The following is a 54,776-nucleotide window of genomic DNA, read 5'->3' on the forward strand; positions in this document are numbered from 1 at the left end:
CCTCTGCAAAGCCTTCGAACACGGCCGAGGTGAAGATCAGCCCGGAAGGAGCCGCCGAATGGCGATAGGCATAGCCCATCTCGGCATTGCTCAGTGTCTGGACATTGCCCTTACGGTCGAGCGCGCGCACCTCGACCACGCGCTCGCGCGTCTCGACGCCGTTGGCGCCGGCGTTCATCCTCAGCGCCCCACCGATGGCGCCTGGAATGCCGTGATAGAAATGGAAGCCGCCAATGCCGGCTTCCAGCGCCAGGGCCGCGACACGCTTGTCGGGCGTGGCGGCACCCGCCTTAATCCTGATCGGCGAAACGATCTCGGCCTCGCCAAAGCCCTTGGCCGAGAGCCGGATGACAAAACCCGGAATGCCGCCGTCCCTGACCAGAAGGTTCGAGCCGACACCAACGACGGTAAGAGGTATTTCTTCGGGAACCGCACGCAGCAACGCGGCAAGATCTTCTTCGTCGGCCGGCTGGAACAGCACCTCGGCCAGGCCACCGGCGCGGAACCAGGTGATCTTGTCCATCTCGGCATTCGGCGTGAGACGGCCGCGCAGGCCGGCAAGCCGGTCGCCAAGTCTGTCGATCAGGGCCTGGCCGTGCATCATGAGGCGGCAAGCTCCTTTGGCAGAGCATAGGCCCATTGGGTGATGTTGCCGGCGCCGAGGAAGACGACGAAGTCGCCGGGCTTGGCCAGGTCGCGAATGATGGGCGCGATCGCTGCCGGACCCTCTATGTAGCGCGCGTCGCGATGACCGCCGGCGCGGATGCGCGACACCAGCTCGTCCGAGCTGACGCCGTCGATCGGGTCTTCGCCGGCAGCATAGACCGGCGCCACCATCACCGTGTCGGCGTCGTTGAAGCAGGCGGAGAACTCGTTGAACAGATCGTGCAGCCGGGTGAAGCGGTGCGGCTGGGCAATGGCGATGACGCGGCCGTTGGTGGCGCTGCGCGCCGCCTTCAGCACCGCCGATATCTCGACCGGATGGTGACCGTAGTCGTCGAAGACATCGACGCCGTTCCAGGACCCGGTATGGGTGAAGCGGCGCTTGACGCCGGCGAAAGACGACAGGCCCTTCTTGATCGCCTCGCCGGACAGGCCGAGCTCATGCGCGACGGCGATGGCCGCGGTGGCGTTGGAGACATTGTGGCGGCCGGGCATCGGCAGGCGCAGGCCTGAAATCGTGCTCTGGCTGCCGGTCTTGCGGTCGCGGATCACCACGTCGAACTCGGAGGTGGCCCCCGCCATGCGGTGGTTGGTGAAGCGCACATCGGCTTGCGCGTTCTCGCCATAGGTGATGACCCGGCGGTCCTCGATGCGGCCGACCAGCGCCTGCACTTCCGGATGGTCGGTGCACATCACGCCGAAGCCGTAGAACGGCACATTCTCGACGAACTGGCGGAACGCCTCGCGCACCTTGTCGAAGCTGCCGTAGTGGTCGAGATGCTCGGGATCGATGTTGGTGACGACGGCAATGTCGGCCGGCAGCTTGAGGAAGGTGCCGTCGCTCTCGTCGGCCTCGACCACCATCCACTCGCCGTCGCCCATGCGGGCATTGGTGCCATAGGCATTGATGATGCCGCCATTGATGACGGTCGGATCGAGCCCGCCGGCTTCGAGCAAGGTCGCCACCATCGAGGTCGTCGTCGTCTTGCCATGCGTGCCGCCGATCGCCACCGCCTGACGGAAGCGCATCAGTTCGGCCAGCATCTCGGCGCGGCGCACGATCGGCAGCAGCTTTTCGCGCGCGGCCTTCAGCTCCGGATTGGTCTTCTTGATCGCCGTCGAGACGACCACCACCTCGGCATCGCCAAGATTCTCGGCCTTGTGGCCGACGAAGCATTCGATGCCCTTGTCGCGCAGCCGCTGCACATTGGCGCTGTCGGCCTGGTCGGACCCTTGCACCTTGTAGCCGAGATTGTGAAGCACCTCGGCAATGCCGCTCATGCCGATGCCGCCAATGCCGATGAAATGCACAAGGCCGATGGTCTGCGGCATCTTCATGCTTGCGTCCCTTTCCTGAAATCCGAAACGGTTTTTTGGGACGCAATAGCCTCTGTGAGATCGGCGAGCAACCGTGCCGCGTCCGGCCTGCCGGCCGATTTCGCGCCCGCGGCCATCGCCGCCAGCTGCTCGGGATTGTCCATCAGCCCGCCAACGAGGGCCGCGATGCGCTCGGGCGACAGCGTCGATTGCGGGTGCACCTCGCCGCCGCCGGCAGCGGCAAGGGCTGCCGCGTTCGCCGCCTGGTCGTGGTCGAGCGCATAGGGATAGGGCACCAGCAGCGCCGGCCGGCCGATGACGGCGATCTCCGAGACGGTCGAGGCGCCGGAGCGCGAAATCACCAGATGGGCAGCGGCCATGCGCGCCGCCATGTCGGTGAAGAAGGGCGAGACCTCGACGGTGACGCCAAGCGCGGCATAGGCCGTCTTCACCCGCGCTACGTCATCCGCGCGGGCCTGCTGCGTGATCACCATACGTTTGCGCTGTGCATCCGAAAGCAGCGCGATGGCTCCCGGCATGGCATCGGAAAAGAACTGCGCGCCCTGGCTGCCGCCGAACACCAGCAGGCGGAAAGGCTCTTCCCCCGTCGATGCCGCATAAGGCGTCTTGGCCGCCTCCAACACCGCCGGCCGGACGGGATTGCCCGTCGTCACCGTCTTTTCGCCGGTGGCACTCGTATCCTGCGGCAGGAAGCCGCCGGCGATGGCATCGACACGGCCGGCCAGCGCCCGGTTGGCGCGCCCCATCACCGCGTTCTGCTCATGGATCAGCGTCGGCACCTTCCGCCGCGTCGCCGCGTAGAGCGGCGGCAGGGTCGGATAGCCACCAAAGCCGACCACCGCATCCGGCTTGATCCGGCCGATAATGGCGGAGGCCTGGCGCACGCCGCGCCAGATTTTCCAGAACGCGCCAAGCACGGCGATGGGATTTTTCGAGCCCATCGTCGCCGACTGGATCGGATGGACGGCAGCGGCCGGGAAGTGGCCGGCAAATCGTTCGGCGCGGTCGTCGGTCGCCAGATGCACCGTCCAGCCGCGCTCCTTCAGCTCATGCGCCAGCGCCTCGGCCGGGAACAGATGTCCGCCGGTTCCGCCCGCCGCCAGAAGGATGACACCCCTCGCCATGTCACTCCGCCGGCAAAGCGCGCTGCGGCAGCGCAAAACCCATCTGCTTGCGCTTTTCCGGCCGCTTGCGGGTCAGCGCCAGCACCATGCCCATCGAAATGGCGATGGCGATCTGCGAGGAGCCGCCATAGGAGATGAAGGGCAGCGTCATGCCCTTGGCGGGCACCAGCTGCAGGTTGACGCACATGTTGATGACGGCTTGCAGGCCGAATACGGTGACGAGACCGCCGACCGCATAGCGGGTGAAATCGTCATGTTCCTTGAGCGCCGTGTTGAGGCCGCGCAGCACGATGAAGGCGAAGATCGACATGATGAAGAAGCACATGATCAACCCGAATTCCTCGCCAGCGACCGAGAAGACGAAGTCGGCGTGGCTGTCGGGGATGACCCGCTTGACCGTGCCCTCGCCCGGGCCGACGCCGAACCAGCCGCCATTGATCAGCGCGTCGCGTCCCATGTCGACCTGGAACGTATCGCCCTCGCCGGTGAGGAACTTGTCGATACGCAAGGCAACGTGCGGAAACACCGTATAGGCGGCGAAGACGCCGCCGACGCCGGCAGCACCCAGAACGATGATCCACAGCCAGGGCAGCCCGGCCATGAAGAACATGATGCCCCAGGTGCCGGTCGTCAGCATGGTCTGGCCGAGGTCCGGCTGCGCCACCAGCAGCGACACGACCAGCACCAGGAGCAGCATGGCGAACAAATTGCCGGGAATGTCGGGCTGGCGCTTGTGCTCGGCGAACAGCCAGGCGCACATGATGACGAAGGCCGGCTTCAGGAACTCGGACGGCTGGATCGACAGGCCGGCAAGCGACACCCAGCGCCGTGCGCCCTTCACCTCGACGCCGATATAGAGCACCGCCACCATCAGCACCAGCATCAGGCACAGCATGATCAGCGACATGCGCCGGATCTGCCGGGAATCGAGGAAGGAGACCGCCAGCATCACGCCGAGGGCCGGCACGGTGAAGATGATCTGCCTGGTGGCGAAGTGGAAACTGTCGAGGCCGATGCGCTCGGCCACCGCTGGGCTGGCGGCGAAGGACAAGACGATGCCCAGCCCCATCAGCGACAGGAACGCCGCCAGGAACCAGCGATCGATCGTCCACCACCAGGTTGCGACAGGACTTTTATCGAGACGGCTCTGCATTATCGTGCCCCTCCGATGGGTTTGACGCCATCTATAGCGCTCGCAGCTTGCCTGAAGGCTTCGCCGCGAACTTCGAAATTCTTGAACTGGTCGAAACTGGCGCAGGCCGGTGACAACAGCACCACCACCTCGCCGCTGTCGTCCTTGGCCGCATCATGCGCGGCGTGTTCGACCGCCTTGGCCAGCGTGCCCGAGATCTCGTAGGGCACCGCCTCGCCCAGCGTCGCCGAAAAGGCAGGTGCGGCCTCGCCGATCAGATAGGCCTTGGCGATGCGCGGGAAGAAGCCGCGCAGCGGCTCGATGCCGCCCTCCTTGGGCAGGCCGCCGGCGATCCAGTAGATGCGCGGAAAGCTCGACAGCGCGGGGGCGGCCGCATCGGCGTTGGTCGCCTTGGAATCGTTGACGAACAGGACATGGCCCTTGCGGCCGACCTGCTCCATGCGGTGCGCGAGGCCCGGAAAACTTTCGAGCCCCGACTGGATTTCGCCAAGGTCGAGCCCGACCTTCAGGCAAGCGGCGACCGCGGCAAGCGCGTTCTGCGCATTGTGCTGGCCGCGCAACGAACCGATGCCTTCGAGGAAGGCGACCTTGCTGTAGCGACCGTGCACGGCCTCCATCAGATTGGTGCCGTCGGCGAAATAGCCGTCGGTCAGCGGCAGCCGCTTGGAAATGCGGATGACCTGCCGCCCGGCCCGCTCCAGCCGCTCGGCGATCTGCGCGCACCAGGAATCGTCGATGCCGATGATCGCCGTCTCGCTGCCCGCCACCAGCCGCTCCTTGATCGAGGCGTAGTGCTGCATGGTGCCGTGGCGGTCGAGATGGTCCGGCGTCAGGTTGAGCAGGATGCCGGCGGTCGGATTGATCGAGGGCGCGAGGTCGATCTGGTAGGACGAGCACTCGACGACATAGTGGCGTTCGGGCTTCGGCGGGTCGAGCGTCATCACCGCGCGGCCGATATTGCCGCCCATCTGGGTATCGCGGCCCGCCGATTTGAGGATGTGCGCCGTCAGCGCGGTGGTGGTCGACTTGCCGTTGGTGCCGGTGATGGCGATAAAAGGCGCCGTTGGCGCGCTGAGCGTCCGCTCGCGGCAGAAAAGCTCGATGTCGCCGATGATCTCGACGCCGGCGCCCTTCGCCAATTCCACCGTCCAATGCGGCTTGGGATGCGTCAGCGGCACGCCCGGCGACAGCACGAAAGCCGAGAATTTTGCCCAGTCGGCGCCGCGCAGATCGGCGGTCGCGATGCCGGTGGCGGCTGCCTTGGCGACGCTGTCGGGATTGTCGTCCCAGGCAAGCACCTGCGCCCCACCCTCGATCAATGCCCGCGCGGTCGCGATCCCCGAGCCACCGAGGCCGAAGAGCGAAACCTGTTTGCCTGCGAAGGATGCAGCGGGGATCAAGGGAGGCTTCCTATCTGAGCTTCAGGGTTGAGAGGCCGACCAGCGCCAGGATGACGGCGATGATCCAGAAGCGGATCACCACCTGGCTCTCGGTCCAGCCGAGCTTTTCGAAATGATGGTGGATCGGCGCCATCAGGAACACGCGCTTGCCGGTCATCTTGAAGTAGCCGACCTGGATGATGACCGACAGGATTTCCACAACAAACAATCCGCCGACGATGACGAGCACGATCTCATGCTTGGTGGCCACCGCCACCGTGCCGATCAGGCCGCCCATGGCCAGCGAACCGGTGTCGCCCATGAAGATCGCCGCCGGCGGCGCGTTGAACCAGAGGAAGCCGAGGCCGGCGCCGATGACGGCGCCCAGCACGACCGCGAGTTCACCGGTGCCGGGCACAAAGTGGATCTGCAGATATTCGGCGAACACCGCATTGCCCGAGAGATAGGCGATGACGCCGAAGGATGCCGCCGCGATCATGATCGGCACGATCGCCAGGCCGTCAAGGCCGTCTGTCAAATTGACCGCATTGCCGGCGCCGACAATGACGAAGCAGGAGAACGGGATGAAGAACCAGCCGAGGTTGATGATGAATTCCTTGGCGAAGGGAAATGTCAGCGACGAGGAGAATGGCGCCTGGCCGTTGTGCATGATCACCCAGGCGGCGATGCCGGCGATGATGAATTCGAGCCCCAGCCGTGCCTTGCCGGAGAAGCCGAGATGCGACTGCTTGGTCACCTTCAGATAGTCGTCATAAAAACCGATCGAGCCGAAGCCCAGCGTCACCAGCAGCACGACCCAGACATAGATGCTCGACAGGTTCGCCCACAGAAGCGACGAGCCGATGATGCCGGACAGGATCATCAGCCCGCCCATGGTCGGCGTGCCCGCCTTCTTGAAATGCGTCTGCGGGCCGTCGGCACGGATCGGCTGCCCCTTGCCCTGGCGCAGCCGCAGCGAATTGATGATGGTCGGTCCGAAGATGAAGACGATCAGCGCCGAGGTGATCAGCGCCCCGCCGGTGCGGAACGTGATGTAACGGAAGACATTGAAGACCGAGATCTTGTCCGCGAAATCGACCAGCAGTGTAAACATGCGCTTTCGTCCCCCGACTCGACCTAGGTCAGTTTGCTGGTTGTCGTTTCAGCCGGGTATTTGCCCAGCAGCGCATCGACCAGTTTTGCAAAACCGATGCCCTTCGACGATTTGATCATCACCACGTCGCCCGGCTTCAGCGCGGCAAGCAGCACCGGCTTCAATTCCTCGACGCCGGCGCGGTATTCCGTCTTGATGTCCTCAGGCAGCGCTTCCGCCAGTGCCCGCATTTCGGGGCCGCCAAGGAACACGGTCTGCGTGCCGGTGCCGACGATGAGATCGGCAAGGGCGGCATGCAGCTTGGCCGAATGCTCGCCAAGTTCCAGCATGTCGCCGAGCACGGCGATGCGGCGCCCCTCACCCGTCACCGGCGTCGCGTTGAGCAGCGCCATCGCCGCCGCCATCGAGGCCGGATTGGCGTTGTAGCTCTCGTCGATCAGCGTGATCGGCCCACCGGGGTGGCGCAACACATGGCGCTTGCCGCGGCCGCGCTCAGCCGAAAGATCGGCCAGGGCCAGTGCCACCTTGTCGAGATCGGCGCCAACCAGCTGCGCCGCGCCCAGCACCGCCAGCACGTTCTGCACCATGTGCCGGCCGGGCGCGCCAATGCGGGCGATCATGTCATGACCGCCGATCCGGGCGGCGATGTCGGAGTGGTCGGCATGCAATTCGCATCTGGTGAGTTTGAAGGTCGAGCGTGCATTCTCGCCGAAGCCGTAGACATGCTCGACGCCGGCGGCATGCGCCATCTTGTCGAGCAGCTTGAAGCGCGCATCGTCGCGGTTGAGGACGGCCGCACCCTCTGGCTCCAACCCTTCGAAAATCTCGGCCTTGGCCTTGGCGATCTCGTCGAGATTGCGGAAGAAGCCGAGATGCGCCGCCGCGATGATGGTGACGATGGCGACATGCGGCCGCACCATCTTCACCAGCGGCCGGATCTCGTCGGGATGGTTCATGCCGATCTCGAAGACGGCATAGTCGCAATCATCGGGCATGCGCGCCAGCGTCAGCGGCACACCCCAATGGTTGTTGAAGGACTGTGCCGAGGCATGCACCTTGCCGACCGCCGACAGCACATGGCGCAGCGCTTCCTTGGTGGTGGTCTTGCCGGCCGACCCGGTCACCGCGATGATCTTGGCCTGGGAGCGGGCGCGCGCCGCGACACCAAGCTTTTCCAATGCAACCAGCACGTCCTCGACGACGATAATCGGCGCCGTCAGCCGGCCGAGCGACGGCAGCTTGCCTTCCGCCACCACCAGCACGCCGGCGCCGGCCTTGATGGCCGCGGTGGCGAAGTCGTGACCATCCATCGCCTCGCCCTTGATGGCGAAGAAGGCGTCACCCGGCTGCAGGCTGCGGCTGTCGATCGAAATGCCCGATATGCCCTCGGGCACGGGCCCGAGCGGCCGCCCGTCCATGGCCGCGACCAGCGCCTCGGAGGTCCACAGCATACTCATGCGGCACGCTCCCGCAGCGCCGCGCGGACTTCCTCGTGGTCGGAGAAATGCAGGGTTTCGGTGCCGATCGTCTGGCCTTCCTCGTGCCCCTTGCCGGCCACGATCAGCGTGTCGCCGGCATGAAGCATGGCGACAGCCTCGTGGATCGCCTTGCGCCGGTCGCCGATCTCGATGGCGCCGGGTGCGGCGGCCAGAATGGCGGCGCGGATCGTTTCGGGCACTTCGGAGCGCGGATTGTCATCGGTGACGATGACGACATCGGCAAGCCGGGTGGCGATTTCGCCCATGATCGGCCTCTTGCCCCGATCGCGGTCACCACCGCAGCCGAACACGACCATGACGCGACCAGTGGTAAACGGGCGGACCGAAGCCAGCACGTTTTCCAGCGCATCGGGCTTGTGGGCGTAGTCGACATAGACCGGCGCACCACTGACCGTGGTGCCAACGAGGTCGAGCCGACCCGGCGCTCCCTTCAATTTTTCCAATGCGGCCAATGCCTTGGCGACAGTTGTTCCCGTGGAAATGGCGAGCCCTGCCGAAACCAGCGCGTTCGAAATCTGGAAATCGCCGGCCAGCGGCAGGTCGATTTCGTAAAGCACGCCCTCGGCCTCGACCTCGGCGCGCTGGCGATGGCGTTCGTGCTCGACCCGCTTCAGCGTGAGGAAATCGCCATGCCGGCCAACCGTCAGCACCTTGAGCCCGGCAGCCTGGGCCGCCTGGATCGTCGGCGCCGACCACGGATCGTCGGCGAAGATGACCGCCGGCGCGCCTTTCGGCAGCAGCGTGTCGAACAGGCGCAGTTTGGCGCGGTGATAATCCTCGACCGTCGGATGGTAGTCCATATGGTCGCGGCCAAGGTTGGTGAAGCCGCCGGCGGCGAGCTTCACCCCGTCGAGACGGCGCTGGTCGAGCCCATGGCTGGAGGCTTCCATCGAAGCGTGGGTGACACCGGCATCGGCCAATTCCCGCAGCAGCTGATGCAGGGCAACCGGATCGGGCGTGGTCAGCGAGCCATAGTCGTTGCGGCCGGGCGCCACCACGCCGGTGGTGCCGATCGAAGCCGCGGCATAGCCCGCCTGCTCCCAGATCTGCCTGGTGAAGGCGGCGACCGAGGTCTTGCCGCTGGTGCCGGTCACCGCCACCATGGTCTGCGGCTGCTTGCCGAAATAGCGGGCGGCACTCAGCGCCAGCGCCAGGCGCGGATCGTCGACCGCCAGCACCGGAACCGGCAGTCCGGCGATGGAACTGCTTTTGCCTGACACGATCACTAGGGCGCCGCGCCTGGCCGCGTCGGCAGCGTAAGCCGCGCCGTCCGCCTTGGTACCGGCGAGCGCAAAAAAGACGACGCCCGGTTTTACCTGGCGGGAATCGGACGAAATCCCGGTAACCTCCAGATCGGCGGAAGCTGTTCCTTCGACTGGCAGGACACCGGCTAGATCTCTGAGCTTCATCGAGTTCCGTTCACCGCAATAAAATAGCGCGCAGTCGCCGGCGCGCCCTAAGAATCACTCGTAGGAAACCAACGTTGCACCATTTTCATGGCTGAAATCTGGTTTCACGCCAAGCATGGCCGCCGACCGCCTGATGATATTACCCGCTATGACGCCCGCATTCGCGGCCGCGACGTCAGTCATCCCGGGCTTTTCCGGGTGCGGTGCATCGGCAATCGTGAACACCAGATATTGCGGATCGTCCATCGGGAAGGCAGCGACAAAGGTATTGAAATTCAGGTCTTTAGAGTAGCGGCCGTTGATGACCTTTTCGGCCGTTCCGGTCTTGCCGCCAACGCGGTAGCCGGGGACTCTGGCGTTTCTGGCCGAGCCCTTCTCGGCATTGAGCGAATAGAGGTAGCGCATGCCCTCGACCGTCTTTTCGTTGACGACTTTTTTGGCAATCGCCATCGCTTCCTGCTGCGTGCGCACCAGGAAGGTCGGATTCATCAAATAGCCGCCATTCATCAGTGCCGCGCAGCCGACAGCCGCCTGCAACGGCGTCGTCGATACGCCATGGCCGAAGGCGATGGTGAACGAATTGACCTGTTTCCAGACCTTCGGTTCGGTCGGGCGGGCGACTTCCGGCAGTTCGGTCTGCATCCTTTCCAGGATGCCAAGGCGATGCAGGAATTCCCGGTGCCCCTCGATGCCCACCAGCTCGGCTTCCCTGGCCGACCCGATGTTGGACGAATAGAGGAACACCTCCGGCAGCGACAGCACACGGTTCTTGCCGTGGAAATCGTGAATGGCCTGATGGCCTACCCGGATTGGATGCGAAGCGTCGAAACGACTGTTCATCGTCGCCTTGCCGGAATCGAGCGCCATCGCCGAGGTGAAGCTCTTGAAGGTCGAGCCCATCTCATAGAGGCCCGCCGACATCCGGTTCAGCCGATCCTTTTCCTGTGCATTGTAGGGATTGTTCGGATCGAAATCCGGCACCGAGGCCATGGCGATCACTTCGCCGGTCTTGACGTTGAGCACGACGGCGCCGGCGCCGATCGCGCGGTAGCGCTCCAGGCCGGCGGCGATTTCGTCGCGCACCACATGCTGGACGCGCAGATCGATCGACAGCTTCACCGGCTTGAGATCCTTGGCCACCGCCAGGCCCGACGCCTGCAGGTCGCTCAGGCCCTGCTCGTCGATATATTTCTCCATGCCGGAGATGCCCTGGTTGTCGATGTTGGTCAGGCCGACAATGTAGGATGAGGTTTCGCCGCTCGGATAGAAACGGCGCTTCTCCGTGCGGAAGCCGAAGCCGGGAATGCCGAGCTGCATGATGTCGGCCTGCTGCTTGGGCGTCAGCTGCCGCTGCAGCCAGACGAAGCCGGCGCCGCTCTTGAGCTTGTGGTAGGTCTGCTCGTAGTCGATCTCGGGCAGCACCGTCGACAGCTTCTCGATCGCCTCGTCGGCATCGACGATGCGGCGCGGCTCGGCGAAGAGCGACGCCGTCTTGATGTCGGTCGCCAGCACTTCGCCATTGCGGTCGACGATATCGGGCCGCGAGGCGGTGATCCGGCTCTGCGGGCCGCCCGACAAATCGGGGGTCTGGAAGCCGAGGTAGACCAGCCGCCCAGAAATGGTCGAGAAGATGCCGAAGAACACCGCCATCGTCATCACGATGCGCGCCTTGCCCTTGCCGCCGGTCGCCTTGCGGGCGCCCTCGACGACAATCGATCCATCTTCACCCGTCCTGGGGCGACGCTTCAGCAGTTTGCCGATCATTGGGCGATGCCTCCGGTCACGACGGGATCCTTGCCGTCCGCAGGCGCCTTGTCGGAATTGTCGGCCATGCCGCCCTGGCGTCCGTTCAGAATATCCTGGATATCCAGGGCCTTGGCCGGCAGATCGCTCAGGCCGACGATCTGGCGGGCGCTGACCGGCTCGAGCGCGAGCTGCGACTTGTAGAGCTCAGCGAGCTTCTGCAGCCGCGAAGGCTGGGTGAGCAGGCTCCAGTCGGCCTTGAGCAGGTCGATCGTCTCCTCCTCGTAGCGTATCTGGTTGTGGATCTTCTGCACCGCCGCCAACTGATCCTCGGCCTCGCGCTTGGTCTTGTAGGTCAGGGCCGCCGCCGAAACCATGACGGCGATCAGGACAATGTCGCTGGTACGGAACACGTGCTTACCTCTCCCCCGGCCGATCGATGCCGGGAAGCTTTGGAAGGCCGAAAATGGAAAAATCGCCGGCGCGCGCCGGCGCTTCGGTGCGGATCGCCGCGCGCAGCCTGGCCGAGCGGGCGCGCGGATTGGCAGCGACCTCGGCATCGCCCGCCGTCACGCCACCGCCGGCCTTGCGAAAGGTCGCTGTGCGCGCATGCGCCTCGGGCAAATGACGTGAGCCGGTGGCAACGTCGGCGCGGTCGGCGATGAAGCGCTTGACGATGCGGTCTTCCAGCGAATGGAACGTCACCACAACCAGACGCCCGCCGGGCTTCAATGCGCGTTCGGCCGCGAACAACGCCTTGGCCAGTTCGCCGAGTTCGTCATTGACGTAGATGCGCAGCGCCTGGAAGACGCGGGTCGCTGGATGAATCTTGTCCTTCGGCGCGCGGCCAATATGCGTCTCGATGGCGTCGGCCAGTTCCAGCGTGCGCTCGAATGGCTTCTTTTCGCGGCGCGCCTCGATCATGCGGGCGATGCGGCCGGCGTGGCGCTCCTCGCCGAGGAAGCCGAAGATGCGGGCAAGGTCGCCCGGCTTGAAACTATTGACGACATCGGCCGCACTCAGGCCCGCTTGCGCCATGCGCATGTCGAGCGGCCCGTCGGAGCGGAAGGAAAAGCCGCGCTCGGCCTGGTCGAGCTGCATGGAGGACACACCAATGTCGAGCACGATGCCGTCGGCGCTTTCGACATGTTCGTCCAGCGTCGAGAACGGCGCCTGCACCAGTCTCAGCCTGCCGCCCGATTGTGCCTCGAGATCGCGCCCGGCAGCGATCGCGTCGGGATCGCGGTCGATGGCGACGACCGAAGCGCCGGTCGCCAGAATGGCTTTGGTATAGCCGCCGGCGCCGAACGTGCCGTCGATGATGATATCGCCCTTCGCCGGCTCCAGTGCCTCGAGCACTTCGCCAAGTAGGACCGGAATGTGGCGGACCGATCCGCCAACGGCGTGGATGTCATCGCCGTGGCCCACCGTCATTCCGGTCGCTCCCCAGGCTTCGTCCCCTGCCGAAGCTGCAAAAGCCTGGCCCGCGCCTGCGCCCCATAGGCCGCAAGCCGTCCCGGCTCCCAGATCTGAAAGAAATTGCCGCGCCCGACAAAGGCCACCTCCGCCGAGATGCCGGTATGCTCGCGAATGAAATCGCTCATCGTGATGCGGCCGTCCTGGTCGAGTTTCAGGAACGCTCCGTCGCCATGGCAGAAGAACGACATGTCGTCCGCCGTCTGCAGGAAGGGATCTTCCTGCGCGATGCGCTGCTCGTAGCGGTCGAGCAGATCCAGCCCGCCGACATCCATCGCCGGCAGGTCCAGGCAGCGCAGTGCATAGAGTTCCGAATAGCCGCGCTTCTGCACGACGGCGCGGAAATGCGCAGGAACGGACACCCGCCCCTTCGCATCGATCCTGCTCACCGTGTTCGACAGAAACCGGTCCATTAAACCCTACAGCCGCTTGCGCCGCCGCCCCCCTCTTCATCGTCTCGTACGCGCCGCCGCAGCGCGTTCCCTGCCCCGTATCAGCCTCGCCCGCACGGCCAAAAGCCGGCAAACGCGCAGCCGCCGCGGCTGCCCGACTGGCGTACGCTTTACCCTGACGCGGAACGAAGGCTTTGATGTCTCGATGGGATATCATGGGGTACTATGGGCGTCAACGGGAATAGGCTTCACGAACACGCGCATCGCGACCAATCCGAGCAGCCGTTACGGCACGTCTCGTCTTTATGATCCATTAAGCCTAACGAAGCGTTTAGAGCCCGCTGGCCCAAAAGACCCGGCTTGCCGCCGACCACCCGCGCGCATAGCGTCGAGCGACGTCTTCCGCCCAAAAAGCAAGGATCGAGCTCATGTCCGAGACGGCAAAGTCACGCGCCGCCGAACTGTCCCATTTGCGCAGCCGCGATTTCGCCAGTGGCGATCCCGTCCCCTTGCCGTTGACCATGGCTTCGATCTTTCACACGCCGGGCGTAGAGACCGGGGTCGATCAATATGGCCGCTACGACAATCCAACCTGGCGCGCCGTGGAACATGTGCTCGGCCATTTGGAAGACGCGCAATGCGTGAGTTTTCCCTCCGGAATGGGCGCGATTTCCTCGGTGTTTTTCGCGCTCCTGAAATCGGGCGATCGCGTGCTCCTGCCGGCGGACGGCTATCACGCGACGCGCGCGATGGCCGAACGCTTCCTGAAGCCGCTCGGCATCACCTGCGATACCAGGCCGACGCCGACCTTCCTTGACGGCGGTTTCAAAGGCTATTCGCTGGTCTTCGTGGAAACCCCGTCCAATCCACGGCTGGATATCTGCGACATCGCGACGATCGCCAAGGCTGTCCACGAACAAGGCGGGATCCTTGTCGTCGACAACACGACGATGACGCCATTCGGCCAGCGTCCGCTCGACTTCGGCGCCGACATCGTCGTCTCCGCCGACACCAAGGCGGTCAACGGCCATTCGGATGTGCTGTTCGGCCACGTCGCCAGCCGCGACGCCGACATCATATCCAAGGTGACGGACTGGCGCGCAATGGCCGGCGGCATTCCCGGGCCGTTCGAGGCCTGGCTGGTGCATCGCGGCCTCGAAACACTGGAGGTGCGCTTCGACCGCATGTGCTCGTCCGCCGAAACGATCGCGCAGCGGTTGAAGGAACATCGCGCGGTGCGCGGCCTGCGTTTTCCCGGCCTGAACGGCGACCCGTCGCACAACCTTGCCCGCGCCCAGATGGAGCGCTTCGGCTTCCTCATCTCCTTCGAACTCGCCTCGGAGGACAAAGCCGAGGATTTCATCAACAATTGCCCATTTATAGAGGCTGCGACCTCCTTCGGCGGCGTCCACACTTCGGCCGAACGACGCTCGAAGCGAGGCGATGCGGTACCGCCCGGCTTTGTACGCCTGTCAGTCGGCTGCGAACCGGTGGAAGAGCTCTGGAAGGCCATTGAGACGTCGCTGGACGGGATCGGCGCCTGACGGACTGGTCACGAACCTAGGTAGTCGGCCTCGATGTTGCGATGGCCGTGCCACCGCGCCTCGAAGCGGTCGAGCAGCCGATCGGCTGCGGCCTCGTTGTCGCGCACATTATGAAGCCAGATCGCGGTCAGATCATCTTCAGCACGTGCGTTCCGAACGATAGGCAGAAAATTCATGCCGCGTCGTCAGATCGCAAGCGTCTCCGTGCCTCGGCCTTGATTTCATCCATCGATGCAAATCGTCCCGGCCCGCTGTCGATCCCTTCCTGCACCAACCTGCGCAGTTCCTCAACCGTATAGCCGAAGAGATCGCGACGGTCCTTCCACTGCCGCAGCGCCTCGCGGATCACCTCGCTCGCCGAAGCATATTCGCCGGCGGCAACGACATCGTCCACCGCTTGCGCCAGTTCCGGCGACAGCGTGATGCTGCGTTTGTCGACTTGCCCCATGGATAGGCTCCCGATGCCATTGGCCGATTGCCGACTTGCTTGCAAATAGCTGAAAAGACTTGAATCGACAGGCGCGCCCGAGGGCGCAACCTGCTGATCTCAAAAGGATTTCTCTTCGAGGACGAAACTGCCAGCTGGCCTGTAAGCCGGGTTCTGTATGGCCCTCGCCCCTTGCGGGACGAGAACGTGGCGGCCATTCATCTTGGGCGCATGTTGCCATACGCCTCACGCAACCTACCCGGACGGTGAGCCGGAAACAGCCCTCGAGGGTTTCCCCTCGCACCGCCCCTATTCGGTTTTGCTCCCGGTGGGGTTTACCGTGCCGCTCCTGTTGCCAGTCGCGCGGTGGGCTCTTACCCCACCCTTTCACCCTTACCCCGACAAAGTCGTGGCGGTTTGCTTTCTGTGGCACTTTCCCTGGGGTCGCCCCCGCCGGTCATTAACCGGCACCGTGTCTCCATGGAGCCCGGACTTTCCTCACTCGCGGCCTTTCGGCGTTTGCGAGTGCGGCCGCCCAGCCAGCTGGCAAGGCGTATAAAGGGGTTCAGCCGGGAAAACGCAAATGAAAAAGCCGGCTTGTCCGCCGGCTCTCGCAACTTGCTATCAAAGCGCGGCCATCTGAACCTTGACCTTGCTGCAATAGGCGGCCGAAACTGGGTTCATCCGCGTCGCGGCATGGCCGGCATTGTATTTCAGGATCGTGCCACAAGTCGTGCCACCGCCAAGGTTCTGCGCCAAAGCGAGATACTTCATGCCGTATTTGATGTTGGTGTCGGGATCGAACAGGCCCTTGGCCGAACCGTTGTAGCCCATCATCCGCGCCGTCGCCGGCTTGATCTGCATCAGGCCGATCTCGCCGGCGCTGCCGACCATGTTCGGCCGATAGTTGCTCTCGATCGTGATGACGGCATTGGCCAGCGATACCGGAACGCCGTAGCTTGCCGCGTAGCGGGCAACGATAGCGGAATACTGGCCGCTGCTGGCCACCGCTGCCGTCGACGCAGCGACATTCCTGAGACCGATCGATGCCGTTGTCGTCATGTCGACGGTCTTGCGGCCACGCTTCGTCTGCCTTTTGGCGGAGGATTTCTTCGCCTTGGTCCAGCTGGCTTTTTCCACCTTGGCAGAAGCGTGCTTCGCCGTTGCCTTCAGGCTCCTGCTGCTTTTGGCTGAAATGGCCTTGCCCTTGGTCACCGCGACGAGGCCCTGATCGGCCCGGGGGCTCCATGTCGCGGCATCGGCCGCGCTGAAGGCAAAAGTCACTACGCCGGCAGCAAGAGCTGCCGTTACAACGGTCAATTTCTGCATGTGATCCTGTTCTGTCTGGACCACGCGAAGATGTTCGCGTGGCGCTGCTTGATTAATAGCGGAACATCCGGGGGGCTAGAGGTCCGACAAACTGTACGAATTGCCCTTTGAGGCCCGAATTGGCGCCAATGAAGGCGGGGCAAGTCACTTTGAGTGACAGTTTGTAACCTGACAGGGGAAAAAGATTACTTGGGCGGCGCCCTGCCCTGGGTTAGCCGCTCACCGAGGCAAGCAACTTCTGCAGCGTGCGCATGGTCGAGCCATCGGCCAGCCCGTCGACCAGACGGGGCCGGAAATGCCGTTGGAAGGCCTCGACGACAATCCGCGTCTGATGGTCGAAAACACCCGATATCTCGACACCATAGCCATAGAGCGTCAGCATAGACTGCAACGCCTCGACATCGGCACCGCTGTCGCCGGGCTTCAGCGCGGTCCCGCGCCTGATGGGTGCAGCAGGCACAAGATGGCCGACACCGGCCGCAAACAGGGCGGCCCAAGGGAACTTCTCGCCCGGATCGATCTTGCGGCCGGGTGCCACGTCGGAATGCGCCAGCACCCGCATGGCGGGGATCGCATGCCGCGCGGTAATTCCATTGCACAGGCCGATCACCGCCTCGATCTGGCGCCGAGGGAACCCGGGATAGCCCAGCGAATGGCCAGGATTGACGATCTCGATGCCCACCGAGCAGGAATTGATATCGGTGCGTCCGAACCAGGAACTCTTGCCGGCGTGCCAGGCGCGGTCGCTTTCCCGCACCATCTGCACGATGTGGCCACTCGCGTGGACGAGATAGTGCGATGAAACCTCGCTCGCCGGATCGCACAGCCAGGCTTCCGCTCCGGCCCCCGTGGGCATGCCAGTATAGTGCAGCACGATCATGTCGGGTTTCAGCGTATCGCGCCGTGGCCCGAAATTCGGCGACACCCTGACCTCGGCGCTCGGCTCGTCGGGCAGGAAGCCGCTCATACGTGCCGCAGGCCCCGCTCGATCATCTCATAGGCGGCGTTGATCGCCGCGACCCTGGTCGTGGCGATCTTGATGAATTCCTGCGGCAGGCCACGCGCGATCAGCCGGTCGGGATGGTTGTCGGAGACCAGCTTGCGGTAACGCTTCCTGACCTCCTCGAACGGCTTGCCGCGCTCGATGCCGAGCACGACATAGGGGTCGCCGGCGCCAAGATTGACGTGCCGGGCCAGGATCGACTCGTAATGGGCCTCGTCGATGCGGAAGATCTCGGCGATACGGTGCAGGAAGATGCCTTCGCGTTCATGCACCAGCCCATCGGCCTTGGCGATGTGGAACAGGCCGTCGAGTATGTCTTCCAGCATCACGCAATTGGAATGCCCGGAACCGCACAACTGCGCCATGCGCTCGGCATAGGTTTCGAAACCAGCCACGTCCCGCTGGGCGAGATCGAACAGCCGCGCAACGTTGCGCGTCTCCTTCGGCGGCACTTCGAATATTTCCTGGAAGGCGCGCACCTCATCCTGGGTGACGATGCCGTCTGCCTTGGCCATCTTGGCCGAGAGCGCGATCATCGCCACGGAAAAGGCGACGCGGCGGCGCAGGTCCGCATCGCCGGAAAAAACCGTGCGCACGGCCTCCACGACATCGGCAACGCCCGACGAGGCTGAAGACGATACCCGTGTGATAAACTCGCCGAGGCGGTCCCAAATCGACATGGCCCGCTTCATAGAACCAACCGGTCCCCGCTATCAAGCCAATAACAACCAGGGGCTCCTTGGTCGGTCCAGGTGGTTGCCTTTGCAAGAAAAGGCCGGCGAGACGCCGGCCCTTCCTCCCAAGACACTCTTACTGCTTTACAAACTACTGCGCGGGCGCAGGAGCAGGCGTTGCCGGAGCCGGCTCGGCAGGCTTGGTCGAATTGTCGGCCGGAGCCGCAGGCTTCATCGGCTGCTCAGCAGCCGGCGGATTGGTGCTCTGCGTTGTGGTGGTGTCAGTGCCCTTGCCGCTGTCGCTGCAGGCCGCGACGCCCAGCAGGGCAAGGGCGGACACGGAAGCCAGAATGAGCTTTTTCATAATATCTCTCCTTCAACACACGCTCACGTTGCGGTGAACGGTCGAAGAGGAAATGCGCGACACGGCCATGAGTTTCGTAACGTTGCGTTTCCGCGTGTAACATCAACGGGATGCGTTGCTGCCGCCGCATTGGCGCATTAACAACGAAAGCTGAAAACGAAAAATGCCGGAGACAGCCGCCATGGCCGCGAAATGGGATTTCTGGATCGACCGGGGCGGCACCTTCACGGATGTCATCGGCCGTGATCCGCAAGGGGGGCTGCATCCGCGCAAGCTTCTGTCGGAGAATCCCGAAGCCTATGCCGATGCGGCCATCCAGGGCATCCGCGACCTGCTCGGCGTTGATCCTGGCGCCGCGATCCCGTCCGGGCTGATCGGCGACATCAAGATGGGCACCACGGTCGCCACCAACGCGCTCCTGGAGCGCAAGGGCGACCGCGTGCTCCTGCTCATCACCAAGGGGTTTCGCGACGCGCTGAGGATCGCCTACCAGGCGCGGCCCGACATCTTTGCCAAGGAGATCATCCTTCCCGAGCAGCTCTATGAGCGCGTCATCGAGATCGACGAGCGCGTGCTCGCCGACGGCTGCGTCGAACAACTGCTCGACATCGCCGCTTGCCGGCCGGCGATCGAGCAGGCGAAGGCCGACGGCATCGATGCCGTCGCCATCGTCTTCATGCATGCCTGGAAATACCCCGATCACGAGAAGGCGGTGGCAAAGGTCTGCCGCAAGATCGGCTTCGCCCAAGTCTCGGTCAGCCATGAGGTCTCGCCGCTGATCAAGCTGGTCGGCCGCGGCGACACCACCGTGGTCGACGCCTATCTCTCGCCCATCCTGTCACGCTATGTGCAAAGGGTGGCGGGAGAACTGGGCGCGGCGAGAGACGGCGACCAGTCCCCTCGCCTGATGTTCATGATGTCGTCGGGCGGCCTCACCGCCGCCGACATGTTCCAGGGCAAGGACGCGCTGCTGTCGGGTCCGGCCGGCGGCGTCGTCGGCATGGTCGAGACGGCCAAGCTCGCGGGCTTCGGCAAGGTCATCGGCTTCGACATGGGCGGCACCTCCACCGACGTTGCCCACTATGATGGCGAGTACGAGCGCGCTTTCGATACCGAAGTCGCCGGCGTGCGCGTCCGCGCGCCGATGATGCGCATCCACACCGTCGCCGCCGGCGGCGGCTCGGTGCTGCATTACGAGGCTGGCCGTTTTCGCGCAGGGCCGGATTCAGCGGGCGCCAATCCCGGCCCCGCCGCCTACCGGCGCGGCGGCCCGCTCGCCGTCACCGACGCCAATGTGATGCTCGGCAAATTGCAGCCCGATTTCTTTCCGGCGATCTTCGGCCGCGGCCAGGACCAGCCGCTCGATGTCGAAACCGTGCGCTCAAGATTCGCGGCCCTCGCCGACCAGATCGGTGACGGCCGCTCGCCGGAAGCGGTTGCCGAAGGCTTCGTTACCATCGCCGTCGAGAACATGGCCAACGCCATCAAGAAGATTTCCGTGCAGCGCGGCTACGACGTCACCGAATATCTGCTCAACTGCTTCGGCGGGGCCGGCGGCCAGCACGCATGCCTGGTCGCCGATGCGCTCGGCATGGAAGCGGTGCTGATCCACCCCTTCTCCGGCCTGCTTTCGGCCTATGGCATCGGCCTGGCATCGGTCTTTGCCTCGCGCCAGCAGGCATTGCTCAAACCGCTTGCCGAGGAGTCCCGAACAGAGATCGCCGGCCTCATCGCCACCTTGAAAAAGGCCGTGATCGCCGAATTGGCCGCGCAAGGCATCGCCGAGGACACGGTTGCCGCAAAGCCCGTCCTGCACATCCGCTATGACGGCACCGACACGACACTGCCGGTGAATTTCGAAAGCGACTCGATTTTCCAGGCAAAGCGCGACTTCGAAATCGCCCACAAGGCGCAATTCGGCTTCGTCTATGACGACAAGCCGATGATCGTCGAGACGGTTGGCGTCGAAGGCAGCGAAATCGGCGACAGCAGCGCCGAGGCCTATGCGCCCGCCGGACCCGCACGGATTGAAGCCGGCGCTTCCGGAACGCGGCGCATCTACACCGAGGGCCAGTGGCATGAAGCCGGCATCCATCGTCGCGAGAACCTGCGCCCATCGAATCTGGTGGCCGGCCCCGCCCTTATCCTCGAACCGAACCAGACCATTGTCGTCGAACCGGGCTGGCAGGCCGAAATCACCAACCTCAACCATGTCGTGATCCGCCGCACGGAAAAGAAGGCGCGCGCCGCCGCCCTCGGCACATCAGCCGATCCGGTCATGCTCGAAGTCTTCAACAACCTGTTCATGTCGATCGCCGAGCAGATGGGTGTCACGCTGCAGAACACCGCCTATTCCGTCAACATCAAGGAAAGGCTGGATTTCTCCTGCGCCGTCTTCGACCATACAGGGGCGCTGGTCGCCAACGCGCCGCACATGCCGGTGCATCTGGGCTCGATGGACCGCTCGGTCGAAACCATCATCCGGCTGAACTCCGGCGACATCCACCCGGGCGACGTCTTTGCCTTGAACGCACCGTACAATGGCGGCACGCATCTGCCCGACATTACCGTGGTGACGCCGGTGTTCGACGACGCGCAGAAAGAGATCCTGTTCTGGGCGGCCTCGCGCGGCCACCACGCCGATATAGGCGGCACCGCCCCCGGCTCGATGACGCCGCTCGCCACCACGGTCGACGAGGAAGGCGTGCTGTTCGACAATTTCCGCATCGTCGACCGCGGCAAATTCCGCGAAAAAGAGCTGCATGCGCTGCTCACCGACCATCGTTACCCGGCCCGCAACCCGCACCAGAACATTGCCGACCTCAAGGCGCAGATCGCCGCCAATGAGAAAGGCGTCGCCGAACTGCGCAAGATGGTCGCGCATTTCGGCCTCAATGTCGTCGAGGCCTATATGGGCCACGTCCAGGACAATGCGGCCGAGAGCGTGCGGCGGGTGATCGAACGGTTGCCCGACACATCGGCCTATGAATATCCCACGGACACCGGCCAGGTGATCAAGGTGAAGATATCGGTCGACCGGCAAAAGCGCGAAGCGACGGTCGACTTCACTGGCACATCGCCTGTCATGAAGAACAATTTCAACGCGCCGGAGCCGGTGGCCCGCGCCGCGGTCCTCTATGCCTTCCGTGTCATGGTCGAGGACATGATCCCGATGAATGCCGGGTGTCTGCGGCCCATCAACATCGTCATTCCCGACGGTTGCATGCTGAAGCCCGCCTATCCCGCCGCCGTCGTTGCCGGCAATGTCGAGACCTCGCAGCACGTCACCAACGCGCTGTTCGGCGCCATGGGCGCGATGGCCAATGCGCAGGGGACGATGAACAACCTGACCTTCGGCAACAAGAAGTACCAGTATTACGAGACGATCTGCTCCGGCTCACCGGCCGGCCATATGAACTCCGGCCGCGGCTTTGCCGGCACCTCCGGCGTGCACACCCACATGACCAATTCTCGCCTCACCGATCCCGAAGTGCTGGAACTGCGCTTTCCCGTGGTGCTGGAGGATTTCCACATCCGTAAGGGATCCGGCGGCAAGGGTAAATGGAGCGCCGGCGATGGCACCAAACGCAGCATCCGCTTTCTCGAGAAGATGGAATGCGCGATCCTGTCCTCGCACCGCAACCGCCCACCGCAGGGGCTGGACGGCGGCGGCGACGGCGAGGTCGGCTCGACCAAGATCCGCCGCAAGGACGGGGCGATCGAGATGCTGAAGGCCTGCGATCAGACCGTGCTCGAGGCCGGCGATGCAGTGATCCTGATGACGCCGACGCCGGGGGGCTTTGGCAAGCTGTAAAGAACACGTCAACAGGCTGTCACCGGCCTGTCATGACGCTGCGCTACCCGCTTGCGGCAAAGCAAATGGGGAATCACTTTGCCATGACGGACGTCTCCTCGGATCTGGTTTTTCGCCGCGGCAAGGAAGTTGGAAAGGCCGTCTACCAGAACCGCGCGCTTTCCAAAGCCGGCATCTCCGAGCGGCTGTTCGCCTTCCTGTTCTCCGGCCTCGTCTATCCGCAGATCTGGGAAGACCCCGATGTCGACATGGAGGCCATGCAGCTTGGTGAGGGCCATCGCATCGTCACCATCGCTTCCGGCGGCTGCAACATCCTGGCCTACCTCACCCGATCGCCGGCACGGATCGACGCCGTCGACCTCAACGCCGCCCATATCGCGCTGAACCGTATGAAGCTGGAGGCGGTGCGCCGTCTGCCATCGCAGGGCGACCTGTTCCGCTTCTTCGGCGCCGCCGACACCAGCCACAATTCGCAAGCCTATGACCGTTTCATCGCGCCGCATCTCGATCCGGTCAGCCGCCACTATTGGGAACGCTGCAACTGGCGTGGTCGCCGCCGCATCGGTGTTTTCGACCGCAATTTCTACCAGACCGGCCTGCTCGGCCTGTTCATCGCCATGGGCCACCGCACGGCGAAGTTCTTCGGCGTCAATCCGGCCCGCATGATGGAAGCTGGGAATATCGCCGAGCAGCGCCGCTTCTTCAACGAGGAACTGGCCCCGGTCTTCGACAAGAAGCTCTTGAAATGGGCGACCTCGCGCAAGGCTTCGCTGTTTGGCCTCGGCATTCCGCCGGCGCAGTACGATTCGCTGATCACATCGGGCGACGGCACGATGGCCAGCGTTCTGAAGGCCCGGTTGGAAAAGCTCGCCTGCGATTTTCCCCTGGAAAATAATTATTTCGCCTGGCAGGCCTTTGCCCGCCGCTATCCAAATCCCGGTGAGGCCGCCCTGCCCGCCTATCTGGAAAAGCAGAACTACGACACCATTCGCGGCAATATCGACCGCGTCGCCATCCACCATGCCAATCTGATCGAGTTCCTCGCCGGCAAGGACGCGGGCACCGTCGACCGCTTCATCCTGCTCGATGCGCAGGACTGGATGACCGATGACCAGCTCAACGCGCTGTGGTCGGAAATCAGCCGCACCGCCTCCGCAGGCGCTCGCGTCATCTTCCGCACCGCCGCCGAGCCCAGCCTGCTGCCGGGCCGCGTCTCGACCTCGCTGCTCGACCAGTGGGACTATCAGGACGAGGCCTCACGCGAATTCTCGACCCGCGACCGCTCCGCCATTTATGGCGGCTTCCACCTCTACGTGAAGCGCGCCGCATGAGCACGACCGAGCTGCCGGTCAGCCCGGCATTCAAGGCCAATCATGCCGAGCTGATGGACGGGGTCTACCACTGGCAGCGCCACATCTACGACCTGACCCGCAAATACTATCTGCTCGGCCGCGACCGGCTGATCGATGGGCTTGAGGTGCCACAAGGCGGCACCGTGCTGGAACTCGGCTGCGGCACCGGTCGCAACATCATCCTGGCCGCCCGTCGCTATCCTGATGCCCGCTTCTTCGGCCTCGATATCTCGGCCGAGATGCTGGAGACGGCCGGCAAGGCGATCGACCGCGAAGGCCTGTCCGGCCGCGTCACGCTGGCAAGAGGCGACGCCACCGATTTCGATGCGGGCTCCCTTTACGGCATCGAGCGCTTCGACCGGGTCTTCGTCTCCTATTCGCTGTCGATGATCCCAGGCTGGGAAAAGACGGTGTCGGCGGCACTCGCCGCGCTATCCCCCGACGGCTCGCTGCACATCGTCGATTTCGGCCAGCAGGAAGGCCTGCCGGGCTGGTTCCGGACCTTGCTGCGCGGTTGGCTCAGAAAATTCCACGTCACGCCGCGTGAATCGCTGCGCGAAGTTCTGGAATCGGAATCTCGGCGAACCGGCGCAACCTTCCGTTTTTGCACGCTTTATCGCGGTTATGCCTGGTTTGGCGTGATTGGACCGCGCAACTAGCTAATGCAGCGCCTTCACCAGCGCCCCCACCATCGTCTGTGGGCGATAACCGACCTTGGCCGGTGTCAGCCCCAGCCGCACGATCACCAGCTGCTCCGACGGAATGATCGCTACGGTCTGGCCGTCATGCCCCTCCATCCAATAGGTGTCCTTGGGCAGGCCTGCCGCGACGCCGGCCCCGGGATTTTCCTCATCGCCGGGCGCCTCGATCCACAACTGGCCCTTGCCGTAGACTTTCGAGGCAGGCGCCGGCTCGCGCATCCAGTCGACGAAGCCCGTCGGCAGGACCTGGTTGCCGTTCCACACGCCGCCCTGCAGCAGGAACTGGCCGAAGCGCGCCCAGTCATGCGCCGTGGCGTAGAGATAGGACGAACCGACGAAGGTGCCCTGCTCGTCGGTTTCAAGCACGGCGCTGTGCATGCCGAGCGGCCCGAACAGCGCCGTGCGCGGCCATGTCAGCGCCTTCGCCTTGTCGCCGATCGCGTCCTGCCAGAGCCGCGACAGCATCACCGCCGTGCCGCTCGAATAGGAGAACACCTTGCCGACCTCGCCTGCCAGCGGCTTTGATTCGGCAAAGCCCGCCATGTCGGGCTCGAGATAGAGCATGCGCGTTACGTCGGCGACGTCGCCATAGTCCTCGTTGAACTCCAGACCGCTCGACATCGCCATCATGTCGGCAAGGCTGATCGCCGCGCGGCCGTCCGCCTTCCACGGCGCGAACAGGCCCTTGTTGTCGACGGCCATCTTGCCGTCCTTGACCAGCGTGCCGACGATGGCGGCATTCACCGTCTTGGTCATCGACCAGCCGAGCAGCGGCGTCTTGGCCGAAAAGCCGTCGCCATAGCGCTCGGCGACGACGCGGCCGTTCTTGACCACGACCACCGCGCGCATGCCCGAACCGGTCAGCGCCGCATCGTCGAGCAGCTTGGCAATCACCGGATCCTGCGATGCCTCGACCCGCTCGCCTTCGGGCCACAGCGTATCCCGGCTGGTTGGCGAAGGCTCGACATGGACCGTCGTACGCCGCGCCTTGCCGACATCGCCGTCGGGGATCGAGGCGCAGCCCAGCCCATCGCGCGACACCGCCTCGCTCTTGCCGAGGAAGCCCAGCAGGCCCGCCGAAACGGTGCCCCGGTTCTTGTCGACCGAGACCCGCATCAGCCGCAGCAGCGGGTGGCCGGGCGCCTGCACGTCGACGGCAAGCACTTCGTTGGCATCGCGCCCGGCAATAAAGACGTTGGAGCAGACGATCTTGGCCGAATAGCCGGAACCGACGCGGATCAGTTCTGGCGGCGCGATGTAGAGCCAGGCAAACAGCCCGGCGACCGCCATAACGATCAGGCCAAGCAGCCATCTGACGATCTTGACGACGAACCGCATTCCGCTTCCTCCCGGACTTTCGCCGGCCCCTTATGTCATCGAATTGCCGCCATTGCTTCCGCAAAATCAGGGCACTTGTCGAGCGCCGTCAACGGATTCTCAACCATGATCGGCGATCACAGGAGGCATGTCGCCCGAAAGTGCGCTGCGGTTTTGGGACCACGACATGCACAAAAAGGGATAGACTGGGCGATGCTGTGGGGCGATCGCCCGGAGGGGCTCGACCAATCGTCGGCCATCGGTTCACAGACCCATCAGCGACCGGCTGTTTCCGGCTTGGAAGTTGTGATGCGCCGTCTTGCGGCCCTTTTCATGCTGACGCTGCTTGGCGCCTGCTCGACCGTGGACGATCTGTCGCCGCTGTCGCCGTCCGGGTCCAGCAGCCCGACGGTCGCCGTACGCGCGCCGCGCTTCGAGGATTCCAAGCCGCATGAATGGGACAGCGGCGCGCCGTGGAACTATGCCGTTCACGGCACCGATGTCTCCAAATACCAGACCTCGGTTGACTGGCCGACCGCCAAGGCGAGCGGCATTTCCTTCGCCTTCATCAAGGCCACCGAAGGCGGCGACCGCTTCGACGAGTATTTCAACGAGCACTGGGCGCGCACGAAAGCCGCCGGCGTTCCGCGCGCGGCCTATCATTTCTTCTATTTCTGCACTCCGGCTGCCCAGCAGGCGCGCTGGTTCATCCAGAACGTTCCCGTCGACCGCTCCGCCATGCCGCCGGTTCTCGACATGGAATGGAACCCCAAATCGCCGACCTGCCGGCTGCGTCCCGACGCCGCCACGGTGCGCGCGGAGATGACCACCTTCCTCCAGATCGTCGAGCGCCATTACGGTAAGAAACCGATCATCTACACCTCTGTCGACTTCTTCGACGACAACGAGCTGTCGAGCTTCCGCGGCTACCCCTACTGGCTGCGCTCGGTCGCCGGCCACCCGCGCGAAAAATACGGCAGCCACCCCTTCACCTTCTGGCAGTACACCGGAACCGGCATCGTTCCCGGCATGACCGGCAAATCAGACATCAACGTCTTCAACGGCTCGGAAGCCGCATGGAACAAGTGGTTGCGGCAGAACACCCGTTGACACCGGGCCTGCCGCCTGCTTTTCGACACAGCCAGCGGTAAAGAGTGCAACCGCCGGTAATTCGGGCATTGGGTTTCCAGCCAAGCACGACAATGCCCTCTTCGTTTCGAAAGGAAGCTGATGCGACTGCGTTCCCAAGCCCTCGCGGCGCTATTCCTGTGCGCCACGGCCTTGCCGGCGATGGCGCAGGAATGCGGCGGCGACTTCGAAACCTGGAAACAGGGCGTGGCGGCGGAAGCCAAGGCGGCCGGTGTCGGCGCCGTGGGTCTCGATGCGCTGGAAGATGCCACCTTTGACGAGCGGGCGCTGGCGCGCGACCGCGCGCAGGGCGTCTTCACCCAGACCTTCATCGAGTTCTCCAACCGCATGATTTCGGCCTATCGGCTGAAGCAAGGTGCGGCGAACATGAAGAAATACGCCGATGTCTTCGCCCGCGCCGATCAGCAGTTCGGCGTGCAGGCGCCGGTCATCACCGCCTTCTGGGCGCTGGAAACCGATTTCGGCGCCGTGCAGGGCGATTTCCACACGCTGAGCGCGCTGGTGACGCTTTCGCATGATTGCCGCCGCCCGCAACTGTTCCGCCAGCAGCTTGTGCCGCTTCTGGAGCTGATCGATCGCGGCGTGCTGCCGGCCGACGTCAAGGGCGCCTGGGCCGGCGAGATCGGCCAGACGCAGATCCTGCCTTCGGACTATCTGGCCCGGGGCGTCGACGGCGACGGCGATGGCAAGATCGACCTGCGCAACAGCGTGCCCGACGTGATCATGACCACGGCCAACAAGGTACTGTCGCGCGGCTGGAAGCGCGACGAACCCTGGATTCAGGAAGTGCGGGTGCCCGACGACATGCCCTGGGATCAGACCGGGCGCACCAACAAATTGCCGCTGACGCAGTGGGCGCAGTGGGGCGTCACCAATCCCGACGGCTCGCCGCTCGTCGACAAGGGGCTGAAGGCCGGCCTGGCGCTGCCCATGGGCCGCAAGGGCCCGGCCTTCCTCACCTATGACAATTTCGATGTCTATCTCGAATGGAACCAGTCGTTCACCTATGCGCTGACCGCGGCCAATCTGGCCGCGCGGCTCGCAGGCGCGCCGCCGCTTGATCCGCGCACCCCGGACCAAGGCCTCAACAACGAGCAGATGAAGGCGCTGCAGACCAAGCTCGAGGCCCGGGGATACGACGTCGGCACGGTCGACGGCATTCTGGGCACCAACACCCGCGAAGCGATCCGCAAGGAGCAGATGCGGCTTGGCCTGCCGGTGGACGGCTGGCCGACACCGGAGCTTTTGGCGAAGCTGTGAGGGGCCGCCATTCTTGAGGCCCTCGCTACCGGCTAGCGCCTGCTCTCCTCGCCCGCACGAAATCGATGAACGCCCGCAAGGCTGGCGGCATGTCGCCCTTCGGCAGGATAGGCGCGCCGCGCGACGTTGCCGATATCGCGGTCTTCCTGGCCAGCGACGAGGCCCGCTGGCTGACCGGCGAGAACATCCAGGCTGGCGGTGGAGTGGCGTAGGGATAGGCAGTAGGCAGTAGGCAGTAGGCAGTGGGCAAATACCAAAGGTGACATTGAAAGCGCCAGTATAACAAACGATCCCTACCCCCTAGTCTGCCATCGTCTCCAAACTCGCAAAGCCTTGCGGCGCATCGCCTTCGTCGAACGGCGTCGTCACCTCGACGAACGTATCGGGATAGAACCCGTTGAAGCGTGTGCGTAGCGACAGCGAATAGGCGCCGATATGGCCAATTTCGATCCAGTCGCCGGTGTCGACGGTTTCCGGCAGCCAGAAAGGCCTGGACAGGATGTCGACGGAATCGCAGGTCGCGCCGCAGACCTTGAACGGCACGATGTTCTTTTCAGCGCCATTGCGGGTCCTGATCGCCGGATCAGGAATGAAGCGCGCCGGCAGCGTGATCTTGCCGGTCCATGAATCCGATAGCGACGCCCAGATGCCGTCATTGATGTAGAGCCGCTTGCCCTTGCGCAACAGCACGCGCACGATCAGCGACAGGCAACGCGCCACGATCACCCTGCCCGGCTCGGCCACCAGCGGGATCTGGTCGAACTGATATTCCTTCAAGTCGCCGGAGAGCCGCGACATGATCTGGCCGAGCGACGGCATCTCGATCTGCTTGCGGTTCGGATCATGGCCGTATTCGGCCGGAAAGCCGCCGCCGACATCGAGGCCGGCGATGTCGAAGGTCAACCGGTTGCGCACCCAGTCGGCCGAAGCCAGCGCCCGCTCATAGGTGTCGGGATCCTCGATCTGGCTGCCGACATGGAAACACAGGCCGACCTTGTAGCCCGTGCGGTTCAGCCGCTCGGCGAGTTCTACCGCATAGGCCGGCCCGGCTCCGAATTTCTTCGACAGTTCGTAGGCCGCCGACCCTTTCGTCTGGATGCGCACGAATACGCTGATCGAGCCGGGGTCGATGTCGAGCGCCCGCACCACCCGCGTCAGCTTGGTGATCTCGTCCTCATGGTCTAGCGAAATGACGCGGATGCCGTATTTCTCCAGCGCCAGCTTGATGTCCGACTGCGCCTTGACCGGGTGCATGTAGAGCATCTCGGCATCGGCAGAGACGGCGCGCACGGCAGCGAATTCGCCGGGCGAAGCGACGTCGAAGGCGTTGACGCCGGCCTCGACCAAGGTCTTCAGCACGATCTGCTCGCCATTGGTCTTGACCGCATAGGCGGTCTTGCCGGGGAACATGCCCATGAACTGCCTGGCATCGGCCTTCAGCACCTGCGGGCGGAAGCAATAGACCGGATCGTCAGGACGAAGCGCCAGTGCCGCCTCGCGGGCATTCTCGAATCGCTGCATTGACGAATCCTCGATCTCGGCTGCGCACAATTAATCCAAGCTAGCGGCCAATGAAAACAATTCTGTGTCTCGTGCACCTGACGCCGCGGCGCTAATCTTCGGCGACATCGCTTGCCATCGATCAGGTTTCGGGTGGCGCTTGTCGCCAGACCCGATATGCCCGTGTCTGGCCGGCTGACATTCGAGCCGGCATGTCGGGGGAGGACGATCCACATGGCAATTGCCGCCACATCGGCGTCGCGCGGACCGATGACGCTTACCGACTGGGGGCAGTTGCTGCTGCTTGGCGCCATCTGGGGCGGTTCGTTCTTCTTCGCCCGCATCGCGGTGGCGGAGCTTCACCCTCTGGTGCTGGTGCTGTTTCGCGTCGCCATCGCGGCAATCGCGCTGCAGATCTATCTCGGCCTGCGCGGCCCATCCTTCCGCCTTGCCTTTCCGCATGCCGGCCTGTTCTTCCTGCTGGCCTTCACCAACAATGTCGTCCCCTTCTCGCTGATCTTCGCCGGCCAGACCGAGCTTGGCGCCGGCGTCGCCTCGGTGCTCAACGCGACGACGCCGTTCTGGACGCTGATCCTTGCCAACGCGCTGACATCGGACGAGAAGCTCTCCTGGAACAAGCTCGCCGGCATCGGGCTCGGCGTCGCCGGCACCGCTGTCATGATCGGTCCCGGCGTGCTTGCCGGGCTTGGCGGCCCGGTATGGGCCAAATTCGCGCTGATCGGCGCGTCTTTGTCCTATGGCGTCGCGCTGATGGTCGCCCGCCGCTTCAAGGGCGTGCCCTCGCCGGTCATCGCCACCGGGCAGTTGACCGCCTCGACCATCATCATGATACCGGTCGTGCTGCTGGCGCACGGCCCGGCCGGCCTGTTCTCGGCCTCGCCGCCAGTCTGGGCGGCGGTGCTGGCACTGGCGCTGTTGTCCACCGCCTTCGCCTACGTCCTCTATTTCAACCTCGTCGCCTCGGCCGGTGCCACCAACGCCTCGCTGGTCACGTTGATCGTGCCGGCCAGCGCCATGCTGCTCGGTTTCCTTTTCCTGGGCGAGCGGCTGGAACTGTTCGAGATCGGCGGCGTGGTGCTGATCGGCCTCGGTCTTCTCACAATCGACGGACGTGTCCTTGGAAGGCGTTAGGCGCGAAAATCGAAGTCGATTTTCGCGGCGGTAGCGCTGCCATGACACAGCATCGACACGTCGCCGCCACAATTTATTCACAGGTCTGAAGCGGGTTTTTGCCGAGAAGTTTCAACGGCTAACGGCAAAATCGGAGTCGCAAATTTCACAATCACGTCGCAATGCAGCACATTTTCCGCTTGCCTGTGGCACAAATGGACCTAGACTCTTAGGCATAGCTCTTTAAGAGGAGGCTATGTCATGGGACTTACGAGGCCAATCAACGCATTGATGATTTGTGCTGCGTTTGCTTTCATCGGCGCCCTCATTATGGGCGTCCTTCCCTGAACCCGCCAAAACGGGGAAGACCAGCACCAGATAGTCTAAACAATTCGAAAGGCCGGGTTTTTACCCGGCCTTTTGCTGTTCAGCGCTGCCTCATGCAGCAGCCGAGCCCGCCACCTCCGCCTCATGCGAGCGGATGCCGATCATGTGGCAGATGGCGAAGACGAGGTCGGCGCGGTTCATTGTGTAGAAGTGGAAGTCGCCCACCCCGCGTTCGACCAGGTCGAGAACCTGTTCGGCGGCGACGGCGGATGCCACCAGCGCATGGGTCTGCGGGTCGTTCTGCAGGCCGTCGAAGCGCTCGGCCAGCCATGCCGGCACCAGCGCGCCGCAGCGCGCCGAGAAATTGGCGACCTGGGTGAAATTATGCACCGGCAGGATGCCGGGAACGATCGGGATGTAGATGCCGGCCCGGCGCGCGCGCTCGACATAGCGCTCGTAGAGATCGTTGTCGAAGAAGAACTGGGTGATCGCCCGCGTCGCGCCATTGTCGACCTTGCGCTTCAGCATGTCGATATCGGTGGCGAAGTCGGGGCTTTCCGGATGCTTCTCCGGATAGGCCGAAACCGAAATGTCGAAATCGCCAGCGTCCTTCAGAGCTCCGACCAGCTCGGCACCATTGGCATAGCCGTCCGGGTGCGGACGGTAAGCGGTTCCAACGCCCGCGGCCGGATCGCCGCGCAGGGCGACGAAGCGCTTGACGCCCATATCGGCGAATTCCTGGATCACCGCGTCGACCTGATGGCGGGCGGCATCGACGCAGGTCATGTGCGCGGCCGGCGTCAGGCTGGTCTCGTTCAGGATGCGGCAGACGGTGCGCGCCGTGCGCTCACGCGTCGAGCCGCCGGCGCCATAGGTCACCGAGACGAATTTCGGCTTCAGCGGCTCCAGCCTTGTGACCGTGTCCCACAGCCGCGCCTCCATCTCGTCATTCTTGGGCGGGAAGAATTCGAAGGAAACCTTGACCTTGTCGCCAATGTCGGGGCGGCGGGAAAAGCGGAACTGGTTCATCAGGCGATTTCCCCTATCGAATTCACTTTGGTCTGCTGGCTGTCGTTGGCAGGGTCGGCGATCAGCAGGCGCCTATCGCGGCCAAGCCAGAGTTTGACGGTGAGCCTGGGCTCGCTGCCGCCGCGCGGCTCGAATTCCTGGGCATCCTCGAGATCGAGGCCGGCCTCGGCAAACCATTCGCCGATCTGCCGGTCCGAAAAGCCGAGGCGCATATGTGCGTGCTCTTCGCGCAGGAATTCCAGCGTGTGCGGCGCGAAGTCGACGATGACCAGCCGGCCCGACGGGCGCAAAAGCCGCGCCGCCTCGTGGATGGCGCGGGCCGGATCGTCGAGATAGTGCAGCACCTGGTGGATGGTGACGAGATCGAAGGCATCGCGCTCGACCGGCGGCGAGAAGATATCGCCCTGCCGCACCTGCGCATTGGAAACGCCGGCCTTGTCGAGATTGGCGCGCGCCACGGTCAGCATCTCGCGCGACATGTCGATGCCGACACCGCGCCGGTAGAGCGGCGAGAAGATTTCGAGCAGCCGCCCGGTGCCGGTGCCGAGATCCAGCATCGACTGGAACGGCCGCTTGCCGACCAGCTTCAGCATCGCCGCCTCGACCGCGCGGTCCGGCACATGCAGCGAGCGGATATGGTCCCAGCTTGCGGCATTCACCGAAAAATACTCCGCCGCCCGGTCCTGCCGCTTGCGCTTGACCGAGGCCAGCCGCTCGAGATCGCGCTCGACCTGCGGATCGGCGCCGCGAATGCTGGAAACCAGGCTCATGACGAAGTCACGCGCGGAATCGGCATCCGATAGGCGGAAGAACGCCCATGACCCTTCCTGGTAGCGGTCGATCAGCCCGGCCTCGAGAAGCAGCTTCAAATGCCGCGAAACGCGCGGCTGCGACTGGCCGAGAATTTCGGTAAGATCGGAAACGGTGAGGTCGCCACGCGACAACAGTGCCAATATGCGCAGGCGGCTGGATTCGGCCGCCGCCTTCAGCGTATCCACCATGGTGTCGAGCGAAACATGCATCAGCGTATTCTCTTTTCAGCGCATTCACTTTGAAAAAGATATAAACATATGTTTATGTCGATTTTCAAAACCTTGCAAGCGCTATGTCGCTTCCGGACAAGAAAATGCCGCATGCGTGATTTTCCGGTGGGCGCCGCCCAAAAATGTGTAGCGGTCTTCTGACAATGGCAGCCAGCAGCACGGAGATGAGCAAAATGACCGGGCCGCGCGAAATGTTCGAGGCACGCGAAGGCGAGCAGAAGCTGGAACAGGATCCGGCAACGATGCCGGCGGATGCCGGAATCGTCTTCATCGGCCGCATCGCCTCGCCTTGGGTAACGCGGGAAAGCTGCCCGAAAAACATGCGCACGGCGCGCGAGACCGGGCAGCCGGCGATGCTGACCATCGACGCGCCCTATCGTGAAGGCCTGCGCGGGCTGGAGCGCGCCAGCCATGTCATCATCCTGTCCTGGCTGCATCACGCGCCGCGGAATCTGATTGTGCAAAAACCTCGCCATGCGGCTGAAGCGAAAGGCGTATTCGGCCTGCGCTCCCCTGCCCGGCCGAACCCGGTCGGCCTGCATGTGGCAAGGCTCATCGGATTGGACATCGCCACCGGGCGCCTCGATCTCGACGCCATCGACGTGCTCGACGGCACGCCGGTCATCGACATCAAGCCCTACTTCGCCTCGACCGACGCCATGCCAGAGGCGATCGTCGAAGGACGCGATGACCGATGACAGCACCGACCGGCCGCCGCCGCGCCATCGCCAAGGCGCTGACCGCCCTTCTGCCGCTGGCGCCCTATGCCGACATGGAGAAGATCCGCGCCGACGCCGGCGCAGTGCATATGAAGACCTTGCCGCCGGGCATTGCCGTGTGGCTGGCGACGATCGCCCACATCCGCCACATGCACACCGACTACGAAAAGCTGCTGGCCGAGGGTTATGACCGCGACTCCGCCCGCTTCTTCGTCATCGAGCAGACCAACATCGTGCTCACCCGCTGGCGCGCGACACGCCTGCTCGACGCCGACGACGAAGAGGAATGAGGCGGCTATTGTCTGGTCAGCACGGCGATCGCATTGTAGGGTTGGCCGTCGGCCTGGCCGACCCAGGTCCAGGACAGGTTTCCCTTGAAAAACCGGACGGTGATGTCGCCACCGTCGATGCACTTCTCCTGGCCGTAGGTGATGCTCTCATGGAATTCCGCCGATGTCTCGTCCCTCGACGTCTGCGACAGCGATCCGCCGCAGCCGAGTGACGGATAATCGATCGACGCGCCGTCATCCCTGATCGTCATGGCGATCGACCAGTCGGCGCCGGCGTCCCCCGCCGGGCTCTGGTGGCCACTGCCGACCCAGGTGCCCGTCAGCGTCTGCGCCGGCGCATTCACCGTGCAAGGCAGGTTCTGGAAGATCGGCGTCAGTTCGCTGCCGGTCTTCTCGCAGCGATAGGTCTGGCCGTTCTGGCAGAGTTCGTCACCTTGTTTCACGCACTGCGCGCTGACCTCGCCCGCGCCGGCGAAAATCATCATGGTCGCGATGACCGTCCCAAGCCTGCCCATATCCCCTCCCACTCCAAGCCACCTATCATACGGCAATTCCAATCCGGTGTATCGGCTGGACCGTTATGGAGGACGAACAGCGCCCGGACGGCTGGCACTATGGCTCCTCTCCCGGGCCGGTAGGCTGATGGCCCGCCCCACACACGAGGAGGCCCCGATGGACCAGACGACGGCAACAAAGGCTTCAAGGCCGCTGCCCACGGTCGGCGCCCGCCACGTCGACCCGCATTCCTATCCCGATGGCATCGCCTTCCTCGACGGCCAGTATCTGCCGATGTCGCAGGCCAAGGTGTCGGTGCTGGATTGGGGGTTCCTGCATTCCGACGCCACTTATGACACGGTGCATGTCTGGAACGGCCGCTTCTTCCGCCTCGACCTGCATCTCGACCGCTTCTTCGGCGGGCTGGAAAAGCTGCGCATGACCATCCCCTTCGACAGGGACAGCGTGGCCGAGATCCTGCACAATTGCGTCGCCCTTTCGGGCCATCGTGCCGCCTATGTCGAAATGCTGTGCACGCGCGGCGCCTCGCCGACCTTCAGCCGCGATCCGCGCCAGGCGATCAACCGCTTCATGGCCTTCGCCGTGCCCTTGGCTCGGTCGCCAATGCCGAGCAGTTGCAGCGCGGCCTGCGCGTCGCCATCAGCGACAAGGTGCGCATCCCGCCGACTTCGGTCGATCCGTCGATCAAGAACTACCACTGGCTCGATCTGGTGCGCGGCCTCTACGACGCCTATGACCGCGGTGCGGAGACCGCGCTCATCCTCGACTTCAACGGCAATGTCGCCGAAGGTCCGGGCTTCAACGTCTTCTGCGTCAAGGATGGCAAACTGTCGACGCCGGCCATCGGCGTGCTGCCTGGCATCACCCGCCGCACCGTCTTCGATCTCTGCGCCGAAGACGGTCTTGTCGCCGCCGCCGCCGATGTCAGCGTTGCAGCGCTCAAGGCGGCCGACGAGGTCTTCATCACCTCGACCGCGGGCGGCATCATGCCGGTGACTGAGATCGATGGCGCTGCGATCGCCGACGGCAAGGTCGGGCCTGTTACCGGCCGGCTGATGGTGCTCTACTGGCAAAAGCACGACGATCCGGCCTGGTCGTCTCAGGTGAGTTATCCCTGATCAAAGGGCGTCTTGTTCAAAAAAGATCCCCCTCGCCTCTGGAAAATCACGGGATAGGCCGTATATGCCCGAAAGCGGAGAAGCCTCCGCTTTTATCCAAGATTGCGCCCGCACGGGCAAGGATTCCACATCATGACAAACAAGGTTTGGTTCATCACCGGATCGTCGAAGGGTTTTGGCCGCGTCTGGGCCGAGGCCGCATTGGCGCGCGGCGACCGCGTTGCCGCGACCGCCCGTGACGCCGGCACGCTCGCCGATCTGGTCGAGAAATATGGCGACAACATTGCCGCGATCAAGCTCGACGTCACCGACAAGAAAGCCGTCGATGCCGCTGTCGCCGAGGCGCACAAGCGCTTTGGCCGGCTCGACGTCGTCATCAACAATGCCGGCTACGGCCATTTCGGCGCCATCGAAGAGGTCAGCGAGCAAGAAGCCCGCGACCAGATCGAAACCAATGTGTTCGGCGCTCTGTGGGTCACGCAGGCCGTGCTGCCGATCATGCGGGCGCAGCGGTCCGGCCACATCATCCAGATCTCGTCGATCGGCGGCGTCAACGCCTTTGCCTCGCTCGGCCTCTACCATGCCTCGAAATGGGCGCTGGAAGCCTTCAGCCAGTCGCTCAGCATCGAGGTCGCGGAATTCGGCATCCATGTCACGCTGGTCGAGCCGGGCGGCTTCTCCACCGACTGGTCCGGCGCCTCAGCCAAGGTCTCCAAGCCGATCGAAGCCTATGCGCCCGCCCGCGCCAAGATGGCCGAGCGCCGCGCCAATTCGGTCGCCGGCGATCCCGAGGCGACCGGCCCGGCGATGCTGGCCATCGTCGATGCTGCCGAGCCGCCGCTGCGCGTGTTCTTCGGCGATGGCGGCCTGCCGATGATCCGCCAGGAATACGCCAACCGCCTCGCCACCTGGGACAAATGGGACCACGTGTCCGTCATGGCGCAAGGCGCCAACAAGAACCGCAAGGGCTGACGCTCCAGCATTTTGCTACGCCGCTCATCAGCGGCGTAGCCCTTCGGTCACGATGAGAACGGGCGGCTATGCCTGATAAATCCACTGCTCCGGCACCCGCGCCGAAATCTCTTCGCCGACCCTGATCGTTCCGGGCTTCTCGACCCAGGCGACCACGCCACGCAGCCGCTTGGCCACCTTGGGAAAGAGCAGCGCGCCGGCCTCGATGTCGGCCATATCAGCATTTTCGGCGATCGATCGCCCGGCGATGCGGCATGGTCCGTTCTGGGCATCGATCTTGAGGGTCACGCCATCCTTGAAGAACAGCAGCGTGCCGGCCGGCAGCATCGACAGATGCGGCACGCCTTCGATCACCAGATTGGCGCCGATCCATTCCGGCTTGATCTCGGGAAGGCCCATCCGCCCGGCGACGATGGCCAGTTCGTCCGCGGCCACGATCGACAGCTGCCGCTCGTTGCGCATTTCGGTGCCGCGCGGATACCAGGGTTCGCGCCCGCCCGACCGCCGCGTCGATCCGGCATGGAAATCGCCCGAAATGCCGTCGAAGCCGAGCCGCAATTCCTCCACCGGTCGCGTCTGGAAATGATCCGCCGGCGCGACAAAGAGCGCTGCGGCGCGAGCGGAAAGCTTCTTCGCCGGAATGATTTCGACCGGCTTCTCGGCTTCGGGGAAGAGATCCATGATGGCGTTCCGTCCTTGAATCATGCTCCCCGTTTTTGCTCTTCGGGCGGCAAGGCCGCAAGGGCGGTTTGGGCCATAATGCGCAACTCTTCGGCCGACGCGCCGTCCCGCGCCTGGATCGACATGCCGTTCATGACGCCGGCGATATATTTGGCGAAGCTCTCGACGGAGAAGCCTTCCGGCAGATCGCTCGCCGCTTGGCCTTTGGCCAGACGCTCCGCGATCGCCGCTTCGCTCGCCTTGCGATAGGCCTTGAGTTCATCCGCGATGGCTCGCGCCTGCGGCGAGGCCGCCAGGGCACCGCTGACAAAAAGGCATCCGCCCGGCTTGCCGGGCCTGGAATAGGCCTCCGCCGCGCCCTGCAGCAACCGCCGGATCGCCTCGCGCGTCGGTACCGGCGCGCTCAGCGCATCCAGCGCAAAGCCGATCTCCGTCTCGTGGTAGCGCGTCAGCGCCTTGCGGAACAAGGTCTCCTTGTCGGTGAAGGCGTTGTAGATCTGCGGCGGCGTCAGCCCCATCGCCTCGCGCAGCATGGCCAGCGACGTCGCCTCATAGCCATGCTCCCAAAACAGATGCATCGCCGCATCCAGCGCCCGGTCGGGGTCGAACGTGCGGGGACGACCACCCCTAGCCTTTTCCAAGTTATCCATAGTGATCGATACGAAACCTATTGACTCGCTCGTTTCACATAACGTAACAATTGATACGAAACATGGCAAGCCGGAAGACGATCTTCCGGCAAGGCCGTGCAGCCCGAGGACAAGGAGAGACCAATGCCCATCACCGTGACCGCGCCGGAAGGCGTCCTGACAGAGGCCGGAGAGCGCGAGATCCTGCCGCGCCTCAGCGCCGCCCTCATCGAAGCTTCCGGCGCCACCGGCAATGCCTTCTTCACCGCGATCGTCGGCGGCACTGTCCACATCCTGCCGCTGCGCCATATCTATGCCGGCGGCGCCAACAGGCCCGTCGTGATGGTGGAGTTGAAATTGCCCAATATCGGCCTTGGCTCGATCGAGACCCGCAACGCCTTCATCACCGCGGCCGCCGGAATTGTCGCCGAACTCTGCGTGCCCGGGCACAAGCCGGAAAATACCTGGATCAACATCGTCAACGCGCCTGACGGCGGCTGGGGCATCGGCGACAGGCAATTTACCGGCGACGCGCTCATCGCCGCCGCCACCGCCGCTGCGCATTGATCTGATAGGGAAGATGTGATGCGGCTCTCCCCTTCGCTCTTCTTCACCACCAATTGCGAGCCGGCACTGGCTTTCTACGAACAGTGCGGCCTTGGCCGGGGAACGATCCTGCTGCGCTGGGGCGATAACGGCATGCCGGTGCGGACCGAAACCATGCGCGGAAAAATCCTGCATGCGCGCTTCGAAGGTCCGGGCGTGCTGTTTTATGCCTCCGACAATGACGATGCGGAGCCGATGAATGGCTCCGCCATGATGCTGGAATTCCACGAGCTGGTGGCCATGCGCGCGCTTTTTGCCCGCATGGCCGCCGGCGGCCGCATCACCGTGCCGCTGGCACGGCAATATTGGGGAACCAGCTTCGGCATGCTGGTCGACGCCTATGGCGTGCAGTGGATGTTCAGTTGCTCGGGTCAATGAAGGCGAAGGATCACGATCTTCTTACCGGAAATGGAATTGGTGCCGCATTGCCGCCGCGTCGGATCGCTTTCATGTTGGCGAGACACTGCGGAGGTTCTCATGCGACCGGCGACGGCAATCGCGCTGCTTTGGCTCGTCTGGGTGGTCACCTGGATTGCGGCCGCCATGTGGGCTGATCCGGCTAGAAAACGCGCCACCATCGGCGCGGAGGTCCGTTATCGAGTGTTCTGGCTGGCCGGCACCGTCCTGCTGTTCGTCCCGGCGCACGGCTATGAGGGCAGGTTGAGATTGTGGACACCAAGCCTCGCCGAGGCCTGGGCTTGCATTGCCCTGATCGCCATCGGCCTCATCTTCTCGTGGTGGGCGCGTATTCATTTGGGCAGGCTGTGGTCGGCCTCGGTCACTGCCAAGGCAGACCACCGCGTGGTCGATACCGGTCCATACGGCCTCGTCCGCCACCCGATCTACACAGGATTGCTGCTGGCGCTCCTCGCCACCATGCTCGCGAAAGGCACTGTGTGGGGCATTGCAGGTGTCGCACTGCTCACCATCGGCATCGTCATGAAGGCAAAACTCGAGGAGCGCTTCTTGCGCGGCGAACTTGGCCCCGCCTATGACGACTACGCGCGGCGGGTGCCGATGCTGGTTCCCTTTACGCCGGCCTGACACGCCAAGGTGCGGCGAACGCCCGCTCAGCTCGATTTCCCCGCCGCGCTGCCTTGCCGAAAATGGTCGACGGCACCGTCGATTTGAACCCAATCATGCTTCGACTGTTCGAAGATCGACCGGACGGGCGGCGGATAGTTCGGGTTGGCAAGCGCACCAACCGCGACACCGATCAGCGATGGCAGCCTGTCGGCTTTCCAATAGACCGTCGAGCCGCAGGCGGGACAGAAGTGGTTGTGCACCTTGCCGCCGCTCGTGGTATCGCGCGTGAATTCTTTCGCGGTTCCAGAGATGGCGACAGCGTCAGCCGGATAAAAGGCGCCGACGCCGAAGGGCGCGCCGGTTCGGCGCTGGCAATCGAGACAGTGGCAGGCGACAACCAGTTTTGATGGTCCTGTCAGCGTCAGCGTGAGGGCACCGCAGCTGCATCGTGCATCGACCATTGGAACTCTCCTTTCTGAAACGAGTTCGCGTTGATTCAAGCCGCCCCCGACACGGGCGTGTCGAGGGTCGGTCCAGGCTGAACGGGAATGTAGGACGGGCGCGCAGCGGCCCCCATGAGGACGAAAGTCCGAATGGCCCTTTCGGGCCAGCGTCACCGCGACATTGCCTAGAGCATCCGGATGAGCGCGCCACCTATCGAATACCCCGCGCCAAAGGCGCAGATCAAGCCGAAATCACCGGGCTTCATGTCGGCATGGTTCTCCGACAGCGCGACGATGGCGCCGGCGCCCGCCGTGTTGCCCAGCCGCTCCAGCACCATCGGCGCGCGATCGTGATCGACATCGTGGCCGAACGACAGCTTCAGGATCATCGCATTCATGCGCGCATTTGCCTGATGCAGCCAGAAGCGCCGGATCGCCTGCGGCGTCAGCCCATGCTCGGCCAGGAACTCGACGATGAATTTCTGGCCGGCGACGGTGACTTCCTTGAACACCTTGTTGCCGACCTGTTTGATCAGGTTGCCTTCCAGATTGATCATGTAGGGATCATCCTGGGCGGTGCGGGTGTGGTAGCCGAGATTGGTGCGGATGTTGTTCGACATCTGCGTCCACAGCCGCGTATCCAGCACCTCGAAACGCCCCGGCCGCTTGTCGCCCTGGGCAAGCCCCTCAACCACCATCGACACCGAAGCGTCGCCGAAGATGAAATGCGTCTGCCGGTCGCGGAAATTGAGATGGCCGGTGATGATTTCCGGCGTGGTCACCAGGATGCGCTTGTGCGCGCCAGAGCGCACGAGATTGACCGCCATGTGCAGGGCGGCCGCCGCGGACGAACAGCCGAGCCCCATGTCGAAACCGGCGCCGGTGGTGCCGAGCGCCTCCTGCATTTCGATGGCGATCGCCGGATAGGGGCGCTGGTGGTGCGAGGCCGAGCAGATGATCAGGTCGATCTGGGACGGTTCAACGCCGGCATGGTCGAGCGCCTTCCTGGCCGAGGCAATGCCGAACTCGGCCTCCAGCGACAGCGCATCGTCGGGCCGCGCGGGAATGCGCGGCGTCATGCGGGTCGGGTCGAGAATGCCTTCGCGCTCGATGACATGACGGGATTTCACGCCCGAGGCATGGACGATGAAGTCGCTGTCGGATTTCTGCAGCATAGGCTCGCCAGTACCCTGGCGGCRCACATTCTCCGTGTCGACCCAGCTGTTGAAGCTCTCGACCAGTTCTTCATTCGTGATGACAGCTTCAGGAATTTCAGCGCCAATGCCGCTGATGATGACGCGATGCATGTTTCAGTCCGTCCCATCCGCAGGCGTTGCGGCTTCATGTGGGCGCCGAAACGCTTCGGCGCAACACTTTTCTCATCCGGCCGGTTTACGCCGGCTTAAACTAAGGATTCGGGCCGGCTTGAACCAGGATTTCACCAGGCGCACAGCTTGGTGTTTGTCTGCGGGTTGTTCCAGCAGGCGCCGTCGTCACGGCTGCGCACGAACTGCCCCGCCAGCGGCACGTTGCGGCGACCGAGATTGACATAGCCATAGGCAAAGCCCGGCCCGTCGATCTCCAGCACATAGGTCGGGTAACCCGGCGCCGCTATCCGGAAACTGCCGGCATCATCGATCGCGCGGTAGCTGCACGGGAAATACCCATCATCCGACGTGAAGCAGCGCGCCCGCTTGGCTTGCGCCGAAACCGAGAACGCCAGAAGTGCCGCCGCGCAAACGCCGCCGCCATAGAGCAACCTTTTCAAACTCATCATTTCCCCCTGCCACGCGGCCATCATGGCCCCACGCGATAAATTGGGCATGACGGCGAAACCGGGTCAAGCCACGGCAATCGGCTGCAGGCGAAGTGGATAATTCTTTCCTAGCCGTCCCGCTTGGCGACAATGAAGATACGCGGGAAGCGCAGCAGCACCTTGCCATTCGCCATTCTGGGATAGGCCTTTTTGACCTTGGCCGTGTAATTGTCCAGGAACATCTTGCGCTCGTCGGCGTCCAGCGGATCGAGGAAGGGCTTCAGCCCGGTCGACTTCACCCATTCGACGATCGCCTCGGCGTCGGCCAGCGGATGGTTGTAGGCCGTATGCCAGATATCCAGCCGATCGGTGAGCGGCGACAACAGGTCATAATAGAACGACACGGGCGGCAACGGTCCGCGCGCCGCGCCCTTGAGCTTGTCGGCGAACGGCATTTCGGCGGCGGTTTCCCGCATCATCTGATGCGAAGGCTCAAGCAGGTTGTCCGGCATCTGGACGGCCAGCGCGCCACCAGGCGCCAGAAAGCCCATCAGCCGCTGGAACACCGCCGGATGCGTGGGCAGCCACTGGAACACCGCGTTGGCGAAGATCACATTGACCGGTTCGGCCGGCTGCCATGTCGCCGCGTCCGCCAGGTCGAAGCTGACATTGGGCAGGCGCGCCCTCGCCTTCTCGATCATGTCGGGCGAGGTGTCGAAGCCTATCACCTGCGCATCCGGCCAGCGCTCGACCAGAAGCTCGGTCGAATTGCCCGGCCCGCAGCCTATGTCGACGACCCGGCGCGGGAAGTCGACCGGCACTTGCGCGACAAGGTCACGCGCCGGCCGCGTGCGCTCATCTTCGAATTTCAGATATTGGGCGGCGGACCAGTCAGCCATTTGAACTCCTCATGTGGCTTTGAGAATTCACCGCCCTAACGATCCCCTACCGCGTCAGCCGCTTGTGCGTCATGCGGTGCGGGGCCGCCGCCTCGGCGCCGAGGCGGCGCAGCTTGTCCTTCTCATATTCCTCGAAATTGCCTTCGAACCATTCGACATGCGCGTCGCCTTCGAAGGCCAGCATGTGCGTCGCCATACGGTCGAGGAACATGCGGTCGTGGCTGATGATGACGGCGCAGCCGGCATAGGCTTCGAGCGCGTCTTCCAGCGCTCCCAGCGTTTCGGTGTCGAGGTCGTTGGTCGGTTCGTCGAGCAGCAGGACATTGCCGCCGTTCTTCAGCATCTTGGCCAGGTGCACGCGGTTGCGCTGGCCGCCGGAGAGGTTGCCGACTTTCTGCTGCTGGTCGCCGCCGCGGAAGTTGAAGGACGAGCAATAGGCGCGGCTGTTGATCTCGTGCTTGCCGAGCTTGATGATTTCGGCGCCGCCGGAGATTTCTTCCCACACGGTCTTGTTCCCATCCAGTGCGTCGCGGCTCTGGTCGACATAGCCGAGCTTGACCGTCTCGCCGATGCGCACGGTGCCCGCATCCGGCTTTTCCTGGCCGGTGAAGGTCTTGAACAGCGTCGTCTTGCCGGCGCCGTTGGGGCCGATAACGCCGACGATGCCGCCCGGCGGCAGCCGGAACGACAGGTTCTCGATCAGAAGCTCGTCGCCAAAACCCTTGTTGAGGCCTTCGACCTCGATGACGACGTTGCCGAGGCGCTCGCTCGAGGGAATAACGATCTGTGTGTCGGTCGGCTTGCGGTTCTGCGACTGCTCGACCAGTTCCTCATAGGCCTTGATACGCGCCTTGGACTTGGTCTGGCGCGCCTTCGGCGAGGACTGGATCCATTCGCGCTCGCGCCAGATCGACTTCTGACGAGCGTCGTCCTCGCGGCCTTCCTGGATCAGGCGCTTGGCCTTGGCGTCGAGATATCTGGTGTAGTTGCCCTCATAGGGAATGCCGCGGCCACGGTCGAGCTCGAGGATCCAGCCGGTGACATTGTCGAGGAAGTAACGGTCGTGGGTGATGATCAGCACCGAGCCGGGATAGTCGCGCAGGTGCTTTTCCAGCCACGCCGTGGTCTCGGCGTCGAGATGGTTGGTCGGTTCGTCGAGCAGCAACAGGTCGGGCTGTTCCAGAAGCAACCGGCAGAGCGCCACGCGGCGACGCTCGCCGCCCGACAGGTTGGTCACTTCGGAATCGGCCGGCGGGCACTGCAGCGCGTCCATCGCCATCTCGACCTGCTGGTCGAGATCCCACAGGTTGAGCCGGTCCATCTCGTCCTGCAACTTGGCGGACTCGTCGGCCGTCTCGTCGGAATAGTTCATCATCAGTTCGTTGTAGCGCTCGATGATGGCGGTCTTCCTGCCGACGCCGTCCATGACGTTTTCACGCACGGTCTTTGAGTTGTCGAGATGCGGCTCCTGCGCCAGGTAGCCGACGGTGGCACCCTCGGCCAGCCACGCCTCGCCCTGAAACTCCTTGTCGAGCCCGGCCATGATGCGCAGGATGGTCGACTTACCCGAGCCGTTGGGCCCGAGAATGCCGATCTTGGCGTCCGGATAGAAGGACAGGTGAACGTTATCGAGCACCTTCTTGGTGCCGTAGGCCTTCGACAGGCCGGACATGTGATAGATGAACTGGCGTGCCACGCGCGCTTTCCCTGAAAAACTGACTGAATTGTCGAATTGAATGGAGGTTGGCCGCTATGTAGGCGATGCGGCGGCGAACGGCAATCGCTTTTGCCAGATCAAGCCGATCACGAGGCGCGCAGAAATCTCCGGTTAACCCTTCCGCGTCACAACAGGATCGGGGTGGAATCGCTGGCTGGCCGCGATTCCTGTAGAGAAAGCGGATCGACGGCAGTGCTGAACAGTTTCCTGCTCCTTGCCGAAGCGGTCGTCTACTTCAGCGTCATGGTGACGCTTTTTCGCTTCAGGAAGCGCATTGGCCTCGGCGTCTTCGTCTGCGCGCTCGGCGTCATGCATTTCCTGGAAACCTATCTCGCCAGCGTCTTTTATGTCGCGCTGCCGTTCGGCCTGGTCTCGCCAGGCTCGGCAGTGCTGTTTTCGGGCAAGCTGGTGATGCTGCTCCTGCTCTACATCAAGGAGGACGCCGCCACCGTGCGCCAGCCCATCTATGGCCTGCTGCTCGGCAATGCGTTGATGATCGGGATGGTGCTGCTCTTGCGCCTGCATGCCATCGCGCCGCTCCCCGACGGCAAGCTGCCCGATATCGGCTTCATCGACGAGATGGGCTGGCTGATGGTATGGGGCACGACGCTCCTGTTCATCGACGCTATCCTGATCATCCTGCTCTATGAAAGACTTGGACGCACCCTGCGCAAGGCGCAGTTCGCGCGCATCCTGATCTGCGTCGCTTGTGTGCTGACCTTCGACCAGGCGGGCTTCTTCACCGCGCTGCATTTCGTCGCCGGCGCGCCGATTGCCGTCTTCTTCGGCGGCTGGTTCGCCAAGATGGCGGCGGCGCTGGCCTTCAGCGGCATGCTCGTGGCCTACCTAAGGTGGTTCGAGGTCCGCGACATTGCGCTGCCGCGCGGTCTGACGGACATTTTCGAAACGCTGACCTATCGCGAGCGCTATGAAGCGCTGGTCGAGCATGTCGGCCGCGACGGCCTGACCGGCCTGCTGCATCGCGGCCGCTTCGACGCCGACGGTGAAGCCGCCGTCGAGGTCAGCCTGCGCACGGCGAGGCCCCTCAGCCTGCTGATCGTCGATGTCGACCATTTCAAGTCGATCAACGACCGTTTCGGCCATGCCGAAGGCGACAAGGTGCTGAAAGCGGTAGCAAGCCTGCTCCGCGAAGTGGCGAGCGCCGAAGACCAGGTGTTCCGCATCGGCGGCGAGGAGTTCGCCATCCTCAGTTCGCGCCCGCATCCGGTCGCCAGGCTGTTTGGCGAAAGCATCCGCTACGCCGTCAAGGCATCGCCCGTGGCCACCCGCTTCGAGCTGACCGTCAGCGCCGGCGTTTCAACCGTCAGCGAAACGACGCGCTGTCTTGCCGATCTGTTCGCGCTTGCCGACCAGCGCCTCTACAAGGCGAAGTCCACCGGACGCGACCGCGTCGTCGGCGAGCCGGGCGGCCATGAGCCGGACGCCGCCATCGCCTGGACCAGGTCGGCGCAGTTCTAAATCTAGAGCCAGGTGTGTCCTTACTGGAACCCGATCGCGTCGACGGTGCCTATCGGGCAACCGGCCTTGTTGGTCGGCACGGAAGCCAGCAGCAGGTCCTTAAGCGAAGCGTTCGGGCTGATCGGGCCGGCAAGGCCGAGCGTCAATTCGCCGATCAGCCGCCGGCCATTTGAGGGATCGATGACGCAGGACACCCGCACGCGATCCCCTGCCCCGGCACCGAAGGCCTGGTCGAAGGCGCCACGGATCTGGTCCGCCGTCAGCTTGCCGCCAATGGTCTTGGCGAAGAGCTCGCGCACCGGCGAGGCGTTTACTTGTCGCATCAGGCCGAGCGCGTCGGAGAAGTATTCCTGCTGGCTCTTGCCGTAGCAGGTGCCGTGCTTGATCCATTCATGCCGTTCCAGCTGGGAGGCCGTGCCCGGCATCACCTGATCGAGCTCCTTGCGGGTGCCGGCGTCCAGATTGACCGGCGGCAGATCCTTCCAGTGAGCGGGATTGTCGTTGGCCTTGTCGCTGGCCGCCACCTGGCAATAGGAATTGCCGTTCGGCTGCGGCCACAGCCCATGCAAGGTGAAGTTGGTGGCGTCGAACTCATTCGGGTTCTGCGCCCTGCATTCGGTCTTACTCGACTTGGTCTCGCAGAAAGCCGGCTGCCAGCTCAGCGCGAAGACATATTCGGGTTTCCCCGATGGGGCGGCCTTGCCTTGTCCGCCAGGTGCCGCAGGCACCGTCGAGGCACTGCTGCCCGAGACATGGCCGCAAGTGACCTTCACCCAGCGGCGCTCCGGATCGGAGCCCGGCACCAGGATCAGATAATGCGTCGGCGCGTCCTTGTTGCCGGCCAGCAGCTGGTAGCTCTTTCCGGCATCGGTCGAGACGTTGCCGGGGTTCTTGCCGTTCTTGATGGCTTGCGTTGCCGGACAGGCCGCATCGGCAACGAAGGTGCCGCTCATCTTGACTTCGGCATGCGCAGCATTGGCCAGCGATACCGCCAGCATGGCCAATCCGAAAACGACACCAATGCGCATGAGAGATCCCCGGCTGAGAAGTGGGCGACAGACTGAAGCTGTCTCCATGTCAGAATTGCGATATTTTGCTGGTCGAACGCAAGAAACATCGTCGCGCAAAAGCATTTGCTGTGGATTGACGCGTAACCGGCGCCGGCGCAAGAAAAGCCAACAAAGATAAAACGAGGGGGGAGAGCGGGCGGCCATGCCTTTCAATCAGCAACGCATGGTCCACTCACCGACCGGCGCCGATCTCAATCTCTTCGTCAGGCAGGCTGAAGACAAACCGCGTGCGGTCGTCCAGATCAACCACGGCTTGGCCGAGCACGCCGCGCGCTATGCCCGCTTTGCCGATTTCCTCTCCGCGCGCGGCTTCCACCTCTATGTCCATGACCATCGCGGTCACGGCGCGACCAAGGCGCCTGACGCACCGCTCGGCAAATTCGCCGACGAGGATGGACCGGCCAAGGTGATCGCCGATGTCGACGCCATCCATGATCTCATCGCCAGCGAATGCCCGGGCCTCCCGGTCATCCTCTTCGGTCATTCGATGGGCGCGTCGGTGGCGCTGAACTACCTTTTGGGCCACTCGCCGCGCATCCATGCCGCCGCGATCTGGAACGGCAATTTTTCGCAAGGGCGGCTTGGGCAGGTGGCGCTCGGCATCCTGGCCTGGGAACGGATGCGGCTGGGCTCCGATGTCCCGTCCCGCCTGCTGCCGAAACTCACCTTTCAGGCCTGGGGCAAGGCGGTGCCCGATCACCGCACGCCGTTCGACTGGCTATCGCGCGACGAGGCCGAGGTGGCGAAATACATCGCCGATCCGCTGTGCGGCTGGGATGCCTCCGTGTCGATGTGGCGCGACGTGGTCTCGATGGCGCTCAACGGCGGCAAGGATGCCGGCTTTGCCGGCGTCCGGCGCGACCTTCCCGTCGCCATCATCGGCGGCGAGAAAGACCCCGCCTCGGACTATGGCAAGGGCATCACCCACCTTGCCAATCGCATGCGCGGGATGGGCTTTTCGAATCTCGTTTCAAAGGTTTACGCCGACACCCGCCACGAAGGCCTGAACGAGGTGAACCGCGATATCATCATGAACGATTTCGCCACCTGGGCCGACAGCGTGCTGAAATAGCGACCTGAATCCTTTTCGAACCGGCCCGTTGGCCTATTGCAAGGGCCGTGACAGCCGATGCCGGGCTTGATAGAGGCTCTGCTTTCGCGGCAATCATGGTGATTGCGGCAATCACGGTGATTTATGGCCGAACCACCCCTGAAAGGCGTCCGCGTCGTCGAACTCGCCCGCATCCTCGCCGGGCCATGGGCCGGGCAATTGCTTGCCGATCTCGGCGCCGACGTCATCAAGGTCGAAAGTCCCGATGGCGGCGACGACACCCGCAAATGGGGCCCGCCCTTCGTCATGAGCCATGACGGCGAGAACCTGTCGGCCGCCTATTACCATTCCTGCAACCGCGGCAAGCGTTCCATCGCTATCGATTTCTCGACGCCGGAGGGCGCCGAGACCGTGCGCCGGCTGGTCGCCACGTCGGACGTGCTGATCGAGAATTTCAAGCTCGGCGGCCTGAAGAAATACGGGCTTGATTACGACAGCCTGCGCAAGATCAACCCGCGCCTCGTCTATTGCTCGATCACCGGCTTCGGCCAGGACGGGCCCTATGCGCCGCGCGCCGGCTACGACTTCATCATCCAGGCCATGGCCGGCATGATGTCGATCACCGGCGAGGTCGGCCGCGAGCCGCAAAAGGCCGGCGTCGCCATCTCGGACATCTTCACCGGGCTCTATTCCGTCATCGCCATACAGGCCGCGTTGCGGCATGCCGAACAAACCGGCGAGGGCCAGCATATCGACATGGCGCTGTTCGACACGCAGATCTCGGCGCTCGGCAACCAGAACCTCAACTATCTCGTCTCCGGCAAGTCGCCGGTGCAGATGGGCAATGCGCATATGAACATCGCGCCTTACGAGGTGGTGCCGGTCCGGGACGGCCACATCATCCTGGCGGTCGGCAATGACGGCCAGTTCGCCAAATTCTGTGCCGCCGTCGGGCTGGATGAATTGTCGACCAATCCCGACTTCGCCACAAATCCGGCCCGGGTCGCCAACCGGGTGAAGCTGCGCGAACGCATCGTCGAGGCGCTGAGCACGCTCGATCGCGCCCCGCTGCTGGCAAAGCTGGAAGCGGCAAGCGTGCCGGCCAGCCCGATCAACACGATCGGCCAGATGTTTGCTGATCCGCAGACGATCGCGCGCGGCATGCGGCTCGACCTCGACGACGGCCATGGCAATCTTCTGCCCTCGGTGCGCGCGCCGATGGTGATGTCGGGCACGCCGCTGGTCTATGAGCGCCCTTCGCCGCGCCTGGGCGAACACACCGACGAAATCCTTGCCGAACTGGAGAGATCAGCAAAATGAAGACCGGTGGACAACTGATCGTCGAAGCGCTGGAAGCGAACGGCACCGACCGCATCTTCTGCGTGCCCGGCGAATCCTATCTGGCGGTGCTCGACGCGCTGCACGATTCATCGATCCGCACCATCGTCTGCCGCCAGGAGGGGGGTGCCGCGATGATGGCCGACTGCCAGGGCCGGCTGACCGGCAAGCCCGGCATCTGCTTCGTCACCCGCGGCCCCGGCGCCACCAACGCATCCGCCGGTATCCACATCGCCATGCAGGATTCGGTGCCGCTCATCCTATTTATCGGCCAGGTCGCCAGCCATGCCAAGGAACGCGAGGCGTTCCAGGAGGTGGATTACAAGAGGTTCTTCGGCGACATCGCCAAATGGGTGGTCGAGATCGACGACGCCTCGCGCATCCCCGAATTCGTCACCCGCGCCTTCGCGGTCGCGACATCGGGACGGCCTGGCCCGGTCGTCATCTCGCTGCCCGAAGACATGCTGACCAGCGAGGTCCAGGCTCCGGAAGCGCTTCCCCACACGCCGGTCGAGACCTATCCCGGCGGGGCCGAACTCGATGCGCTGGAAATGCTGCTCAACGGCGCCAAGCGACCATTCGTCATCCTCGGCGGCACACGCTGGAATGAGGAAGCCGTCGCGCGCATGCGCACCATATCGGAGACGTGGTCGCTTCCCGTCGGCTGCTCTTTCCGTCGCCAGATGCTCTTCGACCATCTTCACGCGAACTACGCCGGCGACGTTGGCATCGGCATCAACCCCAAGCTGGCGGCGCAGGTCAAGGCGGCCGATGTCGTGCTGTTGATCGGCGGGCGCATGGGCGAGATGCCCTCTTCCGACTACACGCTGCTGAAAAGCCCCTACCCCGACCAGGCGCTGGTGCATGTCCACGCCGACGCCGGCGAGCTCGGCCGCGTCTACCGGCCGACGCTGGCAATCAACGCCTCGCCCGCCGCCTTCGTCGAGGCCTTTGCCAAGCGCAAGCCGGCCGGCACACCATCTTGGACGGCCGAGACGGCGAAAGCGCATAGCGCCTATCTCGAATGGTCGACGCCGCCGCAGACGGGTCCGGGCGACCTGCAGATGGGCCCGATCATGAACTATCTGGAACAGGAGTTGCCGCACGACGCCATCTTCGCCAACGGCGCCGGCAACTATGCCACCTGGGTGCACCGCTTCCACCGCTTCCGCCGTTTCGGCACGCAGGCGGCGCCGACCTCCGGCTCGATGGGCTACGGCACCCCGGCGGCGGTCGCCGCCAAGGCCCTTTATCCGGATCGCACCGTGATCGCCTTTGCCGGCGACGGCTGCTTCCTGATGAATGGCCAGGAGTTCGCCACCGCCGTGCAATATGACCTGCCGATCATCGTCATCGTCGTCAACAACGGCATTTACGGCACCATCCGCATGCACCAGGAACGCGAATATCCCGGCCGCGTCGTCGCCACCGATCTCAGGAATCCCGACTTCGCGTCGCTGGCACGCGCCTATGGCGGGCATGGCGAGACGGTCGAGAAGACGGCAGACTTCGCGCCGGCCTTCGAGCGAGCGCGGGCCAGCGGCAAGCCGGCCATCGTCGAAATCAGGCTCGACCCCGAAGCGATCACGCCAACCCGCACGATGACGCAGATCCGCGACAAGGCGTGATCCAAACAAAAAGGGGCGGTCGCCCGCCCCTTTTTTAAGCGGTTTCCGTTATTTCGCCGCCTCGATCTGGCCGCGGATCTCGCCGTCCTTGTTGGCGGCGGTATGGACATTGACATAATAATTGCCGGCCGCCAGGTCGGCGGCCTGCGCATCCGTCAGCGTTGCCGACCCCTTGATCGGGCTCTTGAGCTTGCCTTTGAACGGGATGACCGGAGCGGCATTCGCACCCATCGCCGCCGGGCCGTGAATATGCGCTGCCGTCGCCGGTCCGCTGAGGCCGGAATATTTGACGTTCCAGCTGAGTTTCTTCTTGGTGGTGTCGAAGGTGAGCGTGGCGGTGCCTTTGCCCTTGGTGGTGACGGGCGGGTTCTGCTGGCCGCCATCGAGCGTTGCCTTGTACTTCACCACCTCGGCCATTGCTGGCGAAGCGAGCAGGAAGGCGGTCGAAACGGCAAGAGCCGAAAGCACCGGCAGGAAAGAATATGTGCGCATGAAAAACCTCCGATTGGCTGTCGCATGGGTCACGGTCCCCCGACGCGCGCATGCTTCAACGCAACGGCTGGAGCGCGCAATGTTTCCCCGCACACGTTTTTGTTACCAGGAAAAGCAAAGGGGACGATCGCTCGCCCCTTTGTAGTTTCCAAAGAGCAAGCTTCAGGCCGACGCCAGCGCCTGCGTCAGGTCCGCGATCAGATCGTCCGGATGCTCGACACCGATCGACAGCCTGACCGTGGTCTCCAGCACCCCGATGCGCTGGCGCACGTCGAATGGAATGCCGGAATGGGTCATGGCCGCCGGATGGCTGGCGAGCGACTCGGTGCCGCCGAGACTTACTGCCAGCTTGAAGATCTGGAGGGCGTTGAGAAATGCGAAAGCCGCCTTCTCTCCGCCTTTGATGTCGAAGGAGAATGTCGAGCCGGCGCCGCTGCATTGCCTCACATAGGCGCGCCCCGCCGGCGTATCCTCGCCCAGGAACGGCAGATAATGCACCTTCTCGACCTTGGCATGATCGCGCAGGAATTCGGCGACCAGGCGCGCATTGTCGTTGGCCCGCTCCATGCGGATCGACAGCGTCTCCAGCGAACGGCCGAGCATCCAGCAGGAATGCGGGTCGAGCTGCGTGCCGATCGCGCCGCGCAGCGCCTTGATCGGCTTGGTGACGGCCTTGCTGCCCATGGCCGCGCCCGCGATGAGGTCGGAATGGCCCCCGACATATTTGGTCAGCGAATAGACGGAGACATCGGCGCCGTGCTCGATCGGCCGCTGGAACACCGGGCCGAGCAGCGTGTTGTCGCAGACGATGATCGGTGTTGACCCTTGGCCCGCACCAATCTCATCAGCGATCGTCCGCATCAGCGCGATATCGACCAGGCTGTTGGTCGGATTGGACGGCGTCTCGATCAGGATGACGGAAACGCGCCCCTTCGCCACCGCGGCATCGGCGGCTGCCCGAACCGCCTTCTCGTCGACACCGTCGGCGAAGCCGACAGCGCCGATGCGGAAGCCGGACAGCGTGCGCGTCAGCAGCGTCTCGGTGCCGCCATAGAGCGGCTGCGAATGCAGGATGACGTCGCCCGGACGGGCATAGGCCAGCAGTGTCGTCGCGATCGCCGACATGCCGGACGAAAACAGGATGCAGGCGTCCGTGCCCTCATAGATCGCCAGCCGGTCCTCGACGATCTCGCTGTTGGGATGGTTGAAGCGCGAATAGACGAGACCCGATGCCGTGCCGCTCGGCGGTTCCTTGCGGCCGGACGTGTAGTCGAAGAAGTCGCGCCCCTCTTCCGCCGATTTGAACACGAAGGTCGAGGTCAGGAACACTGGCGGCTTGACCGCGCCTTCCGACAGCTGCGGATCGAAGCCATAGCTCAGCATCAGCGTCTCCGGATGGAGCTTGTGGTTGCCGATATGGGTTTTCGACGGGCGTGGCGCGGTCATGGCTTTTCCTGCTTTTTTGAGAGATATCCCGCCGCAATTTATGCGATCTAGATCGGCCAGTCCTTGCTATTTTCGGCCGTACATGGCTGCTTGCCGGCAAGAAATTGCCCCGAGTGATAAAAAATGCAGCAGAAGATAGCCGACGATTTTGACCTCAGGATTCTGCGCGAACTGCGTGATGACGCCCGCATCACCAACAACGAGCTCGCCGAGCGCATCGGCCTGTCGCCGTCACCTTGTCTCAGGCGCGTGCGGCGGCTGGAGGAGACGGGTGTGATCAAGGGTTACACCACGCTGGTCGATCCCGCCGCCTTCGGCTGGAGCATGGTCGCCATCGCCACAATCCGGCTCAGCCGGCAGAACGAGGACGAGATCGTCATGTTCGAGGACGCGATCCGCGGCTGGGAAGAGGTGCTGGAGTGCCACCTCGTCACCGGTTCGCGCGACTATGTGCTGAAAGTGGTGACCGGAAGCCTCGAACAATACGAGCGCTTCATCAAGGAGAAGATCGCACGACTGAAATGCGTCGCCTCGATCGAGACCAGCTTCGTCATGAACACCATAAAGGAACGGCGCCTCTGACATCTGGCCAGGGGCGCCGCTCCATCTTGTCGTTTGAGCATGATCTTTTCGGGATCACGCTCCGGTAGGGTTACTTGATCGCCTTGTCGGTGATCGCGGTGGTGTAGGCGCCTTTCGGCTCCTTGGTGATGATCTTCTGGTCGAGCAGCGCCTTGGCGGTGCGCTCATAGGTCGCCGGATCGAGCTTGCCGTCGGCATTGTCGATCAGCTTGGCGACTTCGCTCATCATGCGTTTCTGGTGGTTCTCGTCCTGGCCGCCGCCATCCATGACGATGCCTGCCGCTTCGTCATTGTTGTCGACGGCGTATTTCCAGCCCTTCATCGAGGCGCGCACGAAACGCACCATCTTGTCGGCGAAGGCCGGATCCTTGAGCTTGTCTTCCGACGCATAGAGCCCGTCCTCGAGCAGGTCGTTGCCCATCGCCGAGTAGTTGAACACGGTGAGCTGTTCCGGCTTGTAGCCGGCGTCGATCAGCTGCCAGTACTCGTTGTAGGTCATGACCGAGATGCAATCGGCCTGCTTCTGGATCAGCGGCTGCACGTCAAAGCTCTGCTTGAGCACGGTGACACCGTCCTTGCCGCCATCGGTCTTGAGGCCAAGCTTGTTCATCCAGGCGTAGAACGGATATTCGTTGCCGAAGAACCAGACGCCCAGCGTATGCCCCTTGAAATCGGCTTCGGTCTTGATCGGGCCGTCCTTCGGGCAGACCAGTTCCATGCCGGCCTTCTTGAACGGCTGGGCGATGTTGACCAGCGGCACGCCCTTTTCGCGCGCGGCGAGCGCGCCGCCCATCCAGTCGACGATGACATCGGCGCCGCCACCGGCGATCACCTGCTCGGGGGCGATGTCGGGACCGCCGGGCTTGATGTCGACGTCGAGGCCTTCTGCTTCATAGAAACCCTTGGCCTTGGCGACATAGTAGCCGGCAAACTGGGCCTGCGTGACCCATTTCAGCTGCAACGTCACCTTGTCGGCGGCCATTGCCTGGAAGGCGGCGAGCGACATCGCGCCGGCCAGAACTGGAATGACAAGTCTTTTCATGTTTTTACCCTCTGAAGTTAGC

At 63.8% G+C, this 54,776-nt stretch carries 52 protein-coding genes, 1 other RNA gene and 2 pseudogenes (1 of these 55 only partly in view); 20 read left to right on the plus strand and 35 right to left on the minus strand.

Going from position 1 to position 54,776, the window contains the following annotated elements; translation table 11 throughout:
* The 12 genes in view from murB to mraZ are tightly spaced (at most 54 nt apart) and all read right to left on the minus strand, a layout consistent with a single transcriptional unit that may run on beyond the window.
* Positions 1-604 carry the 5' portion of a UDP-N-acetylmuramate dehydrogenase gene (gene murB, locus AB4Z43_RS03610; RefSeq protein WP_441935941.1) on the minus strand. The gene continues 362 nt to the left of window position 1, outside the view, so 604 of the gene's 966 nt are visible here — the first part of the coding sequence; it begins with the start codon at positions 602-604; the stop codon falls past the left edge of the window.
* Complete coding sequence (gene murC / locus AB4Z43_RS03615; RefSeq protein WP_019859090.1) at positions 601-2,001, minus strand: UDP-N-acetylmuramate--L-alanine ligase; 1,401 nt, start codon at positions 1,999-2,001, stop codon at positions 601-603. The genes murB and murC overlap by 4 nt, the downstream gene beginning before the upstream one ends.
* Positions 1,998-3,125: an undecaprenyldiphospho-muramoylpentapeptide beta-N-acetylglucosaminyltransferase gene (murG, locus tag AB4Z43_RS03620; protein ID WP_202379969.1), complete on the minus strand. Its 1,128-nt coding sequence runs from the start codon at positions 3,123-3,125 to the stop codon at positions 1,998-2,000. The genes murC and murG overlap by 4 nt, the downstream gene beginning before the upstream one ends.
* Position 3,126: 1 nt before the next feature.
* Entirely contained in the window at positions 3,127-4,278 is a 1,152-nt protein-coding gene (gene ftsW, locus AB4Z43_RS03625) for a putative lipid II flippase FtsW (protein ID WP_019859093.1), read from the minus strand.
* Positions 4,278-5,678, minus strand: coding sequence for a UDP-N-acetylmuramoyl-L-alanine--D-glutamate ligase (murD, locus tag AB4Z43_RS03630; RefSeq protein WP_441935944.1), 1,401 nt, complete (start codon positions 5,676-5,678; stop codon positions 4,278-4,280). Before murD ends, ftsW begins: the two co-directional genes overlap by 1 nt.
* Before the next feature lie 10 nt (positions 5,679-5,688).
* Entirely contained in the window at positions 5,689-6,771 is a 1,083-nt protein-coding gene (gene mraY, locus AB4Z43_RS03635) for a phospho-N-acetylmuramoyl-pentapeptide-transferase (protein ID WP_010910257.1), read from the minus strand.
* Positions 6,772-6,794: 23 nt separating this feature from the next.
* Complete coding sequence (locus AB4Z43_RS03640) at positions 6,795-8,228, minus strand: UDP-N-acetylmuramoylalanyl-D-glutamyl-2,6-diaminopimelate--D-alanyl-D-alanine ligase (RefSeq protein WP_441935947.1); 1,434 nt, start codon at positions 8,226-8,228, stop codon at positions 6,795-6,797.
* Entirely contained in the window at positions 8,225-9,679 is a 1,455-nt protein-coding gene (locus AB4Z43_RS03645) for a UDP-N-acetylmuramoyl-L-alanyl-D-glutamate--2,6-diaminopimelate ligase (protein WP_038647731.1), read from the minus strand. The genes AB4Z43_RS03640 and AB4Z43_RS03645 overlap by 4 nt, the downstream gene beginning before the upstream one ends.
* 54 nt (positions 9,680-9,733) lie before the next feature.
* The gene (locus AB4Z43_RS03650) at positions 9,734-11,443 is read right to left on the minus strand and encodes a peptidoglycan D,D-transpeptidase FtsI family protein (protein ID WP_038647732.1); all 1,710 of its coding nucleotides are present in this window, start codon (positions 11,441-11,443) and stop codon (positions 9,734-9,736) included.
* Positions 11,440-11,835 (minus strand): cell division protein FtsL, encoded by a 396-nt coding sequence (ftsL, locus tag AB4Z43_RS03655; RefSeq protein ID WP_010910261.1) that lies wholly within the window; start codon positions 11,833-11,835, stop codon positions 11,440-11,442. The genes AB4Z43_RS03650 and ftsL overlap by 4 nt, the downstream gene beginning before the upstream one ends.
* A gap of 4 nt (positions 11,836-11,839) precedes the next feature.
* Positions 11,840-12,856 (minus strand): 16S rRNA (cytosine(1402)-N(4))-methyltransferase RsmH, encoded by a 1,017-nt coding sequence (rsmH, locus tag AB4Z43_RS03660; RefSeq protein WP_019859098.1) that lies wholly within the window; start codon positions 12,854-12,856, stop codon positions 11,840-11,842.
* Positions 12,853-13,311 carry a division/cell wall cluster transcriptional repressor MraZ gene (gene mraZ / locus AB4Z43_RS03665; RefSeq protein WP_019859099.1) on the minus strand — a complete coding sequence of 153 codons (459 nt, stop codon included), beginning with the start codon at positions 13,309-13,311 and terminating at the stop codon, positions 12,853-12,855. Before mraZ ends, rsmH begins: the two co-directional genes overlap by 4 nt.
* A gap of 407 nt (positions 13,312-13,718) precedes the next feature.
* Here mraZ and AB4Z43_RS03670 point away from each other — a divergent pair, with 407 nt between their 5' ends.
* A complete protein-coding gene (locus AB4Z43_RS03670) occupies positions 13,719-14,834 on the plus strand; it encodes a cystathionine gamma-lyase (RefSeq protein ID WP_441935951.1) in 1,116 nt (371 codons plus the stop codon).
* 8 nt (positions 14,835-14,842) lie between these two features.
* Here the strand turns inward: AB4Z43_RS03670 and AB4Z43_RS03675 are convergent, their stop codons facing one another.
* The 7 genes from AB4Z43_RS03675 to AB4Z43_RS03705 form a co-directional block, all read right to left on the minus strand.
* Complete coding sequence (locus tag AB4Z43_RS03675) at positions 14,843-15,010, minus strand: hypothetical protein (protein WP_441935953.1); 168 nt, start codon at positions 15,008-15,010, stop codon at positions 14,843-14,845.
* Positions 15,007-15,282 carry a type II toxin-antitoxin system ParD family antitoxin gene (locus AB4Z43_RS03680; RefSeq protein ID WP_064983797.1) on the minus strand — a complete coding sequence of 92 codons (276 nt, stop codon included), beginning with the start codon at positions 15,280-15,282 and terminating at the stop codon, positions 15,007-15,009. The genes AB4Z43_RS03675 and AB4Z43_RS03680 overlap by 4 nt, the downstream gene beginning before the upstream one ends.
* 126 nt (positions 15,283-15,408) lie before the next feature.
* An RNA gene (rnpB, locus tag AB4Z43_RS03685) (RNase P RNA component class A) lies at positions 15,409-15,808 on the minus strand.
* 77 nt (positions 15,809-15,885) lie between these two features.
* Complete coding sequence (locus AB4Z43_RS03690; protein WP_027047024.1) at positions 15,886-16,590, minus strand: lytic transglycosylase domain-containing protein; 705 nt, start codon at positions 16,588-16,590, stop codon at positions 15,886-15,888.
* 211 nt (positions 16,591-16,801) lie between these two features.
* Entirely contained in the window at positions 16,802-17,557 is a 756-nt protein-coding gene (locus tag AB4Z43_RS03695; RefSeq protein WP_019859103.1) for a peptidoglycan recognition protein family protein, read from the minus strand.
* Positions 17,554-18,273, minus strand: a complete 720-nt coding sequence (locus tag AB4Z43_RS03700) for a J domain-containing protein (protein WP_027047025.1) — start codon at positions 18,271-18,273, stop codon at positions 17,554-17,556. The genes AB4Z43_RS03695 and AB4Z43_RS03700 overlap by 4 nt, the downstream gene beginning before the upstream one ends.
* Before the next feature lie 145 nt (positions 18,274-18,418).
* Positions 18,419-18,631, minus strand: coding sequence for a hypothetical protein (locus AB4Z43_RS03705; protein WP_019859105.1), 213 nt, complete (start codon positions 18,629-18,631; stop codon positions 18,419-18,421).
* A 181-nt stretch (positions 18,632-18,812) separates the two neighbouring features.
* Between AB4Z43_RS03705 and AB4Z43_RS03710 the strand changes: the two genes are divergently transcribed.
* Genes AB4Z43_RS03710 through AB4Z43_RS03720 form a run of 3 tightly spaced genes read left to right on the plus strand, consistent with a single transcriptional unit; the run spans position 18,813 to position 24,456 of the window.
* The gene (locus AB4Z43_RS03710) at positions 18,813-22,445 is read left to right on the plus strand and encodes a hydantoinase B/oxoprolinase family protein (protein WP_441936160.1); all 3,633 of its coding nucleotides are present in this window, start codon (positions 18,813-18,815) and stop codon (positions 22,443-22,445) included.
* A gap of 32 nt (positions 22,446-22,477) precedes the next feature.
* Positions 22,478-23,776: a DUF3419 family protein gene (locus tag AB4Z43_RS03715; RefSeq protein WP_064983792.1), complete on the plus strand. Its 1,299-nt coding sequence runs from the start codon at positions 22,478-22,480 to the stop codon at positions 23,774-23,776.
* Positions 23,773-24,456 (plus strand): class I SAM-dependent methyltransferase, encoded by a 684-nt coding sequence (locus tag AB4Z43_RS03720; RefSeq protein ID WP_202359665.1) that lies wholly within the window; start codon positions 23,773-23,775, stop codon positions 24,454-24,456. The genes AB4Z43_RS03715 and AB4Z43_RS03720 overlap by 4 nt, the downstream gene beginning before the upstream one ends.
* Here AB4Z43_RS03720 and AB4Z43_RS03725 read toward each other — a convergent pair whose 3' ends face one another.
* Positions 24,457-25,836 carry a serine hydrolase domain-containing protein gene (locus AB4Z43_RS03725; protein WP_069092487.1) on the minus strand — a complete coding sequence of 460 codons (1,380 nt, stop codon included), beginning with the start codon at positions 25,834-25,836 and terminating at the stop codon, positions 24,457-24,459.
* A 288-nt stretch (positions 25,837-26,124) separates the two neighbouring features.
* On the opposite strand from AB4Z43_RS03725, the gene AB4Z43_RS03730 reads away from it, so the two are divergent.
* From AB4Z43_RS03730 to AB4Z43_RS03740, 3 genes and pseudogenes are all read left to right on the plus strand, one after another.
* Positions 26,125-26,925, plus strand: coding sequence for a glycoside hydrolase family 25 protein (locus AB4Z43_RS03730; RefSeq protein WP_027047027.1), 801 nt, complete (start codon positions 26,125-26,127; stop codon positions 26,923-26,925).
* A gap of 120 nt (positions 26,926-27,045) precedes the next feature.
* The gene (locus AB4Z43_RS03735) at positions 27,046-28,224 is read left to right on the plus strand and encodes a lytic murein transglycosylase (RefSeq protein ID WP_019859115.1); all 1,179 of its coding nucleotides are present in this window, start codon (positions 27,046-27,048) and stop codon (positions 28,222-28,224) included.
* Between the two features lie 80 nt (positions 28,225-28,304).
* A pseudogene (locus AB4Z43_RS03740) lies at positions 28,305-28,436 on the plus strand (SDR family oxidoreductase); the annotation flags it as partial.
* An 88-nt stretch (positions 28,437-28,524) separates the two neighbouring features.
* On the opposite strand, the gene AB4Z43_RS03745 reads toward AB4Z43_RS03740, so the two are convergent.
* Positions 28,525-29,745, minus strand: coding sequence for an alanine racemase (locus tag AB4Z43_RS03745; RefSeq protein ID WP_019859118.1), 1,221 nt, complete (start codon positions 29,743-29,745; stop codon positions 28,525-28,527).
* Between the two features lie 213 nt (positions 29,746-29,958).
* On the opposite strand from AB4Z43_RS03745, the gene AB4Z43_RS03750 reads away from it, so the two are divergent.
* The gene (locus AB4Z43_RS03750; protein WP_069092490.1) at positions 29,959-30,876 is read left to right on the plus strand and encodes a DMT family transporter; all 918 of its coding nucleotides are present in this window, start codon (positions 29,959-29,961) and stop codon (positions 30,874-30,876) included.
* Positions 30,877-31,293: 417 nt separating this feature from the next.
* On the opposite strand, the gene metF is transcribed toward AB4Z43_RS03750, so the two are convergent.
* Positions 31,294-32,211, minus strand: coding sequence for a methylenetetrahydrofolate reductase [NAD(P)H] (metF, locus tag AB4Z43_RS03755; protein WP_019859120.1), 918 nt, complete (start codon positions 32,209-32,211; stop codon positions 31,294-31,296).
* On the minus strand, positions 32,211-33,233 hold the full coding sequence (locus AB4Z43_RS03760) for an ArsR/SmtB family transcription factor (RefSeq protein ID WP_441935958.1): 1,023 nt from the start codon (positions 33,231-33,233) through the stop codon (positions 32,211-32,213). The genes metF and AB4Z43_RS03760 overlap by 1 nt, the downstream gene beginning before the upstream one ends.
* A gap of 194 nt (positions 33,234-33,427) precedes the next feature.
* Between AB4Z43_RS03760 and tsaA the strand changes: the two genes are divergently transcribed.
* Together tsaA and AB4Z43_RS03770 are read left to right on the plus strand one after the other, a co-directional pair.
* The gene (gene tsaA / locus AB4Z43_RS03765; RefSeq protein ID WP_441935960.1) at positions 33,428-33,952 is read left to right on the plus strand and encodes a tRNA (N6-threonylcarbamoyladenosine(37)-N6)-methyltransferase TrmO; all 525 of its coding nucleotides are present in this window, start codon (positions 33,428-33,430) and stop codon (positions 33,950-33,952) included.
* Positions 33,949-34,263, plus strand: a complete 315-nt coding sequence (locus AB4Z43_RS03770) for a DUF2293 domain-containing protein (RefSeq protein WP_115144289.1) — start codon at positions 33,949-33,951, stop codon at positions 34,261-34,263. The genes tsaA and AB4Z43_RS03770 overlap by 4 nt, the downstream gene beginning before the upstream one ends.
* A 5-nt stretch (positions 34,264-34,268) precedes the next feature.
* Here AB4Z43_RS03770 and AB4Z43_RS03775 read toward each other — a convergent pair whose 3' ends face one another.
* Positions 34,269-34,778, minus strand: a complete 510-nt coding sequence (locus AB4Z43_RS03775) for a hypothetical protein (protein ID WP_441935962.1) — start codon at positions 34,776-34,778, stop codon at positions 34,269-34,271.
* 157 nt (positions 34,779-34,935) lie between these two features.
* Between AB4Z43_RS03775 and AB4Z43_RS03780 the strand changes: the two are divergent.
* Positions 34,936-35,897, plus strand: a pseudogene (locus tag AB4Z43_RS03780) (D-amino acid aminotransferase).
* A gap of 132 nt (positions 35,898-36,029) precedes the next feature.
* Positions 36,030-36,869, plus strand: a complete 840-nt coding sequence (locus AB4Z43_RS03785; protein WP_038647761.1) for an SDR family oxidoreductase — start codon at positions 36,030-36,032, stop codon at positions 36,867-36,869.
* A gap of 66 nt (positions 36,870-36,935) precedes the next feature.
* Here AB4Z43_RS03785 and AB4Z43_RS03790 read toward each other — a convergent pair whose 3' ends face one another.
* Both AB4Z43_RS03790 and AB4Z43_RS03795 read right to left on the minus strand, forming a co-directional pair.
* A complete protein-coding gene (locus AB4Z43_RS03790) occupies positions 36,936-37,574 on the minus strand; it encodes an MOSC domain-containing protein (protein WP_202359656.1) in 639 nt (212 codons plus the stop codon).
* The gene (locus tag AB4Z43_RS03795) at positions 37,571-38,128 is read right to left on the minus strand and encodes a TetR/AcrR family transcriptional regulator (protein WP_274609641.1); all 558 of its coding nucleotides are present in this window, start codon (positions 38,126-38,128) and stop codon (positions 37,571-37,573) included. Before AB4Z43_RS03795 ends, AB4Z43_RS03790 begins: the two co-directional genes overlap by 4 nt.
* 195 nt (positions 38,129-38,323) lie before the next feature.
* Here AB4Z43_RS03795 and AB4Z43_RS03800 point away from each other — a divergent pair, with 195 nt between their 5' ends.
* The 3 genes from AB4Z43_RS03800 (at position 38,324) to AB4Z43_RS03810 (ending at position 39,829) form a co-directional block, all read left to right on the plus strand.
* A complete protein-coding gene (locus AB4Z43_RS03800; protein WP_441935965.1) occupies positions 38,324-38,746 on the plus strand; it encodes a hypothetical protein in 423 nt (140 codons plus the stop codon).
* Between the two features lie 18 nt (positions 38,747-38,764).
* The gene (locus AB4Z43_RS03805; RefSeq protein WP_441935967.1) at positions 38,765-39,163 is read left to right on the plus strand and encodes a VOC family protein; all 399 of its coding nucleotides are present in this window, start codon (positions 38,765-38,767) and stop codon (positions 39,161-39,163) included.
* Between the two features lie 99 nt (positions 39,164-39,262).
* Positions 39,263-39,829 carry a methyltransferase family protein gene (locus AB4Z43_RS03810; protein WP_441935969.1) on the plus strand — a complete coding sequence of 189 codons (567 nt, stop codon included), beginning with the start codon at positions 39,263-39,265 and terminating at the stop codon, positions 39,827-39,829.
* A 26-nt stretch (positions 39,830-39,855) separates the two neighbouring features.
* Here the strand turns inward: AB4Z43_RS03810 and AB4Z43_RS03815 are convergent, their stop codons facing one another.
* The 5 genes from AB4Z43_RS03815 to ettA all read right to left on the minus strand — a co-directional run bounded on the left by AB4Z43_RS03815 (position 39,856) and on the right by ettA (position 44,605).
* The gene (locus AB4Z43_RS03815; protein WP_441936162.1) at positions 39,856-40,272 is read right to left on the minus strand and encodes a GFA family protein; all 417 of its coding nucleotides are present in this window, start codon (positions 40,270-40,272) and stop codon (positions 39,856-39,858) included.
* Between the two features lie 167 nt (positions 40,273-40,439).
* Positions 40,440-41,561: a beta-ketoacyl-ACP synthase III gene (locus AB4Z43_RS03820; protein WP_441935971.1), complete on the minus strand. Its 1,122-nt coding sequence runs from the start codon at positions 41,559-41,561 to the stop codon at positions 40,440-40,442.
* A gap of 131 nt (positions 41,562-41,692) precedes the next feature.
* Positions 41,693-42,028, minus strand: a complete 336-nt coding sequence (locus AB4Z43_RS03825; RefSeq protein ID WP_244748123.1) for a hypothetical protein — start codon at positions 42,026-42,028, stop codon at positions 41,693-41,695.
* Between the two features lie 110 nt (positions 42,029-42,138).
* Positions 42,139-42,909 (minus strand): trans-aconitate 2-methyltransferase, encoded by a 771-nt coding sequence (gene tam / locus AB4Z43_RS03830; protein ID WP_441935973.1) that lies wholly within the window; start codon positions 42,907-42,909, stop codon positions 42,139-42,141.
* 46 nt (positions 42,910-42,955) lie between these two features.
* On the minus strand, positions 42,956-44,605 hold the full coding sequence (ettA, locus tag AB4Z43_RS03835; protein ID WP_019859140.1) for an energy-dependent translational throttle protein EttA: 1,650 nt from the start codon (positions 44,603-44,605) through the stop codon (positions 42,956-42,958).
* A 213-nt stretch (positions 44,606-44,818) separates the two neighbouring features.
* Between ettA and AB4Z43_RS03840 the strand changes: the two genes are divergently transcribed.
* Positions 44,819-46,105 (plus strand): diguanylate cyclase, encoded by a 1,287-nt coding sequence (locus AB4Z43_RS03840; RefSeq protein WP_441935975.1) that lies wholly within the window; start codon positions 44,819-44,821, stop codon positions 46,103-46,105.
* A 20-nt stretch (positions 46,106-46,125) separates the two neighbouring features.
* Here AB4Z43_RS03840 and AB4Z43_RS03845 read toward each other — a convergent pair whose 3' ends face one another.
* On the minus strand, positions 46,126-47,133 hold the full coding sequence (locus AB4Z43_RS03845; RefSeq protein ID WP_441935977.1) for a ribonuclease T2 family protein: 1,008 nt from the start codon (positions 47,131-47,133) through the stop codon (positions 46,126-46,128).
* 184 nt (positions 47,134-47,317) lie between these two features.
* Between AB4Z43_RS03845 and AB4Z43_RS03850 the strand changes: the two genes are divergently transcribed.
* The 3 genes from AB4Z43_RS03850 to AB4Z43_RS03860 all read left to right on the plus strand — a co-directional run bounded on the left by AB4Z43_RS03850 (position 47,318) and on the right by AB4Z43_RS03860 (position 51,192).
* Positions 47,318-48,247: an alpha/beta fold hydrolase gene (locus AB4Z43_RS03850; protein ID WP_019859144.1), complete on the plus strand. Its 930-nt coding sequence runs from the start codon at positions 47,318-47,320 to the stop codon at positions 48,245-48,247.
* A 123-nt stretch (positions 48,248-48,370) separates the two neighbouring features.
* Positions 48,371-49,546 carry a CaiB/BaiF CoA transferase family protein gene (locus tag AB4Z43_RS03855; protein ID WP_019859146.1) on the plus strand — a complete coding sequence of 392 codons (1,176 nt, stop codon included), beginning with the start codon at positions 48,371-48,373 and terminating at the stop codon, positions 49,544-49,546.
* Complete coding sequence (locus tag AB4Z43_RS03860; protein ID WP_441935979.1) at positions 49,543-51,192, plus strand: thiamine pyrophosphate-binding protein; 1,650 nt, start codon at positions 49,543-49,545, stop codon at positions 51,190-51,192. The genes AB4Z43_RS03855 and AB4Z43_RS03860 overlap by 4 nt, the downstream gene beginning before the upstream one ends.
* 48 nt (positions 51,193-51,240) lie before the next feature.
* Here the strand turns inward: AB4Z43_RS03860 and AB4Z43_RS03865 are convergent, their stop codons facing one another.
* The gene (locus AB4Z43_RS03865) at positions 51,241-51,684 is read right to left on the minus strand and encodes a CHRD domain-containing protein (protein ID WP_019859149.1); all 444 of its coding nucleotides are present in this window, start codon (positions 51,682-51,684) and stop codon (positions 51,241-51,243) included.
* Positions 51,685-51,846: 162 nt separating this feature from the next.
* Positions 51,847-53,130, minus strand: a complete 1,284-nt coding sequence (locus AB4Z43_RS03870) for a cystathionine gamma-synthase family protein (RefSeq protein WP_441935981.1) — start codon at positions 53,128-53,130, stop codon at positions 51,847-51,849.
* Positions 53,131-53,253: 123 nt separating this feature from the next.
* Between AB4Z43_RS03870 and AB4Z43_RS03875 the strand changes: the two genes are divergently transcribed.
* Positions 53,254-53,712, plus strand: a complete 459-nt coding sequence (locus AB4Z43_RS03875; RefSeq protein WP_019859151.1) for an Lrp/AsnC family transcriptional regulator — start codon at positions 53,254-53,256, stop codon at positions 53,710-53,712.
* Between the two features lie 70 nt (positions 53,713-53,782).
* On the opposite strand, the gene AB4Z43_RS03880 is transcribed toward AB4Z43_RS03875, so the two are convergent.
* Positions 53,783-54,754 carry an ABC transporter substrate-binding protein gene (locus tag AB4Z43_RS03880; protein WP_019859152.1) on the minus strand — a complete coding sequence of 324 codons (972 nt, stop codon included), beginning with the start codon at positions 54,752-54,754 and terminating at the stop codon, positions 53,783-53,785.
* Positions 54,755-54,776 lie beyond the last annotated feature (22 nt).

The organism is Mesorhizobium sp. 2RAF45 (assembly GCF_052115225.1).
Classification (GTDB): domain Bacteria; phylum Pseudomonadota; class Alphaproteobacteria; order Rhizobiales; family Rhizobiaceae; genus Mesorhizobium; species Mesorhizobium jarvisii.

What these genes read in the sequence shown, in the direction of transcription:
- murC (WP_019859090.1), bottom strand. Translation starts at nt 2,001, where the DNA reads ATGAAGATGCCGCAGACCATCGGCCTTGTGCATTTCATCGGCATTGGC.
- murG (WP_202379969.1), bottom strand. Translation starts at nt 3,125, where the DNA reads ATGGCGAGGGGTGTCATCCTTCTGGCGGCGGGCGGAACCGGCGGACAT.
- ftsW (WP_019859093.1), bottom strand. Translation starts at nt 4,278, where the DNA reads ATGCAGAGCCGTCTCGATAAAAGTCCTGTCGCAACCTGGTGGTGGACG.
- mraY (WP_010910257.1), bottom strand. Translation starts at nt 6,771, where the DNA reads ATGTTTACACTGCTGGTCGATTTCGCGGACAAGATCTCGGTCTTCAAT.
- AB4Z43_RS03640 (WP_441935947.1), bottom strand. Translation starts at nt 8,228, where the DNA reads ATGAGTATGCTGTGGACCTCCGAGGCGCTGGTCGCGGCCATGGACGGG.
- AB4Z43_RS03645 (WP_038647731.1), bottom strand. Translation starts at nt 9,679, where the DNA reads ATGAAGCTCAGAGATCTAGCCGGTGTCCTGCCAGTCGAAGGAACAGCT.
- AB4Z43_RS03650 (WP_038647732.1), bottom strand. Translation starts at nt 11,443, where the DNA reads ATGATCGGCAAACTGCTGAAGCGTCGCCCCAGGACGGGTGAAGATGGA.
- rsmH (WP_019859098.1), bottom strand. Translation starts at nt 12,856, where the DNA reads ATGACGGTGGGCCACGGCGATGACATCCACGCCGTTGGCGGATCGGTC.
- mraZ (WP_019859099.1), bottom strand. Translation starts at nt 13,311, where the DNA reads ATGGACCGGTTTCTGTCGAACACGGTGAGCAGGATCGATGCGAAGGGG.
- AB4Z43_RS03670 (WP_441935951.1), top strand. Translation starts at nt 13,719, where the DNA reads ATGTCCGAGACGGCAAAGTCACGCGCCGCCGAACTGTCCCATTTGCGC.
- AB4Z43_RS03675 (WP_441935953.1), bottom strand. Translation starts at nt 15,010, where the DNA reads ATGAATTTTCTGCCTATCGTTCGGAACGCACGTGCTGAAGATGATCTG.
- AB4Z43_RS03680 (WP_064983797.1), bottom strand. Translation starts at nt 15,282, where the DNA reads ATGGGGCAAGTCGACAAACGCAGCATCACGCTGTCGCCGGAACTGGCG.
- AB4Z43_RS03690 (WP_027047024.1), bottom strand. Translation starts at nt 16,590, where the DNA reads ATGCAGAAATTGACCGTTGTAACGGCAGCTCTTGCTGCCGGCGTAGTG.
- AB4Z43_RS03695 (WP_019859103.1), bottom strand. Translation starts at nt 17,557, where the DNA reads ATGAGCGGCTTCCTGCCCGACGAGCCGAGCGCCGAGGTCAGGGTGTCG.
- AB4Z43_RS03700 (WP_027047025.1), bottom strand. Translation starts at nt 18,273, where the DNA reads ATGTCGATTTGGGACCGCCTCGGCGAGTTTATCACACGGGTATCGTCT.
- AB4Z43_RS03705 (WP_019859105.1), bottom strand. Translation starts at nt 18,631, where the DNA reads ATGAAAAAGCTCATTCTGGCTTCCGTGTCCGCCCTTGCCCTGCTGGGC.
- AB4Z43_RS03710 (WP_441936160.1), top strand. Translation starts at nt 18,813, where the DNA reads ATGGCCGCGAAATGGGATTTCTGGATCGACCGGGGCGGCACCTTCACG.
- AB4Z43_RS03715 (WP_064983792.1), top strand. Translation starts at nt 22,478, where the DNA reads ATGACGCTGCGCTACCCGCTTGCGGCAAAGCAAATGGGGAATCACTTT.
- AB4Z43_RS03720 (WP_202359665.1), top strand. Translation starts at nt 23,773, where the DNA reads ATGAGCACGACCGAGCTGCCGGTCAGCCCGGCATTCAAGGCCAATCAT.
- AB4Z43_RS03725 (WP_069092487.1), bottom strand. Translation starts at nt 25,836, where the DNA reads ATGCGGTTCGTCGTCAAGATCGTCAGATGGCTGCTTGGCCTGATCGTT.
- AB4Z43_RS03730 (WP_027047027.1), top strand. Translation starts at nt 26,125, where the DNA reads ATGCGCCGTCTTGCGGCCCTTTTCATGCTGACGCTGCTTGGCGCCTGC.
- AB4Z43_RS03735 (WP_019859115.1), top strand. Translation starts at nt 27,046, where the DNA reads ATGCGACTGCGTTCCCAAGCCCTCGCGGCGCTATTCCTGTGCGCCACG.
- AB4Z43_RS03745 (WP_019859118.1), bottom strand. Translation starts at nt 29,745, where the DNA reads ATGCAGCGATTCGAGAATGCCCGCGAGGCGGCACTGGCGCTTCGTCCT.
- AB4Z43_RS03750 (WP_069092490.1), top strand. Translation starts at nt 29,959, where the DNA reads ATGGCAATTGCCGCCACATCGGCGTCGCGCGGACCGATGACGCTTACC.
- metF (WP_019859120.1), bottom strand. Translation starts at nt 32,211, where the DNA reads ATGAACCAGTTCCGCTTTTCCCGCCGCCCCGACATTGGCGACAAGGTC.
- AB4Z43_RS03760 (WP_441935958.1), bottom strand. Translation starts at nt 33,233, where the DNA reads ATGCATGTTTCGCTCGACACCATGGTGGATACGCTGAAGGCGGCGGCC.
- tsaA (WP_441935960.1), top strand. Translation starts at nt 33,428, where the DNA reads ATGACCGGGCCGCGCGAAATGTTCGAGGCACGCGAAGGCGAGCAGAAG.
- AB4Z43_RS03770 (WP_115144289.1), top strand. Translation starts at nt 33,949, where the DNA reads ATGACAGCACCGACCGGCCGCCGCCGCGCCATCGCCAAGGCGCTGACC.
- AB4Z43_RS03775 (WP_441935962.1), bottom strand. Translation starts at nt 34,778, where the DNA reads ATGGGCAGGCTTGGGACGGTCATCGCGACCATGATGATTTTCGCCGGC.
- AB4Z43_RS03785 (WP_038647761.1), top strand. Translation starts at nt 36,030, where the DNA reads ATGACAAACAAGGTTTGGTTCATCACCGGATCGTCGAAGGGTTTTGGC.
- AB4Z43_RS03790 (WP_202359656.1), bottom strand. Translation starts at nt 37,574, where the DNA reads ATGATTCAAGGACGGAACGCCATCATGGATCTCTTCCCCGAAGCCGAG.
- AB4Z43_RS03795 (WP_274609641.1), bottom strand. Translation starts at nt 38,128, where the DNA reads ATGCATCTGTTTTGGGAGCATGGCTATGAGGCGACGTCGCTGGCCATG.
- AB4Z43_RS03800 (WP_441935965.1), top strand. Translation starts at nt 38,324, where the DNA reads ATGCCCATCACCGTGACCGCGCCGGAAGGCGTCCTGACAGAGGCCGGA.
- AB4Z43_RS03805 (WP_441935967.1), top strand. Translation starts at nt 38,765, where the DNA reads ATGCGGCTCTCCCCTTCGCTCTTCTTCACCACCAATTGCGAGCCGGCA.
- AB4Z43_RS03810 (WP_441935969.1), top strand. Translation starts at nt 39,263, where the DNA reads ATGCGACCGGCGACGGCAATCGCGCTGCTTTGGCTCGTCTGGGTGGTC.
- AB4Z43_RS03815 (WP_441936162.1), bottom strand. Translation starts at nt 40,272, where the DNA reads ATGGTCGATGCACGATGCAGCTGCGGTGCCCTCACGCTGACGCTGACA.
- AB4Z43_RS03825 (WP_244748123.1), bottom strand. Translation starts at nt 42,028, where the DNA reads ATGAGTTTGAAAAGGTTGCTCTATGGCGGCGGCGTTTGCGCGGCGGCA.
- tam (WP_441935973.1), bottom strand. Translation starts at nt 42,909, where the DNA reads ATGGCTGACTGGTCCGCCGCCCAATATCTGAAATTCGAAGATGAGCGC.
- AB4Z43_RS03845 (WP_441935977.1), bottom strand. Translation starts at nt 47,133, where the DNA reads ATGCGCATTGGTGTCGTTTTCGGATTGGCCATGCTGGCGGTATCGCTG.
- AB4Z43_RS03850 (WP_019859144.1), top strand. Translation starts at nt 47,318, where the DNA reads ATGCCTTTCAATCAGCAACGCATGGTCCACTCACCGACCGGCGCCGAT.
- AB4Z43_RS03855 (WP_019859146.1), top strand. Translation starts at nt 48,371, where the DNA reads ATGGCCGAACCACCCCTGAAAGGCGTCCGCGTCGTCGAACTCGCCCGC.
- AB4Z43_RS03860 (WP_441935979.1), top strand. Translation starts at nt 49,543, where the DNA reads ATGAAGACCGGTGGACAACTGATCGTCGAAGCGCTGGAAGCGAACGGC.
- AB4Z43_RS03865 (WP_019859149.1), bottom strand. Translation starts at nt 51,684, where the DNA reads ATGCGCACATATTCTTTCCTGCCGGTGCTTTCGGCTCTTGCCGTTTCG.
- AB4Z43_RS03870 (WP_441935981.1), bottom strand. Translation starts at nt 53,130, where the DNA reads ATGACCGCGCCACGCCCGTCGAAAACCCATATCGGCAACCACAAGCTC.
- AB4Z43_RS03875 (WP_019859151.1), top strand. Translation starts at nt 53,254, where the DNA reads ATGCAGCAGAAGATAGCCGACGATTTTGACCTCAGGATTCTGCGCGAA.
- AB4Z43_RS03880 (WP_019859152.1), bottom strand. Translation starts at nt 54,754, where the DNA reads ATGAAAAGACTTGTCATTCCAGTTCTGGCCGGCGCGATGTCGCTCGCC.